Below are 57,671 nucleotides of genomic sequence, written 5' to 3'. Positions count from 1 at the left end.
ATAGGGGTTGTCAAGTAAATCAAGATATATTTTCTACGTTTATTTTACTGTATAACAGACCAAACCCATTATCTAAATTCAAAAAACAATACTATTCATGTTTCTTTTAATGCTATTTTTTAAAGTTTTCGCCTCAATCCACCCAGTATAATCTTTTAAAAGCAAGGGTAATTTGTATTACTCATAACAGACTCTAACACACTAAACATTAGAATCTTCAAAACCCAACTTTTTTAAATCTAACCAAAAATCAGGATAAGACTTCGAAACTACATTAGCATCTTCGATAAACAATGAAGTCTTTACTGCTAGTGGTGCAAAAGCCATTGCCATACGATGGTCATTATAGGTTGCTATAGATACATCTTTACTTATTGTATCAGAAGGTTCTAAGCGTAAGGTATCCTCTGTGATATGGACTTGCCCCCCTAACTTCTCAATTTCTGTTTTTAATGCTTCTAAGCGATCAGTTTCCTTAATCTTAAGCGTATGAAGACCTGTGAGATAACACCCTACTCCTAATCCAAAACACGTTACAGCAATTGTTTGAGCAATATCAGGTGAATTAGATAAATCTAGTCCTTCAGGAAGCGCTAAAACTGAATCTGAAACTTTTTTTAATGTAATTGTATTCTTACCGAATGTTGTTTCTACTCCTAAGTATTTATATATCTCTGATAAAGATGAATCTCCCTGATAACTTTCTTTCTTATAACTACCAATAGTTACTGATCTATCGTTAGATAGTGCAACAATACTATAGAAATAGGAAGCAGAACTCCAATCTGATTCTACAACTACACTTTTTGAAATAACCCCTTGATATGAGCCAATAGTAATTTTATTGTTTTGAAAGGTACCTTCTATACCTACATCCTTCAACAAACTTAACGTCATATTAATATAAGGAACCGAAGTTACCTTTCCTTCTAATACTATTTCTAATCCGTCTGGCAATGAAGGAGCAATAAGCATTAATGCAGAAATATACTGACTACTTACATTTGCTTGTAAAGCGACATGATTTGTACTAGGTTGTTTTCCTTGAATTCGAATAGGTGGATATCCATGTTCATTCTCATAACTAATTTCACAACCTAATTGCTGTAAAGCTTCTACTAATATTTTGACCGGCCTTTCTTTCATTCTTTTACTTCCAGTCAACACAGTTTCTCTTCCTTCTTTAACTGCAAAATATGCTGTAAGAAATCGCATCGCCGTTCCTGCATGATGAATATCTACAACTAATTCCTCACTTTGTAATGCTTTTTGCATTAATCCTGAGTCGTCACTATTCGACACATTCTCAATACTTATATTCGGATATAATGCCTGAAGTATGAGTAGTCTATTAGTTTCACTTTTTGACCCTGTGATTTGTAATGTGTTATTTCTAATATTCGAAATATGCTCTAATTTCAAATTCATACTATCTATTTGATTTTCGTTTTCTTAATTCAAAATAATACCCCATAATCATACCATACATCAATCCTCCTGCTACACGAGATAAAAAATATCTCATCCATCTTCCTTGACTAATTCTTTCTTCAATAAATATATCCAGAGACAAGCCTCCATATTGCATTAAATGCTCAATCACACTAAAAACAATAATAAAGCCTACTCCTATAAAAACAACAGTTTTCCAATATTTTTTAGAAGAAATTATTTCTTTAAACATTATTTTAATTTTTCGTTATTATGGTGACGATCGTGATCTCTTTTTGTTTTTATGTCTAATTTCTTGTTAAAGGCTTCCTGCAAATTCACTCCTGTTTGATTAGCCAAACATAATACTACAAATACAACATCTGCCAATTCCTCTCCCAGATCTTTATTTTTATCACTTTCTTTCTCACTTTGCTCTCCATATCGTCGAGCAATAATCCTAGCAACTTCACCTACTTCTTCTGTAAGTTGTGCCATATTAGTAAGTTCATTAAAATATCTAACTCCGTGATTTTTGATCCAATCATCTACGGCTTCTTGTGCATTTTGGATATCCATAATTATATTTTTTTAAGCACTATTTGTTCATTTTCTTTTTCGATAAGCTGATTATAAAACTGTTTTAACACCGAATAATACTCTGCATTAAGAAACGGCGTATTGACTGTTTCATTAACAATAACCTGAATTGTACCATTCGACACATTGGATTTAAAAGAAAAAGCACCAACGTTCTCGGGCATTTTAAAACCTCCTGCTTTTGGCATTTCAGCCACTTCGTATCCTTCGGGTATCTTGATATTGACCATATATGTATTAGTAAAACCATGACCAAAATCTATGGGGTATGCTCTTTCATCAGATTTAAAAACATTCTCTTTATCTCTTAAAAATAACAACGGAGAAAAATACATCTCATTGTCAATCAATTCTATCTGGTCGTAAGATTTAAAATTAAAACTTTCACTCACACCTTTACCATATTCTTTTACTCCTTTAACAGTATATTCTTCTATTTCATCAATACCAAACCTTTTTTTAAAACGTTCTATTTTGCTTTCATTATCTTTTGCTCCATTCGCCACTCTAAAGTCGTGTGCAAAATATTCCATATGACGAACATTAAATTTCCCGTCTATCATACCTTCCTTATCCATTTGACATTGTATCATATATCTATTAGTAGAAGGCTCTGTTGGTCTAAAATTAATTCTTTGAGAAGTACCATTTTTTGCAATTACTCTTCCTGCTCCTCTAATTACTCTATCTGGCAAGACATTAGGCAAACCATACCTATCTGTTGCGTCTAGGTAAGCAATTCTTCCATCCGCCAATTTTACTCTACTAACAACATAATTAAAACCATCTAAAGTTGGAAATAACGCCGTTACTTTATTACTTGCGCTTACTAATACAGGTTTTGCATTCAGGCCAACCGAAGATAACATAGAAGTCAACATCAAATTAATCTCAGCCACATTACCTGTTTGTTCTTTATATGCTTTTTTCACTCCAACGTTAGTAATCACTGAATATTTATTATTCCATCGCATTCTATTTTTTACATACTCAAACACTCTAATCATCTTAGTTGTCTGATCTTTGGATCCAGATATCACCTTTTTCAAATCTTCTTCATAATACCCTTTCTTTCTTAATTCATCCCCAAAGCTACTATTTGCATAAATTCTTTTCGTAACATCTTCCCAAGTAGTTGAATAATTCTCTGCCGGTTCATTAGGAAACTGCATATAAGACAACTCATAACTAATTGATGATATGTAATTTTTAATATTCCCAGAATAAGGCTCTACCTTAAAGGCAGCAACATTTGTTGAATTTACTTTATTTTTAATAATTTTAAAATTAAGATCTCTAACTGAAGTTGTTGAACCTTGTGGACCACCCCAACCTCCTCCAGTTCTTGTTCTAGATGTTAGTGTAATCTTACCGGGTCTATTTGATTCCTTTAGATCTATGGGAAGATATCCTGTTGTAAATTTCTTGAAGTAGAAATATTCTGGAGACTCTAACGTGACGTCAATCTTTTTAATCGGTATTTCATATTGCAAATAGATACGGTCTATATTTGAAACAAATGGAGAAATAATTTTATACTTATATTCAATGACCGAACCCTCTTGTAAAGACGGCATCGTAAACTTTACCTGGTCATAATATTCTGAGAATTCACTTTCAAAAACACCTTCTTTTTTTAGTTTACTCTCTTCAATTTTATCATTAACCAAATTATAAGTAACCCCCTTTAATCCAACCACTTTCTCATTGTCACTATTCTTCTTATAAAGAAATATTTCGTCAGTTGCATAATCAAACCCATCTTTTGAATATAATTTCACTCTTTTAAACACTTCAGTAACCAACTGAAAACCCTGAGATTGATTATAATCTATATGTATATCTTTATTTTCATAAAGAACAGCGGCATGAGCGGTACTATCTATAGAGCATGATACTTCTGATAATTCTTCTTTAGAAACTTTCCCAAACTTATATTCTTGTGCAAAACTGCTTATTGATACCATTAGGATGAAACCTAAAACTAGCTTTTCTAAGTTTTTCATATTAATTAACTGGTTATTTATTGTTGTTTTAGTGCTATTCTTGATTTGTCTATTTTTTTTATTTGAGATCTAAATTTTCTATACTCTTCATATTTCTCCTTTGGGAAAGTCCCGTCAATAATTTTTAAGAATCTTTTAAATTTAATTTGAGTTTCACTGAGTTTTTCCAACTCATAACTATACTTACCAAAAACGGTTTCTATAGATTTTTTTTCAGGTAAGTTTCCCATTATAAAGCCTTCTGGAAGGTTAATAATATATTCATCGGTATTTACATACCCTCTAGATATTACTAAAGGAGTTTTTCTATTATCATATTTAGGTAGATTGCTTTGATCCCAACTAAATATGTTTGGTGATATCAATAAACGACTTCCTACTTTTTTTGCATAGGATGAACAGAAAACTTCTATATCTTCTGTAAATTCTACAGTATCTTTATCATCTTTAAGTTCTATTCCTTTTATTTCTAAGTTATTGATATACCCCCAATATTCTTTATAATATAATTTTTGATCTTTAGGTGTTTCAAACTGAATATCATAATTCCAGTTATATTCTAAACCTTGCGATACTTTTTTAAGAGTTGCAGACATAGTTTTATCCACTCCAAGATTAACTGTCGCAGTAGTATGAAGTATATTCTCTTCAGGAATATATTTCTTTGTCTTCTTAATTTCTCCTCCTTCTGGTTTAATTACTAAGACATTTCTATTGTCTGTAAAATCACCAATAAAATCAAAAGGTAACGTTTGACTAGTACATTCTAACCATATATCTTCTTCCTCATCAGGTATGTTCAATATCACATGGTTTCCCTGCATAGAAGGAAATTCGTCATCTATATCTCTTCTACCTCTATCTCCATACACTATGGTATAATATGCTAGTATATTCTGACTATCAAGTAAGGCTTTAGTATAATTGGTAAGTGCCTTACAGTCTCCATACCCTAATCGATCTACGTCTTCTGCAAGAAAAGGCATCCACCCTCCTATTCCTAATTGCACACTTATATACCTAGTTTTACCCTGTACATATTCATATATTAATTTTGCCTTTTCTTTAGGTGTTTTTGCATTAGCTACTAATGTTTCTATTTTCTTAATAGTTTCTGCTGGTAATTTATTTCTTCCTGAGATCAGTTTATCATACTGCCATTTCCCAAATGTTTTCCAATCTGTTGCAGAACCTTTGACACCTTCTAAGGAAAAATTGTTTAATGCGACATGTACTATTGGCACTATATCGTTATGTGAAGGACCATATCTTTCTGGAAGCTGAGCGGAGACATTAGATATAGCATATGTTGCCTCTTCGTCATTTTTATTTTTATCAATTGAATAGTTTTCAAAATTTGTTTCTTTAAGCCGAAGAGGTATTTTTTTGGGATTTAATATCTTATATTTAGATTCTTCGATACTCAATCGATATGCTAAGATAGGTTTCCATCGTTGTATAAATGCCGAGGAAGAGCTCTCAATTTCACTTTCAAAAGTAAGGGTGTAAGGGTAACTTATTGGAGTATATTCAAAATATTTAATGCGAGTATCTTCCATTAAACTTCCTCCACTAACTGCACTACGGTCCTGAAAGTCTTTCTTTTTATATTTTTTTATTTCTTTCCCAAGCGCATTATAAATAACAGCCTCTAATTTTCTAATTTTCCTTGATGGACTATATCCCTCGTATGAATCAGCATACCCATTACCGTACTTATTTAAAACAGTAACGGTTCTTTTTGTTTTGATAACAACAGAAGTAATAGAATTGATTTCAATAGTCACATCTTCAGACCTAACAATAGCATTAGCATTTTTGGTCAGTGTAGAATCAAGGAGTATCGTTTGTAATTTTACATTATTCTGAGCAGTAACTTGCTCTATCCCAAATAGTGTCAATACAACCGAAACCAGTAGTATTTTTTGCAGCATAAAAAATGTTTTTTTAAGGGGTATTCTTATTCTTTATTTTTTGTGTCTACAATTATGGTAACTGGCCCATCGTTAAGTAATGATACTTTCATATCGGCTCCAAATATACCCGTACCTACTTTCTTTTCCAAATCCATTTCTAATTGTTTCACAAAGCTTTCATATAAAGGAATTGCCGTTTCTGGCCTTGCCGCTTTTATGTAACTCGGCCTATTTCCTTTTTTTGTACTAGCGTGTAATGTAAATTGACTTACAACTATTGCTTCTCCATTTATCTCCTGTATACTTTTATTCATGATTCCTTCACTATCTGCAAATATTCTAAGTCTGGATATTTTTCCCGACAACCACTGTACGTCTTCCTCTGAGTCATCTTCTTCAATTCCGATTAGAATAAGTAATCCTTGATATATTTTTGACACAACCTTACTTTCTACGGTTACTGATGCCTCAGAAACTCTTTGAATTACTGCTCTCATTTATTCTATTAATAATTAAAAAAGCTAAGCTTTAATTTAAATACACATTTAATTTATAGTGCAAGTATACACAGTACGAGTTTCATTTTTTGAAACTGAGAACTTTTTTTAAAAAAAATTAATGATAATTGATTTACTCTAATCTTCTAGTTATAATATGATAAAAAATCAATCTTCATCATAATTATTTTTCCTGTAGTGTTCTTCTTCTCCTTCAAGGATCTGCAGATAACTTTTATATCTGGACCAGGCTATTTCTTCATTTTCTAAAGCCGCTTTAACAGCACATTTAGGTTCATTGATATGTAAGCAGTTATTAAATTTACATTCAGATTTTAGTTCAAAAAACTCAGGAAAATAGTCTCCAAGTTCTTCTTTATCCATATCAACAACTCCAAAACCTTTTATCCCTGGGGTATCAATAATTTTAGCCTCAAAACTCAAATCAAACATTTCTGCAAAAGTCGTTGTATGCTGACCTTGCTGATGTTGATTACTAATCTCGGCTGTTTTTAATGAAAACCCTTGTTCTATGGTATTTATTAAGGTAGATTTTCCAACTCCACTATGTCCCGAAAACATACTTACTTTGCCTTCCATAATTGATTTTACTTTATCTACATTCTTAGCCGTCTTTGCTGATATTCCTATACATTCATATCCTATTTTTCTATACAACGCAGCTAAATATTTAACCTCTACAAGTTCATCATCATTATAGGTGTCAATCTTATTAAAAAGCAAGACAGCTCTGATTCCGTAGGCTTCTGCTGTCACCAAAAACCGATCAATAAATGTGGTAAATGTCGTAGGGTTATTTAATGTAACTAACAAAAACACAACATCAATATTTGATGCAATTATGTGAGTTTGTTTTGACAAATTCACGGATTTTCTGATAATATAATTCTGTCTTTCGTGAATATTTTCAATTACTCCAGTCTCCTGGTCATTGTTAGTTTCTAATTTAAAATCCACCAGGTCACCAACAGCTACCGGATTTGTGCTTTTAATACCTTTGATCCTAAACTTGCCCTTTATCCGGCATTCGTATACTTTACCATTATCTGTTTTAACGGTATACCAACTTCCTGTAGATTTATAAACAGTACCTGTCATAAATACAAAGATGCAAATATTAATATTTTCAAAGGGCTTATTTTTTTCTTAATTAAAAAAAACGTAATCTTATCTTTCTTTTTTTTGGCATAACTATTGATTATATGCCTGGAGTTAATCTAAAATTCAATTAATTATGAAAAAACAACTATTACTTTTTGCTTTAGTTATTCTTGGCTTACAATCTACTTTTGCACAAGATGTTTATGAATTTCAAATTGTTACCGTAATCGAATCGATTGTTCCTAATGGTTTAGGTAGATCAAGAATGCTTACTACAAACGAAACCAGGGATTACAAAGAATTCACTTCTACTCGTACAGGTGAAAAAGACAAAAGAAACAAATCAGACCGTGGAGAAATTCGTGTTAAAGGTTTTGATGAAACTAAGCTTTTGAACTTTTATAACCTTGGCGGAATCCGTTTTCAAAACATTGTTGCCAATGATGCTATTGTAACTTCTAAACTTAACACTATGTCTTCTGAAGGCTGGGAATTAGCTTTTGTGAACAGTGGAGTAGAAAGTTATGGTGGTAAAGGTGATGGTAATGGTATATACGTTACTCGCTATACTTTCAAAAGAAAAAAATAATATTTTATATATATACCCTCCTGCTATTTATGCATAACAGGAGGGTATTTTTTTATCCTCTTGCCACTTTTTCCTGGTGATTAATTGATTCCTGATGGATCGCTTTATAAATTCTTAATATAAATTCTTCACTTAATCCTTTTTCTTCACCTTCAAGAATCATTTTCCCTAATATCTCATTCCAACGTTTAGATTGTAAAATAGCAACATTTTGTTTTGCTTTTACCGCTCCTATCTCATCAGAAATTTTCATCCTTTTTGACAAAGTCTCTAACAATTGATTATCTGCTATATCAATTTTAGCACGAAGTTCTCCTAATGCTTTCTGATATGCTTCATCCACCCCAACTTCTTTACGAATTTTTAAATCTTTCATATGCTGAATTAGTGTTTCTGGTGTAATTTGTTGTTTTGCGTCACTCCATGCATTATCTGGATCATAATGAGTTTCTACAATTAACCCATCAAAATTTAAGTCCAAAGCTGTTTGAGATAAATCAAAAATTAAATCTCTTCTTCCAGCAATATGAGAAGGATCAAGAATCAATGGTAAATCCGGAAAACGATTTTGTAAATCAATTGGTATTTGCCATTCTGGAATGTTACGATATTTTGTTTTTTCGTATGTTGAGAACCCTCTATGAATTACCCCCAGGTTTTTAACATCGGCAGTATAAAAACGTTCTACAGCTCCCAACCAAAGCGATAAATCAGGGTTAATTGGATTCTTTATCAATACAGGATTGTCTATTCCCTTGCAAGCATCTGCAATATCCTGCACGATAAAAGGTGAAACCGTACTTCTTGCACCTATCCAAAGAACATCCACACCATGTTCTAAAGCTAATTCTACATGATGAGGACTTGCTACTTCTGTAGCAATTTTCATCCCTGTTTCTTCTTTGGCTCGTTGCAACCATTTCAAACCTAAAGCTCCAACACCTTCAAAATTACCTGGTCTGGTTCTTGGTTTCCAGATACCTGCACGCATTACAGTTGCATCAGAATCTTTAAGTTGGTGTGCAATTTTCAACACCTGATCTTCAGTTTCTGCGCTACAAGGTCCGCCGATAACTAATGGATGATCCAAGTTGTATGCATCAAGCCAATTTCTAAGTTCTTTCTTATTCTCCATCTTTATTTTTAATCTTTGTTGTTATTGTTATTTTTTTATTGTGTTTACGTAAGTTATCGCATTTTTAAGTTATTCCTTTCAAAATTGCTTTAATATGATTTGTATCTTCCATTTCTTTATAAATTTCATCAAAATTATCTTCTTTCATTAATTTTTTAAACTGCTCTAAATTTGCAATATATTCTTCCAAGGTTTCGATTACATTATTCTTATTATGTTTAAAAATAGGGGTCCACATCGCTGGCGAACTTTTTGCCAAACGAACAGTTGAAGCAAATCCACTACCTGCCATATCAAAAATATCCCTTTCATTCTTCTCTTTCTCAATTACAGTTTTACCTAACATAAAAGAACTAATATGTGATAAATGAGACACATAAGCAATATGTTTATCATGTGAAGAAGGGTCCATATATCGAATTCTCATTCCTAATCTAGAAAAAATCTCCATTCCTCTTTCTTGCAATTTAAATGCTGTTTTTTCAACCTCGCAAATGATATTAGTTTTTCCTCGATACAAATTCGCAATTGCTGCTTGCGGCCCAGAAAATTCTGTTCCAGCAATTGGATGTGCCGCCAAATAGTTTCTACGCTTAGGATGTTGTGAAATCGTATCACATAATTTCCCCTTGGTTGAACCTGCATCAAAAACCAGGCAATCATCGTGGATATTATCCAAAATCATAGGTAATATTTCTACTGTTGTATCTACAGGTATCGCAACAATGACAACATCAGCCTTATCTAGTTCATCAAAACTCGACTTATGATCAATTAATCCTAATCCTAGCGCTTTCTCAAGATTTTCATCACTTCTATCTATACCATATATCTTTGCTTCATTAAATGCCGCTTTAATATCTATAGCAAAAGAGCCACCAATTAATCCTATTCCTATAATGAATACTTTCATGCTGTTACTTGTAATCTTTTTATCGCTTCCTTAATATTCTCCTTGGATACACAAAGTGAAAAACGTATATATCCTTTTCCATTACTTCCAAAAATATCTCCTGGAGCAATGAATACATCATTTTTATACAATATGTTATCTATAAATTCTATCGCATCAATTCCTTTAGGTAATTTTGCCCAAACAAACATTCCCTTTGCAGTTTGATCATAACTACAACCTAATAGTGAAGCTAATCGCCATATTAAAACTCTTCTTTCTTTATAAATTGCATTCATTTTATCATACCAATCATCTGAAATTCGTAATGCTGCTATTGCTCCCCGTTGTATGCCCTGAAACATGCCACTATCCATATTACTTTTCACCTTCAAAATAGCTTCAATCTTATCAGCACTTCCACTTACCATTCCCACACGCCAACCTGCCATATTAAACGTTTTACTCAAAGAGTTTAACTCTAATGCTACTTCTTTTGCTCCTTTAATAGATAATATACTTATGGGACTATCATTTAGAATAAAACTATATGGGTTATCCTTAACCAATAGAATACTATGTTTTTTAGCAAAATCAATCATCTTTTCATAGAGCTCCACACTTCCTGAAGCCCCTGTAGGCATATTAGGATAGTTCACCCACATAATTTTCACCTTACTTAAATCCATTTTTGAAAGGCTATGAAAATCAGGTTCCCAGCCATTATTTTCTATCAGATCATAAAACACAGGGGTTGCTCCAACCAAATTGGTAACTGAAGTATATGTAGGGTATCCTGGATTAGGTACTAATACCTCATCTCCTTCATTTAGGTACGCCAAAGAAATATGCATAATTCCTTCCTTAGACCCCATCAAAGGAAGAATTTCATTTTCAGGATTTAAAGACACTTGATATTTTTTGCTATAAAAATCAGAAATAGCTTCTCTTAATTCTGGCAATCCCTGATAACTTTGGTATTTATGTGCTCCGTTTACAGTCACCGCATCTTGTATTGCCTGCACAACAGTTTTAGGAGGGTCTAAATCTGGACTCCCAATAGCCATATTGAGAACAGGTTTACCGGCTGCAACTAAACCTCTTACTTCTCGTAGCTTGCTGGAAAAATAATATTCTTCTACTGTCTCTAATCTTTTTGCGGTTTCAATGTTCATCCGTTTTGATTTTTATATTCTCCAAGTACTTTTAATTCTAACGCCATAATTTCTAAAATAGACATTGCTTTCTCATAATCTTTGTATGATGTAAAGGTAACATCAACAAAAAACGAATATTTCCAAGGCATACTGATAATAGGTAATGATTGAATTTTGGTTAAATTAAGTCCACAATCACTCATTACATTAAGCACTGTTGCCAAGCTTCCTCTTTTATGATCTGTCAGAAATTTTAAAGATGCCTTGTTAATTTCTTCTTTTGCTACTTTTGAATCTTTTCTGGTATTTAGAATAAAAAACCGAGTACTATTTGACTTTATGGTTTGAATCTCTTTGGCTAAAATATTTAGTTGATAGATATTTGCTGCTGTTTCTCCTGCTACAGCTGCAATTCCTTCTAATTGTTGATCATGAATACGCTTAGCTACATCTGCAGTATCCGCATCCTCTACTAATTTAATATGTGGCAATCCTCTAAAAAATTCTTTACATTGTAATAATGCCATGGGATGAGAATACACTTCTTTGATATCTGAAATTTTCTGACCTTCTAAAGCCATCAGACAATGATGGATCGGTTGAAAATATTCTCCGCTAATAGTAATATTATGCTCATCTATATATGCATAATTAGGAATAATCGACCCTGCAATTGAGTTCTCTATTGCCATAACTGCATCTGTACTTTTATTTTGCTCTAAACTGTGTATCAATTCCTGAAATGACATACATTCATCAACAACTACATCTTCTCCAAAATATGCCTGAGCAACCCCGTGATGATAGGACCCTTTTATTCCTTGTATAGCAACCTTTTGTTTCATAAACTAATTTGGTTCGTATTGGTACATTCTTTATGATCCAGTACTCTTTTTTTCATTTCGTTTCAAAAAAAAATCCCGATTTTTCATCGGGATTCTAGTTTTATAAATTTTTGCTTTATTTATTTTACATAGCGATCCCGTTCTTACTTTTAAAATAAAAGAAGAAAAAATAGAATCGGTTCCAAGTAAATAAAGTATCCATTATTGTTTCCTTATTACGTTGCTAAAGTAGCTAAAACTATTACGATTCAAAATATTTTTCGTTTTTTTTCATCACTTGAAGTCCATTATCATCAAATCTGAAAATTTTAACCAGAATTTATGAAATATTTCAATTAAAACTTAATGTATCTTATGAATCTTCTATGTTTTAACTCACTAACAAACGTTCGTATCTATATTACATTCAACTCTTTACCAACTTTTGTAAAAGCTTTAACCGCTTTTTCCAGATGATGACGTTCATGACCGGCTGATAACTGAACTCTAATTCTTGCTTTTCCTTTTGGAACAACAGGATAGAAAAATCCAATTACATAAATTCCTTCTTCTAATAATTTTGCAGCAAACTCTTGAGCTAGTTTAGCTTCGTATAACATTACAGGAACAATAGGGTGATCTCCAGAGAGAATGTCAAATCCGGCAGCGGTCATTTCTGACCTGAAATATTTTGTGTTTTCTTCTAATTTATCTCTAAGGGCCGTAGAAGAGCTTAATAAGTCTAATACTTTTATCGATGCTCCAACAATAGATGGTGCTACTGTATTAGAAAATAAGTAAGGTCTAGAACGTTGTCTTAACATCTCTACAATTTCTTTTCTAGCTGCAGTAAAACCTCCTGAAGCTCCTCCAAGTGCCTTACCATAAGTACCCGTAATGATATCTACTCTGCCCATAACATTACGATACTCATGTGTTCCGCGGCCTGTTTTACCTAAAAAACCTGTAGAATGACATTCATCGATCATTACCATCGCATTATATTGATCTGCCAAATCACAGATTTTATCTAATTGTGCAATGGTCCCATCCATTGAAAAAGAACCATCCGTTACTATAAGTATACGTCTGGACCCTTCTGCAGATTTCAGCTGTTTTTCCAGGTCAACCATATTGTTATGTTCATACCTAAAGCGTTTTGCCTTACATAGTCTTACTCCGTCGATAATAGAAGCATGATTTAAAGCATCTGAAATAATAGCATCTTCTGGTCCTAGAATAGGTTCAAACACCCCTCCATTAGCATCAAAAGCAGCTGCATAAAGAATACAATCTTCCATCCCTAAAAACTCTGCCGTTTTACGCTCTAGTTCTTTATGAATATCTTGAGTTCCACAAATAAATCGCACCGATGACAGTCCATACCCATGCGAATCAATAGCATTTTTACCCGCCTCTATCACATCAGGGTGAGAAGAAAGCCCTAAATAATTGTTTGCACAAAAGTTAAGAACATCTTTGGTATTGGTTGTATCTATCTTTGCTCCTTGCGGTGTAGTTATTATTCTTTCGGTTTTATACAATCCTGCCGCTGTGATTTCGTCCAGCTCTTTTTGTAAATCTTCTTTTATAGTAGAGAACATAATAATTATCCTTTATTGTTATTTTTTATTAGTGTCAAATATTTTATCTAACCTATTTAGGAACTAAAACATCAAAGTTTCCAAATTTCTTGATCCTGTTTTATAGTTTTCTTTTAGTTTTTCTATCATTGTACCTGTAATCGATTCGAGATCAAATTTTGGTTTCCAGCTCCAATCTTTTCTTGCAGCAGAATCATCTATTGACTTTGGCCATCTGGAAGCTATTTCCTGTCTAAAATCCGGCTCATAAGAGATTTTAAAATCAGGATATAATTTACGAATTTCTGACGCTACTTCGGCAGGAGAAAAGCTAATTCCTGCAATATTATAAGAAGTACGGATAGTAATATCTTCTTTAGGGGCATCCATTAATTCTAAAGTAGCACGAATGGCATCATCCATAAAAATCATGGGAAGTGTTGCATCTTCTTTCAGGAAGCAATTAAATTCTTCTTTAAGTACTGCCTTATGATATATATCAACTGCATAATCTGTTGTTCCTCCTCCAGGTAATGATTGATATCCAATCACACCAGGATAACGGATTGATCTTACATCCAATCCATATCGCATAAAATAATATTGTGCCCAATTCTCTCCGGCTGCTTTACTTATGCCATATACAGTAGCTGGATCCAGGTAAGCATTATTTGGTGTATTATTAAGAGGAGCGCCTTCTCCAAAAACGGCAATAGAGCTAGGGAAAAAAACTTTATCTATTTTATGATGCCTCGCAACCTCAAGTACATTAAATAACGTTTTCATATTAATATCCCAGGTAGTTAATGGGGTTTGCTCTCCTTTTGCTGATAAAATAGCTGCAAGATGATATATCTGCGTCACATTATATTGAGTAACCACGTCATGAATCCTATTCATATCGGTTGCATCAATTATTTCAAAAACACCTTCATACCCTTCTCTAGGTCTTAAGTCAGAAGCAATTACATTACTGTTTCCAAATTTATGCTTTAAAGACTCTGTTAAAACAGATCCCAATTGACCATTAGCGCCTATTACTAAAATAACTGTTTCCATAGTATCTTAAAATTTTAACACCTTACCGTGTTATTTCCTAGCCAAAATACAAAACATAGATATTACATCCATCAATACTTAATAATTAAGTAATTATTACTTGTTATTATTGTTTTTTCAGCTATATTTACTTTTAATAAAGTTTAAGTTTTACTTTTAAAGTAATTTTTTTGATACGAAATGGAACAATTAGATCACACCGACATTACTATTCTTAGAATTTTACAAGAAGATGCCAAAAAAACTGCAAAAGAAATTGCTAAAATCCTTAATCTCACTCCATCTCCTATATATGAACGTATTCGAAGGTTAGAAAAACAAGGGTTCATCAAAAAATATGTGGCCATCTTAGATAAAAAACTAATAGATCGATCTATCACCACAATTTGCCAGGTCTCAATGCGATATCATAATGAAGCATTTATAGAAAAGTTTGAAAAGCAAATTCAAAATTTACAAGAAGTACAAGAATGTTACCATATGGCGGGTCAAGTAGATTTTATTTTGAAAATTCATACTAAAAGCCTAGAAGAATATCATGATTTTGTAAAAACAAAGCTGTCAAAAATCGAGAATATTGGTGTATTAAACAGCACTTTTGTACTCAAAGAAATTAAGCACACTTCAGAGTTTTATATTTGATAAGTATTTTTTTAGCCAAAAAGCAGATTTTTTCATTTTGCGTTGCATTGTTTTTCTATTGAGGCTTATAATGCCAAATTTTGGAACAAAACCTTCTGCCCATTCAAAGTTATCCAACAATGTCCAAAGTAAAATACCTTTAAGATTTACTCCTTTTTTTAAAACTAGCTTCATCCCTTCTATTACATTTTGATAATATTCGATTCGCGCCTGATCGTCTTCCTTCTCTGACAGAGCCATTCCACACTCAGACAACCATAACGGTTTTTCTGGATCGTATGCAGAGAATCTTTCTAAAAAATATTGTGTGCCCTGGGAATATGTTTCCCATCCCATTATTGATACCGGAATTTTTCTCTTTTTTGGTTTTATTGGCAATGCTCCCATATACGGAATATACCAAGCTGCCTTTATTACTTCTCGAGTATAGGTCTGAATACCCCAAAAATCAAAGTCCGTTTTAAGAGCTTCTATATCTCCTATTTTATAATATCTTGAAATACGTTTTAAAATGGGTAAATCATCATCTGGATATCCTAATCCCAAATGAGGCTCTATAAACAAGCGATTCATTAATGTATCAATTCTATTGGCTGCTTTACGATCTGCAGACGTATTTCTATAAGGCTCTATTTTAGTACAACTTATTGCGGTACCCACTCTAAGTTCATTTTTTTTCTTCAATTCTTTGAATCCTATTGCCTGAGCTAGCAAAAGGTGATGTGTACTCGAAACAAAATTTCGAATCCCCCTTCTGCCAGGAGCATGTACACCAAGAAAATACCCCCCTCCAAGACATACTATTCCTTCATTAATCAGTATCCAATTTTTAACACGGTCAGCAAAATGGTCTCTCAATACTTGCACATATTCCTTATACCAGTCGATAATTTCCCTATTCGTCCATCCTCCTTTATCTTCTAATTTTTGAGGTAAATCCCAATGATATGTTGTAATCCATGGCTCTACTCCCACCAAAAGACAATAATCGATTACTTGATTGTAAAATTCAATCCCTTTTTGGTTAATCTTTCCTGTTCCTTCGGGAAGTATCCTTGGCCAGGAAATAGAAAAACGAAAAATCTTTAACCCAATATCTATAGTCAAATCTATATCCTCCTTAAATCTATGATAAAAATCTGTTGCTTCTTTAATATCAGAACCATCTTTAATCTTACGAGATTTTTGGGTGAATGTATCCCAGATAGAAGGACCTTTACCATCTTTATCATGGGCACCTTCAGTTTGAGCAGCTGCAATGGTAACTCCCCATTCTAGATGCCTAAATTCATTCATTATCTATAAAAATCTAGGGGACAAAACATGGATAGTATTATCTAAATATTTCTTTTTTGAGAAAAGGAAAAATTATAAAGAAAATAATGCGTTGAACTAAGCAAATTAGCTTATGAAAGAAACTGCGGATTATTCTTTTAAAATTATAAAATAACATACTGATAATCTTTATCTTATAAAGATACCACATCAATTAATAGATTATTTTATGTTAACGTTATCTTAGTGTTAAGATCATTTTTTATGAGTTTATCATACAATAAATATTGAATTGTGTACTTTTGAATGTAAGCAGATTTTATAAACATTCTATATGTCAATTTCAGTATCCAATATTTCTAAACTTTATGGTGATCAAAAAGCATTAAATGATATTTCTTTTGAGGTAAAAGAAGGTGAAATTGTCGGTTTTCTAGGTCCAAATGGAGCAGGAAAATCCACTATGATGAAGATTCTCACTACGTACCTTGATCCTTCTGAGGGTAGTGCTATGGTTAATAATTTTGACATTCATTCTCAATCTATAAAGGTACAACGCAGTATTGGATATCTTCCAGAACACAATCCTTTATATCTGGAAATGTATGTAAGAGAATATCTTACATTTAATGCTCGGATTTATAAAATTTCTAAATCCAGAATTGAAGAAGTGATTAAATTAACAGGTTTAACCCCTGAGGCTAACAAAAAAATTGATCAACTCTCTAAAGGATACCGACAACGAGTTGGTTTGGCTTGTGCTCTTCTCCATGATCCCCAGGTATTAATTCTCGATGAGCCTACGACAGGATTAGATCCAAATCAGTTAGTCGAAATTAGAGAACTTATAAAATCCATTGGTACTGCTAAAACAGTATTTTTATCTACTCATATTATGCAAGAGGTTGAGGCTATGTGTGATCGAGTTATTATCATCAACAAAGGAAAAATTGTTGCTGACAAAAATCTCAATGAAATATCTGATGAAACTCAACAAATCATAGAGGTAGAATTTGATTACCGTATAGAAGAAGCTTTCTTATCAAAGTTGTCGAATGCCAGTGAAGTAAAAAACATACATGGTTTTTCTTATCAAATTACCTTTGACACCAAAAAAGATATGCGTCCTACCGTCTTTGATTTTGCTCATGACAACAAACTGAAAATATTACAACTATCCAGAAAGAACAAAAATCTAGAAAGTATTTTTAGAGAATTAACCAATCCTTAAAAAAGAGTTCGAATTAATCCTGCGTTGTTTTCTCTATATTATGCAAAATTTCTTTGAGTTTTTCAACAGAAATGGGCTTTACAATATAATCACTTACACTTTCATAGGATTTGGCTCTAAGAATATCTTCTGGATCCACTGACGAGGAAACTACATAAATGATAATTTTCTTTGCGCAAGGGACCTTAATAAATTCTTCCAAAAACTGTAATCCATCAAGAACTGGCATATTCAAATCTAATAAAATAACGTCTGGCAATTTTTCATTTGCGGAAATGATGGCTTTCAAATTATTTAATGCCTCTTCGCCATTGCGAAAAACCATAAAACCGTTACAAAAATCAACAAGTTCCATTATTTTTTTTATGCCAAATACAAAAATTGGGTCATCATCAATAATACAAGCTATATCAATTTTTCTCATGCTTCATATATATTTTAAAAATTGTTCCTTTATTTACTATACTTTCGACTTCAATCTTACCTCCCATTGCTTCAACTTGATTTTTTGTAATAAATAGCCCTATCCCTCTAGCCTCTTTATTATTATGAAAGGTCTTATACATTCCAAAAAGTTTAGCCTGATGTTTTTTTAAGTCAATCCCTAATCCGTTATCTTCGATACTTAACACTACAAAATCACCTTCTATTCTAGTACTTAGAGTAACATAACTATCTCGTTCATTTGAGCTATATTTTATCCCGTTTGTTATAAAGTTGAGCAGAATACTATCCAAATAAGCCGGAATTCCCAAGATTCCAATATCTGGTTCTGAGATATTATTAATAATCACGTTGGTTTCTATTGCAATAGCAGAAACACTTTCTATTGATTTGTTAATTGATTCATGCAAGTTTAATCCAGTCAAATTCTCATCTACCGATGTATTCATTAATACCACCTCATTTAAGTGTACAATGGTTTCAGTAAGATTTTCTGAGGCGGTTTTAAAAAGTTTTATGATCTCATTATCTTCTAGCTCAGGGTTCTCCTGGATCAACAAATCTAATAACATTTGAAAATTACCTGAATGTGATTTTAAGTTATGAGAAACTATGTGTGCAAAATTTCTCAATCTTTTATTTTGATCTTCTGCAACTGATAACCAAGATTTTAAATCTTGTTCCACCTTCTTAATCTCACTTATATCTACAGCGACACCTAAATAACCTATAACCTCATTGTTTTCTTTGATTACTGACATTGTTAGCTGCACAGGAAAATGTGTACCATCTTTTCTCACATGAGTCCATTCTCTAGTACTATACCCTTCTTTACCGAGTGAAGCAGTAAAAGCTTCCAATCCTTTAATTTCTCGATTAAATATTAACGATAATTCTTCTTCTCTTTTTTGGACTTCCTCCCTTTTATGAAGTATTATAGCATGTTTTTTAAACATTACTTCTTCCTTACTATATCCCAACAAATTCTCTGCCCCTCGGTTAAACGTTGTAATCAGACCATTTTGATCTGTACCAATGATACTCACTTGAGTAATATCATCAATTATATTTTCTAGTTTGGTAATAGCTTCATTAAGTTTTTGTCTAGCAAAAATCCTATGGCTAATATCAGCAACCTGTGCTACAAAGTATGAAGGTTCATTGTATTCATTTTTAATAACAGAAACAGAAAGGTTAACATATATGATATCTCCATTTTTACGAAAACATCTTTCTTCCATATTAGCATTTAATGTCTTTCCATTAAATAATTTTTCAAACCATATGTTACTACCTTTTAAATCATCCTGATGAATAATATCTTTGAATGATAATTTGACTAATTCTTGATTCGTATAACCAAGAGTTTCGCATAATTTATCATTTACTTTTGTAAAATATCCGTTTTTATCTACCATCACCATTCCAATCGCTGCATTTTCAAAGTTTCTTCTGAAGATATCTTCGCTAATACGTAAACGAATTTCGGCTTCTCTGGCTCTAGTGATATCTGCTGTGTGCATTAATATACCTCCAATTTTATTTTCATCGGTATACCAAGGTCGTATTTCCCAGGTAAGCCATTGTACCGACCCATCGAGTCTTTTAAAACGGCTTTCATCGCTTTTTAGCACTTTTCCTCTTAAACATTCTTTATGATCAGCTTTCCATTCTTCACTAATTTCCGGAAAGACCTCATAATGTGATTTGCCTATTATATTATCGTCATTAATATTATAATCCTGATACCATTTCTGGGAGGCTGCCAAATACCTCATATCAGTATCAAACATAGCTATTGCACTTGGTGTCTGTTCTATAAATAATTTATTTTTTTCCAGATCTTTCTTGCTTTTTGTAATTTCCTGATGTGACCCAATCATCCATTCTGGATTACCTTCAGCATCCCAACTTACCACTCTTCCTTTATCCAAAACCCAAATCCATTCTCCATTTTTATGCTTCATTCTTGCTTCGCATTCATACACTGATGATTTTCCAGCAAAATGATCTTGTAAAAGTAGGTTTGATTTTTCCAGATCGTCAGGATGTGATAATTTCGCCCATGTATCAATTGAAACAGGACCCAGTTCTAAAAGGGTATATCCTGCAATACTGGCCCACCTTTCATTAAAAATTGTCTCTCCTGTTTTTACATTCCATTCCCAAGTCCCAAGGTGTGTACCTTCAATAATATGTTGATAACGATCTACCTGTCGTTGTAATCGTATTTCTGTTTTTTTTAATTTAGTAATATCTGTATGGGCGCCCAACATTCGTATCGGCTTCCCTTTATCATCCCGTATTGCTAGTCCTCTACACTGAATCCAAACTGTATGCCCTAATTTATGTGTGTATCGTACAATCTGATCATAAGGATGCGAAGGGTCTTTACAGTGCTTAGTAAAATTACTAAATACAACTTTTAAATCTTCTTTATTAATAAGATCCTGCCATGCAGAAACATTATGAGGCATCTCATCTGGATCATACCCTAATGTTGTCCAAAATTTGGGATTCATCCATTCATTTTCAGGATTATCTAAATCCCAAAACCAAAGCCCATCCAAACTTGATTTTTGTATAAAATCAAAAATAGAATCATCTCTTTTTATAAGTGAGTATAATTCTTTTTTAAGATAATTCTCATCAAGATTGTCAATATTTTGTGTATTACTAGACCTGTTTCTAATCATTTTTGAATATAAACTTTGGGGTGAAAATTTGGTATCTTATAAAGTTAGCTATTAATTTCAATTACCTAGAACCCAAATTCCACAAACTTTTTGTGGTAATACCTTTCTGGAATTGCACTATTACACTTCTTTTAAAACAAAAAAACATGACATCTCACAGAAACATAAAATACTAAAAATCAGATTTTTAAACTATTCTAAAAAAAGTATATAAGTACAATTGGTAAGACCTACTGTAATCCAAAGATTAGAAAAAAAAGAAATCACAGAATATTACGGCACGCAAAAAAAAGGGAAATATCCCCATAAACTCACAAAAACATTTTGCTTACATTACTGAAATATCAATCTACCAGTAAAAAATGTTGAAACTTCAACAACCCCGGGACGATTTACAGAAATTACATCTCCAGTACTGCGTATTTCTCCCCGAATAGATTCTCGGGGATTTATGATCATTTTATTTGTTCCTCTATGAAAAATCTGAACATCTTCAGCTATTAAATCAGCACCTTCAAACCTTCCTGTACCTGAAGCAAAATTGACGTTTAAGGACATCACCTTTCCTTTTATAAAGAATGAAGCTATATTGTTACCTACTACAGTTAGGTTTTCAACATCTACCTCTAAATTAAATGTTCCGGTAGTTGTTTCTGTTTCTTCTATGACATCTTCTGAAAATAATCTAAGTAAAGGGTACGTTAATATACCATCTGAAGAAATATCAAATTGAGTACCACTTCTGATCTCAGTTATATTGGGAGCTGTAACAAAAATCTTGGTTTGATTAAGGTCTCTAAAAAAAGTACAATCATTAGTATTACTAAGTACCAAACGGTCACCTTCGACCACAGCAGAAACTTCCTCTATTAAATTATCTCCGGTTTCAATAGTAACTGCAGTAGTTTCTCCTTCTTTCAGAACCAGTTCTACATTTGGATTTACCAAAATTCTGGTAAAATCAGGCGTTTCAATATCTTTTGTAATGATAGTCCCTGTGCGTTGAAAACAGTCTGAAGCATTTTCAGAATCACAACCGATAAACAATAATCCAAATATTAAAATAAATCTATTCACGTCTCATCATTAAATAAATTTCGACAATAAATTATCAAAAATTTTAATTTCTTAAAAACTATACTCTTAACAACAAAAATCATAATCTATATCCTATAGAAAACTCCATGGTTTCTGCCTTTGCCGCATGGGACCTAACGGTAAGTGAACCAAATATATTTTTAGTAAAATAATATTGAAGCCCTGCTCTAAGATATGTTTGCCCTTCAAAATCGTATGGGTAATAAAAATAGTATCCAAATTGAGTTATTAAAGATGTTCTGCTTACACGTAATTCGTGTCCGAGAAAAACACCTGCTCGTTTAGCATCTTCATCTCCTGTTGTTCCATCATTAAAACCACCACTTGCTCTAAAATCTATAAATCTTTCTAATGCTTTAGAAAAAAACACTTCGGCTCCTAACTGGATAGCACTTTTCTTATTTAACCTCTTATCGGCGAAAGCAGCAAATGTATAAAATGGGAACCTCCCTGAACCTACAACATCGCTTTCATTAACTCCACTTCTAAAAACAAATCCATAACCAATGGGCTCTGCTCCTTTTAACAGCCCTTTTTCTTTTTCTGCATATGCTGGAGTATCCTGATCAAATGTATAGGTGACACCGGCATTTAAAAACAATGTATTTGTACTCTTATTAGGTGCTTTCGAATTTCCATTAGAGTAATGAACAATCCCCAATCCTGCCTGCAATCCTAATCCTTTAAATATATTTACTTTTTTCAAATTTAACAGCGCATACGATCCACTTACTAAATGTGTACCGTAGGCCACATTTCTAAAATTATCATCCTCGTCATAAGGAGTAGTATTATAGGACGCTCCTTGCCCTATCCTAAACATTAAAAGACGATTAAAAAAATAAAAGTTATAATGCAAATACACTCCATAATGCTCTCCTAAATATTCATTATCCAAATTTTGATACAAAAATGACACTCCATAATCAGGGTTATTATATAAACGCTGCCATTCTTTATCTCCAAAAGTTTTGCGTTGAAAAGATAGAATCAAACCCGATGGGTGGCCTGTTATCAAATGAGAGATATCTGGATTATGCTTTAGGATAGAACCATAAAAATTATTTACATCCAAAGTATACTTAGCTTTTGATTCAACCTGAGCATAGACCCCAAAATGAAGAATACTTATCACTAAACAAATCTGCTTTATCATCCGGCAAATGTAATAATACCTTTTTAAATAGCTATAGCGTTTTAAAATAGCTCTTAAAACTATTTTAACTTTTTATATAATTTTATCTTTACCCAATAACATAAGCAAACCTTCTTGGTGAACTTTCTACTTATAATCGAAACATAACAAAATAGTAAGAACTATCTATCTATATCTAAATAAGATGAAAACGGTTAATTTTGAAATATAATAATACCACCCATAAGTCTTAATTCCTATGGATGGTAAAAAAAGAATTGGCCTAATCTTTTTTGAATTATTAGTACTATAAAATTTTTATTCCTACATCATTTTATGGAAATTTTCTTTCTCCGTATCCACCAGTACCTAACGCAATCGTATTTGCGTTGTTAAATTTAATACTAGCCGTTGAACATCCATTATTAGCATTTATAGCTGCTCTAATTTTCACAACACCACTGGCTGGCATTATAAATGTTCTTGTACCTTGTGTAGAAGTAGCGGTTCTTCCTCCAAAATCCACATCTACAGAAACACGAACTCCATCAGCAGTAATACGAATCTCTAGGTTCTCATCTTCATAACATGGAGCTCCTGGAGATGCAAAATAATCAACTTTTATACGTCGGCCTGGAATGTCTCGATATTCTCCGGTAGACCTATTCATGGTGCCTGTTATAATACCCGATTCTCGATATAAAGCTTGCCTCCAAACTTCATATTCTCCGTTTACCAATATTCTAGCATCCGTAAATTCATTAGGCTTATCCACTGGCAATGCTATTTCTACACCTCGAGAAGCATCTTTGATGTAAACAAAATTATTATCTTCTCTAGTAACTATAAATTGAAAAATAGCCCCAGGAATCACTTGTGGTAATCCTGCAGCTATATAATCTTCTACAGCGGCTTTTGCTTTTTGGTATTCTTCCTCTTCTTTAGGGCATTTAAGTCTGTCTAAATCATTATTAAGCAAACAAATCCCTAGAACAGTCTTTTTTTTATTTAACTCATTCTCAAGATTTACATATGCAGGATGGGGTTTTTCATCTATCTTTTCAAGAACCTGATCTTTATTTCTTGTAAATTTACTAGGCCCCTTTACTCTCCAATTTGCAAATGGGTCATGTAATTCTTTAGCAGCGTTTTCAGTACTTGTTGGATCAAGTGTTATAGATATCTCGGTAAATGGGATTTCATCTTGATCTTTTTCACAAGATAAAAATGTCATGAATACAATAAAAGCCATGGTTCTAAATATCATTTTCATTTTTGTCATAATTTAATTTAGGTTTTAAGTTATTTGTATGTGATAGACCAATTGTTTTTAATGTATAATTCTTATCCTATATAGTTTTCTATTTTTCAATACTTTGTTTAGTTACTTTATCTTTATCAGAATATGTTTAAAAGCTATTTCACTCATCTATAGTATACTTCATAAAAAATCAAACCATATAGTATTGGGAGATACATCATTCCAAAGAAACATTATCAAATAATACAAAAACACACTGTTTTCCGTGATAATTTTCTCACTTACCCTAATCTTCAAGCATCATTTATATTTTTTACAACGCATGAGTATTTAAAATTTCGTTTAATGTCTCATCAAGTATTAAGAATCTGACAACTCCAGGACTATTTTAACTTTTTATATGGTTCCATATAAATCATGGGTTTTATCTTTAATACACTGTTATATTTTATTAAACATTTTAAAAACAAATGACAACATATACTTTGGCTTTTGATGTCTACGGAACCTTGATTGACACTTCGGGTATTTTCCATTCTTTAGAAAAGATGGTGGGTAAGGCAACTAAGATATTTATGAACACCTGGCGCCTTAAACAATTAGAATATTCGTTTAGAAGAGGGTTAATGGATGACTATGTTGATTTTTCTATTTGTACAAGAGAAGCTCTCGAATATACCTGTTTAGATCTCGATATCAAATTAACCCTTAATCAAAAGATTAGTTTGATGAAGGAATACACGACACTCCCTATATTCCCAGATGTAGTGGATGGATTACAACTATTAAAAGAAACAGGGCACAAAGTATATGCTTTCTCTAACGGTAGTTCTTTAGCAATTAAGAATCTTATTGATACTGCACAAATAGCAACTTTTTTTGATGGTATCGTGAGTGTTGAAGCTACAAAAACATTCAAACCAAGTCCTGTGGTTTACAAGCATTTTAATACACAAACAAATTCTACTCCCGATAATTCATGGCTTATTTCCAGTAACTCTTTTGATGTTATTGGAGCAATTTCATATGGTATGAGATCTGTATGGGTTCAACGTTCTTCGACATCAATATTTGATCCGTGGAACATCAGCCCAACAGCGACTATTACCAGTATCAAGGATCTTAAAAAGGTTTTAAAAAATACTGAATAGAACACAATAGTTCTCACCAAAGCTTAGAATATTTCTGAAGCAATCTTTTTGATATTATCTGATTTTCCCATCGAATAATAATGCAATACCGGAACTCCATACTCCATTAATTCTTTGGATTGTTGTATTGCAAATTCTACTCCTACCTCTCTCACAGCTGCATTGTTTTTGCAACCCTCTATTGCTCTTACAAGTTCATCTGGCATATCTAGCTTAAAAACCTGAGGTAAAAGTTGCAAATGTCTTTTTACCGCTGCTGGTTTAATTCCCGGAATAATCGGCACATCTATTCCTGCTGCTCTTGCTTTTTCTACAAATGAGAAATATCTTTTATTATCAAAAAACATTTGAGTTACTACATAATCTGCTCCAGCATCTACCTTTTCTTTTAACCTTCGTATATCTGAGTCCATAGAAGGAGCTTCCATATGCTTTTCAGGATAACCTGCAACTCCAATACAAAAATCAGACTTATTATCTGTTTCTATTACTTCATGCAAGAATTGCCCCTTGTTCATATTCACAATCTGAGTAACCAATTCGTTTGCATAACCATGTCCTCCTTTTGTGGGTGTAAAATACTTTTCTTCCTTCATAGCATCACCTCGTAACGCCATTACATTATCAATCCCCAGATAATGACAATCCACCAATAAATATTCTGTTTCTTCTTTGGTAAATCCTCCGCATAATACATGCGGAATTGTATCTACATCATATTTATGAGTAATCGAAGCACAGATTCCCACTGTACCAGGTCGCATTCTTGTTAGTTTTTTATCTAATAACCCTTCGCGATCGATATATATAAATTCTTCTCTAGAGGTAGTAACATCAATAAAAGGAGGATTAAATTCCATCAACGGATCAATATTGTTATACAACTCCTGGATACTTCTTCCTTTTTGTGGTGGTATTAATTCAAAAGAGAATAAAGTCTTACCCTCTGCTTTTTTTATGTGATCTGTTACTTTCATTTATTTTTAAATTCTTAGTTTTTTAGTTGATTTCTTCTGGCGTTCGAGCGGGCTATTCGCTATATCTTTTTTCAATACATCACCCTTCGAGAGCACTTCGACAAGCTCAGTGCAAAACCTCGAGGTACTTTATAAAAAAAGGATGTCGCTTCTATCCCTAACGCAATTCTTTCCTTTTTCAATTTAATTGACTATATATACTGTTAATCTGTCCCAAATGATATATATCATGTTGTATCATCCCTCTTATCATATAGTCGTTTTTATATGCGTTCCCTAGACTATTTTCATACATCCATGAATCGGGTTTTGTTGTTAACAATTCACATATCAATTCCTGTGTTTTAATGAGTTCATTAAGTATAGTCTCTTTTTGAACTTCTGTCTGCACTAACACATCTCTTCTCCAATCTTTTTCAGAATTTAATTCGATACCAAACGATTCGTTATCTTTTAATTTTTCTATTACAAATACTCTCCAATCCATCATATGATAGACAAGTTCTGTGATCGAATGTGATACATACTCTGGTTTTTTATCCCAAAACTCAACTGGAATATCTTTTAAAGATTTTAGTATAGAAGGGCCAAACCATGGCTGTCCTTCAAAAACCTCTTCTAATTGTGTTATACTATCCTCTATATCCATTGTATTAAGATTTACAAATCCTTATTCGATAAGATTAGGATTCAACCATTTCTTAGCATACTCAAAATCTATATTTTTTCGGACTGCAAAATCTTTTACCTGATCTTCTTTTATTTTTCCTAATCCAAAATATCGAGCTTCGGGATTCGCAAAATAGTACCCAGATACTGATGCTGCCGGCCACATAGCAAGGCTTTCTGTTAATTCTACTCCTATGCGTTCTTTAACTTTTAGCAATTCCCAAATTGTTATTTTCTCTAAATGATCAGGACATGCAGGATATCCTGGAGCGGGACGAATACCTTTATATGCTTCTTTGATCAGTTCTTCATTACTCAATACTTCATTATCAGCATATCCCCAATCTTTTTTACGAACTTTTTGATGTAAATATTCTGCAAACGCTTCTGCTAAACGATCTGCTAATGCTTTAATCATTATAGAATTATAATCATCGTGATCAGCCTCAAAAGCAGTTGCAAGTTCTTTTGTTCCAAATCCTGTAGTTACACAAAAACATCCCATGTAATCCTGAATACCACTTTCTTTTGGAGCTATAAAATCAGACAAAGCAAAATTGGGTTTTTGTGCATGTTTTTTTAATTGCTGACGTAATGTTCTAAATGTAACATCTCCTTCTTCTGAAGAAATATCTATATCATCATCATTTATACTATTAGCTTTAAATATTCCATACACTGCTTTGGCTCCTAATAATTTTTCATCAAATACTTTTTGTAACAATTCCTGCGCGTCATTAAACAAGGAAGTTGCTTGTTCGCCAACTATTTCATCTGTTAAAATAGCAGGGTATTTACCGTGCAAATCCCAAGATCTAAAAAATGGAGTCCAATCAATATATGGCTCTAATGCTTGAAGGTTTTGATCTTCAATTGTTTTAATTCCCAATTCATTTGGCGCTACAATTTCAGAAGTTTGCCAGTCTATGCTATATTTATTTTTTCTAGCATCATGGATACTTAGATATTCTTTTTGTTTTGTTCTCTTTAGGAATCCTTCTCTAAATTTTTCATAGTCTTCTTTTAGGTCTCCTACATATTTTTGGTTACTTCTTTTGTTTAATAAGTCTCCTACAACTGTTACTGCTCTCGAAGCATCATTTACATGCACTACAGCATTCTTGTATTGCGGATCAATTTTGACTGCAGTATGTGCTTTGGATGTGGTTGCTCCTCCAATGAGCAAAGGGATATTAAAATTCTTACGCTCCATTTCCTTTGCCAGATATACCATTTCATCTAATGAAGGTGTAATTAAACCACTTAAACCAATAATATCTACCTGTTCATCTATTGCTGTTTGGATAATTTTTTCTGGTGGTACCATAACACCCATATCAACAATCTCATAATTATTACATCCTAGAACTACTGAAACAATATTTTTACCGATATCATGTACATCCCCTTTTACAGTAGCCATTAATACTTTACCTGCATTTTCCTGACCATTAGAAGATGTTGGATTTTTCTTTTTTTCTTCTTCAATATAAGGAAGTAAATGAGCTACCGCTCTCTTCATAACCCGAGCAGATTTAACAACTTGAGGCAAGAACATTTTCCCTGATCCAAATAAATCTCCCACTACATTCATTCCTGTCATCAGGTTTCCTTCTATTACTTCGATAGGTTTATCTGCATTTTGTCTTGCTTCTTCAACATCTTCAACAATATATTGATCTATACCTTTTACCAACGCTCTGGTAATTCTATCTTGTAATGGTTCTAGCCTCCATGAAAGATCTACAGTTTTTTCTTTACTTGTTCCTACTACCGTTTCTGCAAAATCTAATAAACGTTCTGTAGCATCATCTCTTCTGTTTAAAATTACATCTTCTACATATTCTAACAGATCTTTAGGAATATCATCATAAATCTCTAACATGGCGGGGTTGACAATACCCATATTCATTCCTGCCTTGATAGCATGATATAGAAAAACTGAGTGCATAGCTTCTCTAACCGTATTATTTCCTCTAAAAGAAAAAGAAACATTACTTACTCCTCCGCTAACACTACAATGTGCAAGGTTTTCTCGCACCCATCGTGTTGCTTCGATAAAATCAATCGCATTTCTACGATGTTCATCCATACCCGTAGCAACTGGAAAAATATTAAGATCAAAGATGATATCTTCTGGTGGAAACTTTACTTGATTAACAAGGATATCATAGGATCGTTTAGAAATCTCTAAACGCCTTTCATAATTATCAGCTTGTCCGACCTCATCAAACGCCATAACAATGACTGCAGCGCCATATCTTTTGACCGCTTTTGCGTGTGCTATAAATTCTTCTTCACCTTCCTTAAGGCTAATTGAATTCACTACACATTTTCCTTGTACTACCTGTAATCCAGCCTCAATGATTTCCCATTTAGAGCTATCGATCATAATAGGTACTCTGGCAATATCTGGTTCTGCCATAATAAGATTTAAAAATCGTATCATCGCTTCTTTACCATCAATCAATCCGTCATCCATGTTAATATCGATAACCTGCGCTCCTCCTTCTACTTGATGCCTAGCAATATCTAAAGCCTCATCAAATTTTTCTTCTTTCACCAAACGTAAAAACTTGCGTGATCCTGCCACATTTGTACGTTCGCCTACATTGATAAAATTGGTATCGGCAGAAACAATCATTGGTTCTAAACCAGAAAGTTTCAAATATTTCCTTTTTTCCTGCTTACTCATATCCTATACTACAGCTCCAATAGTTCTCGGAGTATAATTTTTAGCTAAATCTGCTATTGCTTTTATATGTTCTGGGGTTGTCCCACAGCAACCTCCAATAATATTTACCAAATTTTTATCCATGTATTCTTTTATCTGTGCTGCCATCTGCTCTGGAGATTCATCATACTCTCCAAAGGCATTTGGTAAACCGGCATTTGGATGAGCGGATACTCCAAAATTCGTTTTTTGCGCCAATACTTCTAAATGCGGAGTTAATTGATTCGCACCTAATGCACAATTAAATCCTACTGTTAACATAGGAATATGTGAAACTGAAATCAAAAAAGCCTCTGCTGTTTGACCTGATAATGTTCGGCCACTGGCATCAGTTATTGTGCCACTTACCATAATTGGCACCTCTATATTCCTTTCATCTTTAACTTCTTCTATAGCAAAAAGTGCTGCTTTGGCATTTAAGGTATCAAAAACAGTTTCTACTAATAAGATATCAGCTCCCCCATCCAATAGTCCTTCTACCTGTTGTTTATATGCTATTCTTAGTTCATCAAAAGTTACTGCCCTAAATCCGGGGTCATTAACATCAGGAGACATACTTGCTGTTCTGTTTGTTGGACCAATAGATCCTGCTACAAAACGGGGTTTATGAGGTTCTTCTTTTGTAAATTCATCAGCTACTTCTTTTGCTATTTTTGCAGATTGATAATTTAATTCATAAACTAATTCTTCCATTTCATAATCTGCCATAGCAATGGTTGTCCCCGAGAATGTATTCGTTTCAACAATATCAGCTCCTGCTTTAAAATACAATCTATGCACTTCTTTTATTGCCTCTGGTTGAGTTATACTAAGTAAATCATTATTTCCTTGTACAGGGACTGGCCAATCTTTAAATCGTTCTCCTCTAAAATCTTCTTCTGTAAATTTATGACGCTGTAACATAGTTCCCATAGCTCCATCAAGCACAAGAATTCTTTCTTCTAATATTTTTTGTATGTCTTTCATTTCTCAATATTCATTTTTTAAATTCCAACTACTGCTAGAATACTATTTTATAATCCTATTATAAAACACTATAAATAGGTTTAGCGTAATCAAATAGTACGCGTTCAAAACAAGTAAAATATATCAAGAAAATAATGGAAAAAATATAGCGAGGCTATGCATCTTCGTTATCTAGTCCTTAAACGGATAGAATGTAGCACCTTCTTTAACAGATAAAGGGTTGCTAAGGTTTCATAGGGTCTATTCCCTCCACCTTTCTTGATAACATTTAAATAAATTTATGAACGATTATACAGTCTAGCTGCAAATACTATACAAAGTAAAGGTATAGCCCTTTGTTTTGCAAGTTTATTTACAAATTTCACACTTAAATAAAAAAGTAACTTAATCAAAAAATAGTTTTTGACATCATTTAATTGAGTTATTCTCAAAAATCAATAGCAAACTCTTGAAAATTTTCTTTTAAAACATCAAAAACAAAATATTTCACAAAAAATACTCCAAAAAAAGAAGGTGTTTAAAAAGTTAAACACCTTGTAACAACTCAATATTTTATCTTACCTCCAGAGTTTTGAGCCTCCAAACCCTCCTGTATTATGCCCTAGAGTTATGTAATTTGGACCTTCTACGAAGCCTCTTAAAATCCCAGTACTATTTGCATTTCCTTTAGGAACATCTGCCCAATCTAACCATAACTGACTATAGAAACGGCTTCCCCAAGCTATATTGGACCATGTAGGTCGACCGTTTACAAAATTACGTTCTCCAAACCAAACCACCTGGTTACCTACCTGTCTTATATAATAAATCCCTCCATCATTTCCAACCCAACGACCTGTGATATCATTACTATTATTTACAACACCAAATCCGGCAGGACGTGGTGGTGGTAAATAAGAAGGTCGAGTAGTTTTGGTCCAAGAAGAGCCTCCAAAATTATTACCTGACACCTTCGTAAAGCCGCTTCCAAAACAACCTATAGACAATGTTAAACTTCCGCTTCCCGCGATTCCTCCTTTTGGAACATCATAAAAACTTCCAGTAATTGTTTTTCCACTTACATTCCCTTTGAAAACATTGGCCCAACTACCTGATGGGTGTTCTCCAAACCAATATATAGTATTACCAATATGCCGTACATAATAATGTCCCCCATCGTTAGCGTAGTAATACCCTGATAAATTTGGTATTATTGAACACCAATCAATACCAATAACATCAATACTGATCCCTTTTTCTTTCAAATAATTTTCTTTCTCTTTGGCTAGGAACTCTTCTTGTATCGTGCTTGAATCATTTAACTCTTCTTCAAAAAGTGATTCTTTTTCACAATTTGTAAACACAAGAATACTTCCGAATAATAAGATTGAAATATAAAATTTAGATTTAAAAAAAATTGCCTTCATTGTCTTTTGATTTTAAGATTGGTCGAATTTTGATATGATTAGATATTTTGCTTCATCATTTTTATTGAAGCTCTGAAAATAAATTATCCAGACTCAAATGTATCACACTCAAATCAAGCATGTTAGAGATAAAAACCCTTTTTTTATTCGTGTATTACCGGAATCAAAAAAGGGCATACAACTTATTGTAAATAAGCTATATACCCTTTTAAAAATTTAACATAATAGTACTTAGATTTCATTTACATCATAAGCACACACTACACAATACTTTAAGATTAAAAACATTGATTTTAGTCTTAAAATTTTTATTTTTTATCTAAAATTTAGACGTTCGATTGTTTCGTTTCCATTCATGTTTATTCTTAAAAAATAATTACCATTACTAAGGTTTTTGGGTCTTTCAAACACTTTCAAATCATGGTTCCCTGCTTTAAAAGTTCCTAAATCACTCTTTAATAATTCACGTCCCGCTACATCATACAATGCAACTGAAATTTTAGTTTCTTCTATTAATTTAAAAGCCATATTTAATGCACTATTGGCATTTATTGGATTAGGATAAGTTGAAATATCACCTTTAAAATTAGTTTCGCTACTACCAGAACTATTAGATTTACTTAAGCCATCGATAACAAATTTTTCCCATGCACCTATTGCATTTCTATTACAATTAATTCCATTATTACTTCCATTTTCGTGGCTCACATATTTTCCATTATTACCCTTGATTGCATACACATTACCTCCTTGAGGAACTAATGTAAATTTCTCCCATGCTCCTACAGCATTACGATTACAATTCATAGTTTTATTTCCGTTCTCTGAACTTACGTATTTTCCATTATTACCTTTAATACTTACGGTACCATTACCTTCAGATTTAACTATAAACTTTTCTTGCGCTCCTGCTGAATTACTAACAGCCCGCATAGATCTATTTCCGTTTTCTGAACTAACAAACTTGTTAATAGATTGCCCCTTTATAGTTACAGTTCCATTAGAAGGCCCTGGATTTACAGGTCCGCTATTTCCATTAACTAGCTTATAAGAACGTACCCAGTCATAGTAGGTTGTACGATTAGCCGCTGAATCATTCATACCATCGTTACCTGCTTTTGGAGGGTTCCAATCATATGTTTCTACAACCATTCTTAAATACATTGGAAGGTTAAAGTCTGCAGCAGGTGTAATTTTAAACACAAATTTACCATCTAAATAAAACAAACATTCTTTTGCATTTTTCCACCATACCCCATAAGTATGAAATCCTGCATAAGCTGGCTCACCGATATCTGCTTTATTTCCTCTAATACCAACCGGAGTGCTATTACATGAAGTACCTCTACTATGAGTATTTGCATTTAAAGTAACAATATTCCTATTGATCCAAGATTGTCCACCGGTATTACGTCCAACATTTTCGGTCACATCTAATTCTGTTGTTCTGTAATCACAACCCGTAAATTCATTCCTTTTATTAATAAGCCAAAAAGTTGAAGACATAAAAGTTTTATTAGCTTTCATTCGGGTTTCATAGTACCCATATTGATTTCTCATCTTTGATCTTACCAAGCCACCACTATGAGTCCATCCGCCAAAAGGATTCGATTTTTTTGAAGCTGAAATTTTAAGATTTCCGTTTGAAACAGATACTGAGGAAGTTTCAAATCTAGCTGGTCGTCTACCTTCCCATTGTGGATCGTTTACCGCCCATTTCGAATTGTTCAAAGAAGAACCATTAAATTCATCAGACATAGCTTCTATTTTTTCCCACTTTTTTCCGTTTGGAGGTGTTGGTTGAGCTATTGCTTGTAGAAATCCAACAATGCATAGAATTAATAAAATTTTGTGTTTTAGATTTTTCATAACTGTTAGTTTTTGTGTTAAATATGTTTAAGTTGTAATAAAGTTACTAATCAACACCTCTAACCAACCACAACATATGATCAGAAAACAACAACATGTAATTTATTATTTCTACAAAATATTAACACTAAAAATGAACATTAAACAAAAAAAATATTCAAAATTTCACAAAAATCGTTGAGTATTATTAGATTTGATTATACCATAACTTCATATCTATATTATTAATTACCAAATTTTTTAGACTACATAAGAGGTACATTCTATTCAAAAAAGGATACATACGGTATACATTTTTATCCAATGCTAATTAAAACTTTGATTTTCTTAAAGATTCTTTTTCTTTTACACCTCACTCTCTTTCCTTAATTAAATCCTGAATTACTGAAAACCATTTGTTTATTTTTTTGTTTTTCGGCAAAAAAAAGATGTTACTTTTTTTAGAAAATTGATTTAATACTATATCCGTAACAATTAAATTGCAAAGTATGTCTTTATTAAAACCAGAGAGTATTACATCAAATCTCAACATTTACATTATAAATAATATTTACATATATGTCAATGAGTGAAATAACACATAAAAAAAGCCGGTGGTATCGAAATTGGAAATGGATACTCCCAACTACAGCAATATTAACTTTTATCTTCATATTCTTCATTATGACTGGAGATGCCATTTTTAGATATGGATCTGTATACGTGCAGCCTTCTCTTGTAAATAATGCCATAGAGATCGCTAAAGAAAATGACCTAGTTATTGAAAAACTAGGTGAATTATCGCCTCATGATTTTTTTCGTCTATTAGAAGGAGAGGTTCAATATCTGGATCATAATAATGGGATAGCTATAACTGTAGGCATCAGAAGTATTAATGGTAAAAAAGCAAAACTAGATATCATTGCCTATCAAAATGGGCAAGATTGGGAGTATCAAAAAATTACTATAAGAATTAAAAAGCCAATAAAAGAAACTATCAAAATTTTAGAAAGATAACAACGTTTTTTAAGTAGATAAAAAGGGTGTAATATAATTACACCCTTTTTTATTTGCTGAGAATTTAATTAAACATTAGGCGATCGACCGTAACTACATCATTCATTTTTATTTTTAAAATGTATATTCCTGAACTTAATTTGTTTGATCTTGTAAATAATTCCAAATCATGATTACCTGCGTCAAAAGTTCCTAGTTTATTAGATAATACTTTATGGCCAACCGCATCATACAGATCAATAGAAATTTCGGTTTTTTCTCCTAATTTAAAGGCCATATTTAATGGGTTATTTATCTCTATTGGATTAGGGTACATTGCGATTTCATTTTTGACATCCTTGACATCTTTTATATTAAGTTGATTACTTTTAACCCCAAATGCAATTGTAAATTTTTCCCAGGACCCTAAACTAGATCGACTACAAGTCATTCCTCCACTTCCATTTTCAGAACTCAGGTACTTACCATTACTTCCCTTAAAACTATAGACGTTATTGCCATGGTGGATCAATTCAAACTTTTCCCAAGCTCCAACACTTCCTCGGTTACAAAACACATCTTTTAACCCATTTTCAGAACTTACATATTTTCCATTATTTCCTTGTAGTGATACTTGATCGTTTCCGTTAATACTACCTAAAACATTCATTGTAAATTTTTCCCAACCTTGTACTGAAGAACGATTACAGGTCATCGCTTTATTTCCATTTTCTGAGCTTACATATTTGCCATTATTTCCTTTAAGAGAAACTTTAGACCCATCACCAGGGTTAGGATTTGAATTTCCGGTTTTTCTCCAGGTACGTACATAACTTACATACATATCTCTTTTAGCACCATTAGTTACCTCTGCTTGAGTAGGCCAGGGTTTCATCCAATTATATGTTTCGGCATCAATCATCATATATTGAGGATCCTGGGAACTATTGGTTATAACTTGTTTTTGAAATACTCCATCCAAATAAAAGCGGACAGTGTTAGAATTTACTATCCAAACACCATAAGTATGGTAAGAGTCACTAACTGTCCCGCTAGATAATATAAACTTATTGGGTTGAGGTTGATCATTTGTAAAATTAGGTTGAGGATTATGGATATTAGTATGCATTTCTCTTTCTTGACCATTCGTCAACCCCCCAAAGGCTTCCTGAACATCAATCTCATCTCCTCGATTATTAGCATCTAGGTCATTATTTGCAAACCAAAAAGCAGAACCCATTCGTAAACTATTAGCCCTAAATTGACATTCTGAATACATCCCTACTTTCATAGCCTTGCCAGTACTATGTATTGATCCAGTTCTCATGTAATTGGTTGATCCTCCAACCCAAGTAGCCCTTATTACTAAAAGACCATTACCTGATAAAAATGCGTTATTTGCGCCACCAAAAAGTGCTGGAGATCGTCCTCCCCACCATGGATGCCCATATTTCCATTTTCCAGTATTTAAATTTGAACCATTAAACTCATCAGTTAGCTCATTTACTACTGTCCAGTCGCTTGCATTTTCACCGGGTGGTTGCGCATATCCTATAGAAAATATAAACAAGCCCAGAATACATAATAATAATCTAATAAATTGTGTAGTTTTCATAATTCATGTTGGTTTTTGTTAGTAATTAAAAAATCTTACCACAATTTAACCATTTCATAATCAGACCAATACCACAAATGATTTAAGCTCACTAAAACATATGATTAGAAGCGTAACATCATCTTAATATCAGCTATAAAACTACACTTAATTTACAGACACCATATTACCTCGTTTAATAAAACCAAAACTGTTTAAATTGAAACTATAATGGATGATACAAGTAAAACGACAATTCAAAAAAATAAAAAAAGTTATACAACAAATGATTCTTTTTTAAATAATTGCAGTTTTTACTACCCACAATAAAAAAACACTATATATTAACATTATTACAGCAATAAAAATAATAATTAAGTTAAATCAATATGTATTTCTTAAAATAAAATTGTATTAAAGGTGTAAAAATGACCTTTAATCTTTTTTGAAGATGTTTTAATTCTTTTTCTAGACAAGAAAGTGAAGAGTTTCACAACCTTCTCAGGGAGCCTATTTATGATTCTGGTGCAAGTTCTATCTCCAATCCATCAAGTTCTGGAGTAATCGGAATCTGACACCCCAATCTACTATTATCTTCTACATAAAACGCCTCTGCTAACATCAAATCCTCATCTTGTCCCATTTCTGGTAATTCGTGATCTGACAAAACATAACATTGGCAAGATGCACACATTGCCATACCTCCACAAGTACCCTCTACAGGAAGTTCATATGCTTTACAAACCTCCATTAGGTTCATAGCCATATCAGTTGGTGCTAATACTTCGTGCACTGTTCCTTCTCTATCTGTTATCTTTATAGTAATATCTGACATAACTGCTTATTTCTATACAAAATATACTTAAAAACCTCATAATTTGCTATAACAAACTATGAGGTTCAAAAATAAAATATTATCTTTTATACTATTGCTTTTACCACTTCTTTTTTGGCTTCTTTTTTGGTACCATCAAATCCTTCTACACCGCCTACAGTAGTATATTTCATTACATATTTCTTATCAGGGAAAATTCTCTGATACGCACTTTGACACATAATTGCCGCTTCATGAAAACCAGAAAGGATCAATTTAAGTTTTCCTTTATATGTATTCACATCTCCAATAGCATAAATACCCGGGATATTAGTTTGATAATCATAAGAATTATCTACTTTAATTGCATTTTTTTCAATTTCTAATCCCCAATCTCCTATAGGGCCTAGTTTTGGTGAAAGACCAAATAACGGGATAAAATAGTCTGTATCTACATGAATATCTCCTTGTGTTTTATGCTTAATTCCTACGCCTGTAATATGATCTTCTCCTTTTAGTTCTTTAACCTCAGCTTCGGTAATTAGGTTTACTTTTCCTAGCTTGGTCAATTCTGCAACTCTCTCTACAGAATCTAATGCGCCTCTAAACTCATTACGTCTATGTACTAAAGTTACTTCACTTGCTACATCTGCTAAGAAAATAGTCCAATCTAATGCAGAATCACCACCTCCAGAAATTACAACTCGTTTATCTCTATACACTTCTGGATCCCGAATGATGTATGCTACTCCTTTATCCTCAAAATCTATGATATTAGGGATAGGTGGCTTGCGTGGTTCGAAAGAACCTAATCCTCCTGCAATAGCTACTACCGGAGCATTATGCTGTGTTCCTTTATTGGTAGTAACCAAAAATGTATCATCTTCTAACTTCTCGATAGTTTCTGCTCTCTCTCCTAAGGTAAAACCAGGATTAAAAGGTTTAATCTGTTCCATAAGATTATCTACCAATTCTCCTGCAAGAATTTCAGGGAATCCTGGAATATCATATATTGGTTTTTTAGGATATATCTCTGAACATTGCCCACCTGGTTGTGGTAAAGCATCTATAAGATGCGTTTTTAACTTCAGTAATCCTGCTTCAAATACAGTGAATAATCCTGTTGGGCCAGCTCCGATTATTAAAATATCAGTCTTGATCATTTTCAACTTCTTTTTTTCCTATTAATCCTTTGGTAAATTCGTTTAGTGTTTCCACCTTTTCTTCGAAATCACCTTTTATTGTTTTTCTATATTCGTTTAAATTCTTAACTAAGTCATCAATGTTTTCTGGAATTATTTCTTCAAAAAACTGACGTAATCGTTTTGCGGTAGTGGGTGACTTTCCGTTAGTCGAAATAGCCACTTTGACATTACCTTTGGTTACAATTCCTCCCATATAAAAATCACAATACGGAGGATTATCTGCTACATTAACCAATTTACTTTTCCTCCTACAGTCTCTATACACTTGGATATTAACCTTAGGAACATCAGTAGTAGCTATCACAATGTGTTTTCTTTTCAAAAACCGTTTATGATATTTTTTTTGTATCATTTCTATTCCAAATCTTTCTGCTAATGCTATTGTACCTTCTCTAAACATTGGTGATACTATAGTTACCTGTGCATCCGGACTGGATTTTAATAAGAACGTAAGTTTTTCTTCAGCTACATTTCCTCCTCCTACAATAAGTACTTCGAGGTTTTTAACCTTTAAAAAAACCGGGTATAAATTATTTATTTCTTCCATTTTATTCCTAACCCAAACTATTAAGATACAACTTCTTCTCGTATCTCTTTATAAATTGAAGCTAGTTTTGCTCTTTGACTTACCACATCACCTATTACAATTATTGCAGGTGATGATAGTTTTCCTTCTACAACTATCTTTTCAATTGTATCTATAGTACCTAATCCAAACTTCTCATTTTCAGTGGTTCCATTCTGAATAATCGCTACTGGGGTGTCTTGTTTTTTTTCTGCGGCAAAGATACTAACTATTTCACTCAGCTTACCCATTCCCATTAAAATTACCACAGTTGCATTTGATTTTGCTGCCAGATATACATCTTGCGATAATTTATGTGATTTTGTTGTTCCTGTAATCACCCAAAAACTCTCTGAAACTCCTCTTTTGGTCAATGGAATTCCTTGATAAGCCGGCACTGCAAATGATGATGATATCCCAGGAACCATATCAGTTTCTATATCAAATTGCTGTACATAATCAATCTCCTCTGCTCCTCTACCAAAAATAAATGGATCCCCTCCTTTCAATCTCACTACATGGCCATAGTTTTTTGCTCTATTTACAATTAATTCATTAATCTGTTCTTGCTGATAAGCATAGCACCCTTTTCGTTTCCCCACAAAAATCTGTTCTGCCTTTGGAGCATATTTTAGCAACGTTTCATTTATAAGAGCATCGTATAACACCACATCTGCTGATTCTAAAGCTTTAATAGCTTTAAGCGTAATCAAATCAGGATCTCCCGGACCTGCTCCTACTACGGTCAATTTTGGTATTTTATTACTCATTATTTATGATTTTAATCATTTGACCTCATTGAAATTATTCCTAAGAAGTCGATCAAATTTACAGCTTTATGCGTTTTCTACTTCAAGTGTTCTAAATTCTTGCACTTTCTGTAAAAATTGCTCTGCTTTTTTGATATAATCCACTGCAAAATCCTTACTTGGTGCATTTTTCTGAATTTGATATATTAAATCTGCAAACGTACCATCCAAATTTATCTTTCCATTGACTACAAATTCATCATCAAATTGGTTTATAATACTAGCATGAGTATTTGTTTTCTTATTCTCTGCCAATAACAATGCTTTTGCTGAATTTACTAAAGAACTATATGCATGATAAACGGCATCAGAATATATTTCATTTTCAAAAGAGAGTTTTGCATTTTCAATTTTCTCTTCACTTTCTAAAAACAAAGTAGCGATTAAATCAATAACAACTCCTGCACATTCTCCAATCCCAATTGCTTTAACATAATTTTCCTCTGTCCCCCAATCAATAAAATCTTCTTGAGTAAGGTTATCAGCATTGGATAGGTCAGTAAGTAAATCATAGAAATATTTCTCCCCTTTATCAGCATAATATGCTACAAATGGCTTTCTATTTGCATTTGCTTCAAAGTCATTTAATATTCTTCTTAATGCCTCTGGTCCTCTTCTGCTAGGAATTTTTACTACTTTATCAGCAAACTTTCCTTTTCCATCACCTAGATTACCTCCTCCTAACAACACTTGTAATGCTGGAGCTACTAGTTTATCTTTGGTACGTATAGACATTCCCTGGAAGCCTATATTTGCCATATTATGCTGTCCACAAGCATTCATACATCCACTAATTTTGATAACCAAATCTTCTTTCTCAAGATATTGAGGGTATTCAGTTTTGATTACTCGTTCTAACTCTTCTGCAATACCTGTACTACTCGCGATACCTAAATTACACGTATCTGTACCAGGACAAGCGGTAATATCCACAGCTTTATTATATCCAGATTCTACGAATCCTAATTTTTCTAGTTCCTGATAGAAAAATGGTAATAAATCTTCCTTTACAAAAGGAATCAAAATATTCTGACGTAAGGATAGACGAATCTCTCCAGCTGCATATTTCTCTACAAGATCAGCCAACAATCGAGCTTTATCAGTATAAAAATCTCCCAATAATACTTTTATCCCTATTGCAACATATCCTTGTTGTTTTTGAGAGATCACATTAGTGGCTTTCCATAACTCAAAAGCTTTTTGATTTTTAATATCTACATGTGGAGCTTCAACCGCTACAGGAACAGAAACTTCATAAGCATCAGCATCAATTGCAACTGTTTTTTGTTCGATTGCATTTTGTTCTGCTTCTACTAATTCTTTGAATGCTTCTAAACCAATATCTTTTAGTAAAAATTTCATTCTAGCTTTAGCTCTACTCTTACGTTCTCCGTGGCGATCGAATATTCTCAATACCCCCTCCATTAGAGGAATGATCTTATCTGTTGGCAAAAAACTATATAATTCATCAGCGTGTCTAGGTTGAGAGCCTAATCCTCCACCCAACATCACTTTAAATCCTCGAACTCCATTTTCAATTTTAGCTATAAAACCTAAATCATGCATGTAAGATAAACCTGTATCTTCTTCTGTTCCAGAAAAGGACACTTTAAACTTACGTCCCATCTCCTGACAGATCGGGTTTCTTAAAAAGAAACGAAACAATGCATCTGCATATGGAGATACATCAAAAGGTTCTTTGGGGTCAATCCCTGCAGTCTCTGAAGCAGTTACATTACGTACCGTATTACCACATGCTTCTCTTAATGTAACATCATCTCTTTCTAGCTCTGACCAAAGCTCTGGGGTTCTATTCAAATCCACATAATGAATCTGGATGTCCTGACGTGTTGTAATGTGTAATCTTCCTCTAGAATATTCATCAGACACTTCACAGATACGCCTTAATTGGTTACTCAACACCTTACCATAAGGTAATTTAATACGAATCATTTGCACTCCTTCCTGACGCTGACCATATACTCCACGTGCTAAACGAAGGCTTCGAAATTTTTCTTCATCTATCTTACCCTTATGGAATTGCTCTATTTTATTAGCTAATTCTATAATGTCTTTCTGAACAATCGGGTTTTCTATTTCGGTTCTAAAACTTTGCATCTTTTTTTTCGTATTTCTATCCTTAAAAAAGGACATAGTTATGACTTTTGTATGATGGTTTTATCTATTAAAAAATCTTGTTTTTTTCTTCTTCTTATAATAGAGAAAAAGCTTTTTATTTATTATTCTATAAAGCCTACTCCAGAAGTATTATTGGTTTGTGAATCTATTAATATAAATGACCCTGACGCTTTATTCTTACTATAAGAATCAACCGCTAAAGGTTTACTCAATTGTATCTGAACTTTCCCTATTTCATTTAAGCTCAAGGAATTTTTTGAAATATCTTCTCCAGAAAAATCGGTAGCAATAGTCCCACTTATACTTTTTACTTTTGCCAGGATTCGACTGCTTCCGCTTTGTAGAAAATAATTAGTTCCAGGGTTAAGATCCTTACTATCCATCCAACAGACCGTAGCTGTCAAAAGTTTTTCTACTCTTGGTTTTTCTGATGATTTTACAATCATATCTCCACGACTAACATTTACATCATTCTCTAGTGTAATTGTGCATGAACTTCCTCTACCGGCAGTATCAAATTTTTGATCAAAAAAGTAAATTTCTTTTACTTTTGATGTAGTCAATGAAGGTAAAATAGTGACTTCATCTCCTATAGAAAGGTCTCCACCATACAATTTTCCTGCATACCCTCTAAAATCATGAAATTCATCTTTTTTAGGACGAATTACTGTTTGAATTGGGAAACGTACCTGTGCTTTTTCATAAACATCTTGTGCGTCCAGTTCTTCTAAATGTTCTAATAATGTCTGACCAGAATACCAAGGTGTTCTTTCTGATTTATCTACTACATTATCTCCTTGTAGAGCACTTACAGGAATAAAAGTTATATTTTGCTCTTTATAATCGCTTTTTGCTATTAGTATCTCAAAATCTTTTTTAATTGCTTCAAATTTTTCTTGAGAAAAATCTACCAAATCCATTTTATTAATAGCTACTATAACATCCTTAACTCTCAATAAATTATTAATAAAAAAGTGACGATATGTCTGCTCTATAACTCCTTTACGAGCATCTACCAAAATAATCGAAGCCTGAGAAGTTGATGCTCCAGTCACCATATTTCTGGTATATTCTATATGGCCCGGTGTATCAGCAATAATGTAACTTTTCTCTTTTGTAGAAAAATAAATATGTGCTACATCGATCGTTATTCCTTGTTCTCGTTCTGCCACTAAACCATCTGTCGCCAATGAAAAATCCAGATAATCAAATCCATTAGCTTTACTCCTGGTTTCGATTGCTTCTAATTTATCTGTAGTTAATGATTTTGTATCATATAAGATACGACCAATTAAGGTACTTTTACCATCATCTACACTTCCTGCTGTTGCTATTTTTAATACGTCCATAGCTATTATTATTTCTCCTTTGGGAGTAGTATTCTTTATTATTTATGATGAATATTTAAGTTCCAGTCTTCATTTCGACGAGCTCAATGTGTCAAACCGAAATAACAAAAACAACTTTTAAAAATATCCTTGTTGTTTACGTTTTTCCATAGCTGCTTCAGATCGTTTATCATCTATACGAGCTCCTCGTTCTGAGATTGTTGATTGTCTAATTTCATCAACAACTTTGTCAATTGTGATTGCATCTGATAGCACTGCGGCTGTACAAGACATATCTCCTACCGTACGAAACCTAACCATTCGTTCCTCTACCACCTCATCAACTTCTCTATATACCACATCATCTTCTGCTGACCAAATCATACCATCCCGAATAAATATTTTACGTTTATGTGCAAAATATATTGATGGAATTTCAATAGCTTCTTTTTGAATATAACTCCATACATCTAATTCTGTCCAGTTACTAATTGGAAACACCCGCACATTTTGACCTAAATCTATCTTCCCGTTAAGATGATCAAATAATTCTGGGCGTTGATTTTTTTCATCCCACTGTCCAAAATCATCTCTAACTGAAAATATACGTTCTTTGGCTCTTGCCTTTTCCTCATCCCTTCTTGCTCCACCTATAGCTGCATCAAACTTAAATTCTTCTAAAGCATCCAAAAGCGTTGTAGTTTGTAAACTATTACGACTTGCATATTTTCCTTTTTCTTCTATAACTTTACCTTGATCAATGGAATCCTGAACATTTCTAACGATTAGTTCTACTCCTAGTTCTTTGACTAATCGATCTCTAAATTCTATAGTTTCGGGAAAATTATGTCCTGTGTCAATATGTAATAATGGGAAAGGGATTTTTCCTGGGTAAAATGCTTTCTGAGCCAATCGCACCAAAGTAATAGAATCTTTTCCTCCAGAAAAAAGCAATACTGGTTTTTCGAACTGTGCAACTACTTCTCTAAAAATATAAATTGCTTCGCTCTCCAAAGGATTTACCTTAAGAACAGATGCCCCAGCTAAGTTACCCGCTGATCCATTTAATTGTTCTACTTTCTTTTCTAGTATTTCCATTCTTATCTTTTTCGTAATTTATTAGTTAGTATGTAACCCACACTCTCTATTTTCTAATACTTTTGTAGGGTCAAAATATTTGAATTCGTTTGGTAATTTGTTTTCCTCTAAATACACATCTAATTCTTCATCACTGTAGTAATAAAAAGGGCTTACTTTTAAAACACCATCTTTTCCAACACTTAAAATATCCAAAGAATCCCGCAATGCGGTTTGTCCTTTTCGAAGATTTGTAAACCAGACATCAGGAGCAAAATCTGACATTGCTCTTTTAAAAGGTTCTAGCTTTACCTGTTCTGTAAAAATCTTATGTTTAGGATCGTCAATATCTGGAATTCCCATCACTACATCTCTGTGTGCTGTAGTTTGTTTTGGAACATACAATTTGACGTTTAAGCTCAGTAAATCAATGACATTATCTGCATGCTTATATGTATTTGGGGTATTGTACCCTGAATCACACCAAATCACCGGAATATCAGGCAGTGCTTCTGAGCAAACTGCAAGAATAGCCGCTTCATATGGTCTAAAATTAGTAGTAACTACAGGTTTTTTTGCATTTAAAATCGCCCATTGTGTAATTTCTAAAGGTGTCTTATCCCTTAGTGATTTATTAAGATTTGCTATTTCTTTTTCTGTTAAGCTCATAATTCTCTTTCTTTTCTACTTCCCCCATTTAATTCGATTCCAAATTCTTTCATGAAAGAAATACAAAATCATTTTGGTTACAAAATCAATAGACGCTATAGAAGTAGCAAGCGCTATTTCTCCAGTTAAAATATAGGATACAATTAATGTATCTAATGTACCCACCACTCTCCAGCTCACTGCTTTTGCAATACTACGCAAAGGTTTCTCAGAAGTTTTATCATCCTGATATGTTGTTTTCTGTGTGGATACTTTATCTAATATCATTTGATCTACAATCATTTTTTAAAATTCTATTACCCTATCGGATTAGTAGATTATTAAACAAATGTATATATAAAATTTGTGTATTAGTCCAAAAGATTAAAAAAATCTTACTAAAACTCAATGAATTATGATATCTTTAATAAAAACCCCACTAGTTTAGTAGATTATTAAAGCGTTGATAGGATCATTGTATATAATAATGAATAATGATTTACTAAACTTTTACTAATTACCCTTAAAAACCCCATAAAAAAGAGTCAATTAAACAAAAGGAACAATATGATAATCAGCCTCTCGTTGAAAATTAAGTAGTAACTCAAAATATATGATCAAAATGAAAAAATTTGCAATGCTTTTATTTTTAGCAAGTACCTCGTTATTTTTTTCTTGTAGTAGCGATGATGATGCACCTACTGAAGTCGATCAAAATTTAATTCCCGGAGAATGGAATCTAACAGAAGTCAAGTCAGAAAATGGTAAAGTTTCTGCTACTATCCAAAATATTCCTGTAAGTGGTGATTTTACACTTACCGGAAAGGATTATACTGCTAAAGCAACTTTTACAGAAACTTCTGCGACAGATGAACCCAATACTTTTGTGAGTTCTGGAGGTTTTACAGCAGTTGCTACTATAAGCATCCCCACTCAAGACCCAATTGAATATGAAGAACCAATTCCTGATTTTATAGGAACTGGAGAATGGAAAACAGAAGGCAATATTCTAACTACTACTGTTGCCGGAGAAGAAGAGTCGTTTGAAATTGTTTCTTTGACTGCTGAAACTATGACACTTAAGATAACCATTAATGAAGACATAGAACGTCAGGGAATCACTTTTGCCGTAACAGGTGATCAAATTTTTACCTTAACAAAAAACTAACAACACTTTTATTTCTTAAACAAAAAAAGCTGAGCAGATGCTCAGCTTTTCTTCATATTTCTTCTAATGCTTGTTTTATATCCTGGATAATATCGTCAATATGTTCTAGCCCTAAAGAACACCGTACCATGCCATTGGTAATCCCAACAACTTCTTTATCCTCATCAGCTAACTTACTATGTGTTGTAGACGCAGGATGCGTTACTATAGTTCTAGTATCTCCAAGATTTGCAGACAAAGAACACATTTTAATAGTATCAAAAAAAGTTTTCCCTGCCTGTACTCCTCCATTTACTTCAAAAGCAACAATATTACCACCTGATTTCATTTGTCGTTTAGCAATTTCATATTGCGGATGAGATTTCAAAAAAGGATACTTTACCCAATTTACTTTGGGATGTGCTTCTAAAAACTCAGCTAGTTTATATGCATTTTCACAATGACGGTCTACACGAACGGCTAATGTTTCTAAACTTTTAGACAACACCCAGGCATTGAAAGGTGATAATGCAGGTCCCGTATTTCGAGAAAACAAATAAATCTCTCTGATTAACTCTTTTTTGCCCACGGTTACTCCTCCTAATACTCTTCCTTGACCGTCTATCAACTTGGTAGCCGAATGTATAACAAGATCTGCTCCAAACTGAATAGGGTTTTGTAAATATGGAGTTGCAAAACAGTTATCAATAATCAAAAGTAGATTATGTTTTTTAGCAATTTTGCCCAATACCTCTAAATCCAGAATATCTACTCCCGGATTCGTAGGAGATTCTGCATATAGAATTTTTGTATTAGATCGAATTAAACTTTCTATTTTTTCCGTCTCATCTATCCTAAAATAACTTGTTTCTATATTCCATTTAGGAAAATACTTAGTAAACAATGAATGTGTAGATCCAAAAACAGATCGTGCTGATATGATATGATCACCTGCATCTAATAAAGCTGCAAATGTAGAGAACACTGCAGCCATACCTGTTGCAAATGCATACCCATCTTCTGCTCCTTCTAACTTACAAATTTTATCTACAAATTCTGTAGTATTAGGATTACTAAAACGACTATACAGGTTCCGATCTTTCTCTTCAGCAAAAGCTGCTCTCATTTCTTCAGAATCTTCAAAAACAAATCCCGAAGTCAAATACATGGGTGAAGAATGCTCTAAAAACTGTGTTTTTTCGGTCTGTGTTCTGACCGCTTGTGTTTCAAAATTTGTACTATCTAGACTCATACTTCTTTATTATTTACTACTACTTTATATGCTATGGTAGCAGTAGGTTCTAAAGTTTTGGATACTGAACAATATTTTTCGAACGACAATTGAGCAGCTCTTTTTGCTTTTTCGGGAGCTATTTCCCCTTCAAGAAATACAGTTACTACTATATTTTTAAAAGGCTTTGCTCCATCAATTTCTTCACGACTACCATCCACTTCTGCTCTATAGTCTGTAATTTCTTGTCGTTGTTTCTTTAAAATTGATATTACGTCAATAGCACTACATCCCGCGACTCCCATTAACACATACTCCATTGGACTCGGAGCTAAATCATGTCCTCCAACCTCTGCTTTACTATCAATATGAGTCACATGTCCTCTTTCGTTTTTTAATTCGAAATGGTAATCGTTATCTATTCTTTTGAGCTGTATTTTCATTATTTCTATTTTTCAATTTAGTATTATCTCTTAATTAATATCTCCTCCAACCGGAAGACCACTTGGCACTGCATCAACTACCTCTTTATCAAAATCAGTTTCATTTAACGTATTTAAAAAAGAAATGATTGGTGCCATATCCATAACCTTAATTCGTATTTTTTTAACTAAAGAATCTAATTGATCATCTTCAATATTTGGATTTTGAGACCTTCCTGAAGCTATATCTTCATAAAACTCTAAAACTTTTTGTAAATTTTTCATCTTACCATTATGCATATAAGGTGCAGTAAATTGTAAATTTCGTAAGCTTGGAGTTCTAAAGGAAAATTGTTGACCAAAACCACTATCTATTATTTTTAATTTATTGTTTTCCTGCAAACTCAACACATGCATTTTATAATCAGAAAACATAGGTCCTTTATGACAATTCGCGCAACCTACTTTTTTAAACAATTTAAAACCTTCTTTTTCTGAAAGAGAAATTGCATTTTCGTCTCCTGCTACATATTGATCAAAACGAGAATTATTCGTTACCAAAGTCCTTTCAAAAACCGCTATCGCTTTGGATAAATTAATGCTATTGATTGCATCTTTCTCTCCAAACGCTTCCTCAAATAATGTTTGATATTCGGGAATTGCTTTCAGTCTGGCGATAACCACATCCAGGATATCCTTTTCAGCATACTTACGCCCTCTCATTTCTTCGAGTGCTTTGATCGGCTCTAATGCTTGTTTTTCTAAACTTTCTACTCGCGAATCCCAAAACATTGGTGCTTTCTCAGGGTCATATTCATTATTTGTATCAATACCATTATATGCTGTATTTAAAATGGTATGAGCATTTCTTTTTACAAAAGGAATATCATTTGGCGTATTAAACACCCGAGTACTTCCAAAACCTTTTCCATTTACTCCAATAGAAATATCCCGAAACTCAGCATAACCATTCTTAGGATGATGACAAGTAGCACAAGCTACATCTTTATTTCCTGACAATATCGGATCAAAAAAAAGTAATTTTCCCAAGGCAGCTTTTTCAGGAGAACTAGGATTATCTTTGGGTGATTTTACAGTTTTAGGGAGCGCTGTATATTGTACTAGCACATCCTCTTTAGCTATTGTTTTGTAATCAGTTTTTTCTGAATTAAAACAACCTGCAATAACAAAAAGTACCAAATTCAATAAAAACAATACGTTCTTGTTTTGCCAAATAACCGTATCTCCAATTATAATCTTCATTATCCTTTTTCTGTTAATCGCAATATATCTCCAAAGACACCTCTTGCTGTAACTGCTGCTCCTGCTCCTGCTCCTTGAATTACTATCGGTTGATCCCCATAAGATTCTGTATAAATCTCAAATATAGAGTCGGAACCTTTTACCTGTCCTAACGCGCTACTTTGAGGAACGGAGACCAATTTTACATCAAGATTTCCTTTCTCTTTGGATAAATCTCCCCAAAGATCACCAATATACCTCAATACATGATTAGGTTTTTGCTCTTCTTTAACTTTTTGATATACCAAGTTCAGGTTATCTAATTTCTCCAAAAATTCCTGAGCTTCTCCTTGTCTAAGTCCTTCAGGAATCAAATTATGAATATTCACATCCTCAAATTCATTACTTAAATCAAGCTCTCTTGCCAAAATCAATAATTTCCTACCAACATCATTTCCACAAAGATCTTCACGAGGATCTGGTTCTGTGAATCCTTTATCTATAGCTTCTTGTAAGACTTCACTAAATAATCGATTTTCATTAGAATATGTATTAAACAAGTAACTTAATGACCCAGAAAAAACTCCTTTAATTCTTGTGATATTCTCTCCTGATAAATGCAATAACTTAATCGTATCAATAAGCGGTAATCCTGCTCCTACATTAGTTTCATACAAATACTGTTTTTGATTATCCTCTAGTTTCTTTCGTAATTCTTTATAAAAATCAAAACTTAATGTATTTGCTACTTTATTAGAAGATACCAGATCAAAACCATGTTCTACCAGATGCATATAATTTGCTGTGAATGCTTCACTAGCTGTATTATCAATAGCGATTAAATTCTCTAGATGATGTTCATCTGCATATCGAACTATATCTTCTATGGTATAAGAAATTCCTTTTTCATCAATACTGTTTTTCCAATGTTCATTAATACCATTTTTATCTAAAAGTACTTTTTTAGAGTTTGCAACTGCAAAAATATTAAGGTTTATTTTCTTTCGTTTTTCGATCTGCTCAGAGGATTTCAGGATTTGTTCTATTAAGGTACCTCCTACCAATCCGTGACCAAATATTGCAAGGTTAATTTTTTTAGCGATTTCAAAAATCTCTCCATGAATCACATTCAATGCACGATGTAATTGTTCTTTTTTCACTACCAGACTTATGGTAGCACCAGTAACCGTATTATTAAAAAGCAAAGGGATTACCTGGTTTTTAATTAATGCATTATACGGTTTATGAAATGTACTTAAATCCTGACCAATAATTGAAATCACAGATACATTTTCTTCTATTGAAATACCACTTACATCTCGTTTGTGAAAATCAGATTCGAATTCTTGTTCTAATACTGTTTTAGCTTCTTTTGCTTTATTAGCTTCTACAACAAATCCTATTCCTCGTTCTGAAGAACCTTGAGAAATAATACTAACACTAATATTTTTATGTGCTAATGCTCTAAAAATTCTTGCATCTACACCAACTTTACCCAAAAGTCCTCTCCCTTCGAGATTAATCAAAGCTACATGTTCTAAGACCGACAGGGATTTAATTCCTTTTTCGTTTGATGTAGCTGTTATTAAGGTACCTTTATTTTTATAGTCAAAAGTATTTAATATCCTAAGGGGAATATTCTTTTCTATTAGCGGAATTATCGTTTTTGCATGAAGAATATTAGCTCCAAAATATGCTAATTCATTAGCTTCTGCAAATGATAATTTTTCTATTTTCCTTGCATCTGGCACTAAATCAGGATTTGCTGTATAAATTCCATTAACATGAGTAAAATTTTGTAATTCCTCAGCCTCTAGATAATTTGCCAGTAACGAGGCAGTATAATTACTTCCGTTTCTACCTAAAGTAGTAGTTTCATTGTTAGTATTAGACGCTATAAAACCAGTAACCACGTTTACTGTAGATCCATTATGTTTATTAAAATGGCTAATTACATTTTTCTTGGATAATTTATCCAGAGGTTGAGCATCTCCAAACTGAGCATCTGTAATTATAAGTGATCTACTATCTGTAAAATTGGCTTTAATATTTTTTTCCTGAAGAAGTTGTGTTACCAATTTGGCAGAAATCACCTCACCTTGAGACAATACCTGATCTTTTATTCTTTTACTATAATCTCCTAAAAGAGATACCCCTTCAAAAAGCTTATCTAGTGTTTCGAATTCCTGAGTAAAATCTATACTCTTAAAACCATCTAATTGATACTTTTTAAATGCATCCAATTGCTCTTGATAAGGTTTACTTTTTGATGCTTTTTCAAGAATTCCTTCTAGTTCATCAGTAGTATTGCCTCTGGCAGAAAGCACAACTGTTATTTTCTCATCTTTCTTAACCTTGTCTTCAATTATTTCAATTACCGTACGAATTCCTTTTCCGTTAGCTAATGACTTTCCTCCAAATTTTAAGACCTTCATTTCTTTTTATTTAAAAAATATCTTTTAACAATTTGCTTAATTGTTCAAACTCTATTAAAAAAGCATCATGACCGTGTGCAGAATTAATAATTGCGTGGGTAACATTATGCTTAACTTCTTGTAACTCCTTAAATGTAATTTTATCTTCTGCTGCAGTAAAAAAGATATCAGAATCCACGCTAATAATATGAATATTGGATTGTATAGATCTGGCTACTTCTTTAAAACTCCCTCTTTTTTCTGTGATATCAATATTGCCCAGAATATGATTTAATTCTTTATACGCAGAAAGTGTAAACCTTCTATCCAATCGTTCACCATGATATAAAAGCCAACTTTCTACATTATACACACCTCTTTCTTCATTAAAAGTTCTATCAAATTTTTGTTTAAATGACTCTGGAGACCTATAGATAAGCATTGCATGTAATCTTGCGTCATGAACTGGATTATTAGAATTTAATAAAATCTGTTCTTGTACCAAACAATTTGCTTTTAGCCAATCTGTAGATTTCCAATCTGTCGCAACAGGAATAAGGTGTTTTATTAATTCAGGTTGCAAAGCAGCCAATTCCCATGCTATTCCACCTCCTACAGAACCACCAATCACAGCATATAATTCATCTATTTTCAATAATTTTAAACCCTCAGAAAAGATAGCAGCAATATCTCTTGCATTAAAAGTCTTATAGTCTTCAATTAAATTCTCCTTAATTCCGTCATAACCATTCCCAGGAATATTAAACGATAAAACGGTATACCTATTAGTATCAATACATTTACCTTCCCCTATCAAACCACTCCACCATCCACCTGAGCCACACACCATAGAATTACCGGTAAGTGCGTGGTTCACCAATACAATTGGAGCCTGAAACAAAGGTTTTCCAAATACTTGGTACGTCAAAGGTATATGATCTATACACTTAGCTTTTACTGTAGTGAAATTAGAAATGTCAAGTTTTTGAAGCATAGGAAAAGTATATATAACTCTTTAATTTTTATTTGACAGTTTCGGTTATTTTGGCAAAAGCTACCTCTAAATCTCCTTTTAAGTCTTCAATATCCTCTAATCCAACAGATAACCTTATCAAATCCTGGGTTACTCCCGTTGATTCTTGTTGTACAGCATCCAATTGTTGATGTGTAGTACTTGCAGGATGAATTATCAGGGATTTTGTATCCCCAATATTAGCCAATAAAGAAAAAATCTTTGTCTCGTTAGCTACAGTTTTGGCTGAATCAAACCCTCCTTTTACCCCAAAGGTTATTATACCACTCTGCCCTTTAGGTAAATATTCCTGAGCTAATTTATAGTACGAATCTCCTTCAAGTCCGGGATATTTTATCCACGTCACTTCATCTTGTTTTTGTAGCCATTTCGCCAAAGCCAATGCATTCTCGCTATGTTTTTTGATTCTAATTTCTAAGGTTTCCAAACCTTGTAAAATCTGAAATGCATTGAATGGACTAAGTGCAGCACCATGATCTCTTAACCCTTCTATTCTCGCTTTGGCTATAAACGCTGCAGCTCCTAATGCTTCATGATATACTAATCCATGGTATCCTGGGGAAGGTTCTGTAAATTCAGGAAATTTACCACTAGACCAATCAAAAGTTCCTGCATCTATTATTACACCTCCGAGAGAAGTTCCATTCCCGCTTATATATTTGGTAAGAGAATGAATCACAATATTAGCACCATACTCAATAGGGTTTAGCAATGCTGGAGTAGCAACAGTATTATCTACAATCAAAGGAACTTTATAAGCTTTGGCTTCTGATGAAATTGCTTTTAGATCAAGTACATCTAATTTTGGGTTACCTAAAGATTCCACAAAAAAAGCACGTGTATTCTCTTGTACAGCATTTTTAAAATTTTCAGGATTTGAAGGATCTACAAATGTGGTAGTAATCCCAAACCTTGGTAAGGTAACTCCTAAAAGATTATAGGTTCCTCCATACAAACTACTGGAAGCAACAATATGATCGCCTGCTTTAAGTAAAGTGAGTAATGCAGTATTAATTGCTGCCGTACCTGATGCAGTTACTACTGCAGCAATACCTCCTTCTAATGCAGCAAGACGTTGCTCTAAAACATCATTTGTAGGATTGTTTAATCGGGTATAGATGTACCCCGATTCTGATAAGTTAAATACGTTTGCCGCATGATCAGCATCTCTAAAAACATATGAGGTGGTTTGATAAATAGGTACTGCTCTGGTTCCTCCGTTAGCAGATACATCATGTCCAGCATGTAAAGCTTCTGTTGCAAATTTTTGTGCACTCATAATTTTCTATTTTAAATTTTAATAACAAAATAAAATCCAAATACATCAAACATCTATGATTATGTTTGGTTATAGAAAATTAAAAAGAAAGGAAAACGTCAATTGCGAGAAAGCAATTGTATCGAGTTATCTTTTTCGCCTAAGCGAATAGAATTTAGCACCTTCTTTAAATAAATTTAAAGGGTTGCTAAGGTTTCACAGGGTCTATTCCCTCCACCTTTCTTAATAACTTACTAATATGTATAAGAAACTTCGCAACAAAGCTAGTAATTATTTTTAAACTGTATCATTTTTTATTGGAAAATTATTTTGTTCAATAAAAAACGCTTTAAAAAGCTTTTTGATTAGCAAAAAATTAATAACGTGTTAAATGCTTTCAAGTATTATCATTTTTTTTACCTTTGCCGAAATATTTTTCAGGGAAAGATTTGACTGATTGCAACCCAAAACACTGTTCTAAATGTTAACAGTATTAAAAATGCTAAAGCAGTTCGATTTATAAATAATTTATCGAAAGCTTCACATCTCAGTCTCGTCTAATCATTCTCGATAAAACAACAACGAATGGCATATTTATTTACTTCAGAGAGTGTATCTGAAGGACATCCGGATAAAGTAGCAGATCAGATCAGTGATGCATTATTAGATAACTTTTTGGCTTTTGACGCAGATTCTAAAGTAGCTTGTGAAACACTAGTTACGACAGGTCAAGTAGTTCTTGCTGGAGAAGTAAAATCCAAAACATACCTTGATGTGCAACACATTGCAAGAGATGTAATTAACACTATTGGATATACCAAAGGAGCATATCAATTTAGTGGAGATTCTTGTGGAGTAATTTCTTTAATTCATGAACAATCTCAGGATATTAATCAAGGTGTAGATCGTGAAACTAAAGAAGAGCAAGGAGCTGGTGACCAGGGAATGATGTTCGGATACGCTACTAAAGAAACTTCTAACTACATGCCTTTGGCTCTTGATATTTCTCATAAAATATTAATAGAATTGGCAAAATTAAGACGAGAAGGTAATGAAATTCCTTATTTACGTCCAGATTCTAAGAGCCAGGTAACTATAGAATATAGTGATGACAACATACCTCAGCGTATTGTTGCGATTGTTGTGTCCACACAACATGATGATTTTGATACTGATGACGATAGAATGCTTTCTAAAATAAAGAATGATATTGTTTCAATCTTAATACCGAGAGTAATTGCTCAGTTACCAGAATACGTTCAGCAATTATTTAATGATCAAATCACATATCATATTAATCCAACCGGAAAATTCGTTATCGGTGGACCTCATGGAGATACTGGTCTTACAGGAAGAAAAATCATCGTAGACACCTATGGTGGAAAAGGAGCACATGGTGGAGGCGCTTTTTCTGGTAAAGACCCTAGTAAAGTAGACAGATCTGCCGCTTATGCGTCGAGACATATTGCAAAAAATCTTGTTGCCGCTGGAGTAGCTAGTGAAGCATTGGTGCAAGTATCCTATGCTATTGGTGTAGTTGAACCTACTTCAATTTTTGTAGATACTTATGGAACCAGTTCATTAGGTTTAACCGATGGTGAAATTGCAGAAAAAGTAAGTGCAATATTTGATATGCGTCCTGCTGCAATAGAAAAGCGTCTTAAATTACGTAACCCTATTTATCAGGAAACTGCAGCTTATGGACATATGGGTAAGGAACCACAAATTATCACTAAAGTTTTTGAAAGCCCTTATTCTGGTAAAATTGAAAAAGAAGTAGAGTTATTTACTTGGGAGAAATTAGACTATGTAGAAACGGTACAAGAAGCCTTTGGGATATAATTTCATCTGGGTTTTATAGTACTTTATCGAAAAATAGGCTGAACCCTTAAAAAATGAGGTTTTACCGTATACTAAAATCGAGTATAATCGTTACTTTTATCCTGTTTATATTAAGACACACAACATATCTTTTTTAAGGGAAAATAATTTTGATATGTTTTTTTGAGAATTTCAGTGTATCAGTATTAATCAATACATTAAAATTTAGGGAAATGAAATTAAAATTCACATTAAATATCGCTTTCTTATTGGTCTGCGGTATGTCTTTTGGTCAGGACTTTAAAAATGACTTTTCTTCTGTAAAAACTATTGACACTCAAATCCAAGAGGAACAATATAGTACAGATCAAATTGCCATGTCGGATCGGTTAGTTGTAAAAACTCCTATAAAGAAGAAAGATAAACGTTTTTATAGCAAAAAGGAATGGAGAAAAATCAAAAAACAACTAAGTAGAAATAAAAAAAGAGTTTCTAATACCAAAAATAGTATCTATACATCCAGAACTATTGATACTATATATTTAAATATTCCTGTAAATAATAATAATGAATCTCGCCTATCAGGGTGGTAACTAAAATATTTTAAAACAGGAAGTTAGGCTATATCTATCTTTAATTTTATCAATTAACTTTAGTTATTTTTTCAAAAACTGACGTTTTTTATTATTTTTTAAAATAAAAAAGCAGAAAATCTATAGAAAAAGAGCTCTTTTTCTATAGATTTTCTGCTTTTAACTAATTTATCAAAATCCCTCAGACAAGCCTGTATTATTGACTTCTCAGTTTTTTATCCTTTTTTCGTCTAAAAAAAATAAAAAAAATTCTACTCCATTATATCGAAAAAAAACTCTTGTAATAACAACAGCTCTCAGCCTTTACAGGGGGAAAAATCCCCATATAGCACTGTGGTTTTTCCGTAATACAAAACCAAATAGTATTACTATATTAGTAACTGGATATCAACCACTTAATAATTTATCTTAATTATAAAACTGGTCATATCCATACCATTATAAATCGCCCCTACTATACCTAGAATCAAAATTATTAATGCGCAAAAACCAAAAAAAAATGAAAATTAGAATGAGAATTATTACTACTACTGTATTGCTATGTATATCATTTTTATTAACTGGACAACAAACAAGTTACCAACCTATCAAATCCAATTCTCAACAAGAATCTATTACAAAAGTAAACAGACCTTCAGAAATATCAACACCTAATGATAAGAATAATGACGAAGACAAAAAAATAAGTTTAAACAGAGAAAGAGAATGGAAAAAAATTAAAAGACAGATCAAAAGAAATAAGAAAAGAGCTTCTCATAACAAAAACAGTGTTTACACATCAAGAATAATAGATACTATATATATAGATATTCCATCTAACAATAGAAAACCCCGTTTATCAGGCTTATAAAATTTAATAACTGAGTCGTCCTAAAATAGGTTGACAATTTTACGATATTTAATTTAGTCCTGTGAAGCTAGCTTCACAGGATTTTTTGTTATGTATAAAATTAGGTGTTTTTAAATTAAGACTCCAATGTGGTCTTTTATT

50 protein-coding genes and 2 riboswitches are annotated in these 57,671 nt (G+C 32.9%); of the genes, 9 read left to right on the top strand and 41 right to left on the bottom strand.

Going from position 1 to position 57,671, the window contains the following annotated elements:
* Positions 1-201: 201 nt before the first annotated feature.
* The 7 genes from FOF46_RS06540 to rsgA form a co-directional block, all read right to left on the bottom strand.
* Entirely contained in the window at positions 202-1,428 is a 1,227-nt protein-coding gene (locus FOF46_RS06540) for a 3-phosphoshikimate 1-carboxyvinyltransferase (protein WP_143915897.1), read from the bottom strand.
* 1 nt (position 1,429) lies between these two features.
* On the bottom strand, positions 1,430-1,684 hold the full coding sequence (locus FOF46_RS06535; protein WP_143915896.1) for a hypothetical protein: 255 nt from the start codon (positions 1,682-1,684) through the stop codon (positions 1,430-1,432).
* Positions 1,684-2,010: a nucleotide pyrophosphohydrolase gene (locus FOF46_RS06530; protein ID WP_109438811.1), complete on the bottom strand. Its 327-nt coding sequence runs from the start codon at positions 2,008-2,010 to the stop codon at positions 1,684-1,686. The genes FOF46_RS06535 and FOF46_RS06530 overlap by 1 nt, the downstream gene beginning before the upstream one ends.
* A 2-nt stretch (positions 2,011-2,012) precedes the next feature.
* A complete protein-coding gene (locus FOF46_RS06525; RefSeq protein WP_143915895.1) occupies positions 2,013-4,037 on the bottom strand; it encodes a transglutaminase in 2,025 nt (674 codons plus the stop codon).
* A gap of 17 nt (positions 4,038-4,054) precedes the next feature.
* Positions 4,055-5,971, bottom strand: coding sequence for a DUF3857 domain-containing protein (locus FOF46_RS06520; RefSeq protein ID WP_143915894.1), 1,917 nt, complete (start codon positions 5,969-5,971; stop codon positions 4,055-4,057).
* A 26-nt stretch (positions 5,972-5,997) separates the two neighbouring features.
* Positions 5,998-6,450 carry a D-aminoacyl-tRNA deacylase gene (gene dtd / locus FOF46_RS06515; RefSeq protein ID WP_143915893.1) on the bottom strand — a complete coding sequence of 151 codons (453 nt, stop codon included), beginning with the start codon at positions 6,448-6,450 and terminating at the stop codon, positions 5,998-6,000.
* Between the two features lie 168 nt (positions 6,451-6,618).
* Positions 6,619-7,569: a ribosome small subunit-dependent GTPase A gene (gene rsgA / locus FOF46_RS06510; protein WP_109438815.1), complete on the bottom strand. Its 951-nt coding sequence runs from the start codon at positions 7,567-7,569 to the stop codon at positions 6,619-6,621.
* Between the two features lie 136 nt (positions 7,570-7,705).
* Between rsgA and FOF46_RS06505 the strand changes: the two genes are divergently transcribed.
* Positions 7,706-8,161, top strand: coding sequence for a hypothetical protein (locus FOF46_RS06505; RefSeq protein WP_109438816.1), 456 nt, complete (start codon positions 7,706-7,708; stop codon positions 8,159-8,161).
* Positions 8,162-8,213: 52 nt separating this feature from the next.
* Here FOF46_RS06505 and FOF46_RS06500 read toward each other — a convergent pair whose 3' ends face one another.
* The 6 genes from FOF46_RS06500 to FOF46_RS06475 form a co-directional block, all read right to left on the bottom strand.
* Complete coding sequence (locus FOF46_RS06500) at positions 8,214-9,296, bottom strand: bifunctional 3-deoxy-7-phosphoheptulonate synthase/chorismate mutase type II (RefSeq protein ID WP_109438817.1); 1,083 nt, start codon at positions 9,294-9,296, stop codon at positions 8,214-8,216.
* A 64-nt stretch (positions 9,297-9,360) separates the two neighbouring features.
* Positions 9,361-10,209 carry a prephenate dehydrogenase gene (locus tag FOF46_RS06495; protein ID WP_143915892.1) on the bottom strand — a complete coding sequence of 283 codons (849 nt, stop codon included), beginning with the start codon at positions 10,207-10,209 and terminating at the stop codon, positions 9,361-9,363.
* Positions 10,206-11,363 carry a pyridoxal phosphate-dependent aminotransferase gene (locus FOF46_RS06490; protein ID WP_143915891.1) on the bottom strand — a complete coding sequence of 386 codons (1,158 nt, stop codon included), beginning with the start codon at positions 11,361-11,363 and terminating at the stop codon, positions 10,206-10,208. Before FOF46_RS06490 ends, FOF46_RS06495 begins: the two co-directional genes overlap by 4 nt.
* The gene (locus FOF46_RS06485; RefSeq protein WP_109438820.1) at positions 11,360-12,190 is read right to left on the bottom strand and encodes a prephenate dehydratase; all 831 of its coding nucleotides are present in this window, start codon (positions 12,188-12,190) and stop codon (positions 11,360-11,362) included. The genes FOF46_RS06490 and FOF46_RS06485 overlap by 4 nt, the downstream gene beginning before the upstream one ends.
* A 395-nt stretch (positions 12,191-12,585) precedes the next feature.
* Positions 12,586-13,773, bottom strand: coding sequence for a glycine C-acetyltransferase (gene kbl / locus FOF46_RS06480; RefSeq protein ID WP_143915890.1), 1,188 nt, complete (start codon positions 13,771-13,773; stop codon positions 12,586-12,588).
* Between the two features lie 63 nt (positions 13,774-13,836).
* On the bottom strand, positions 13,837-14,811 hold the full coding sequence (locus FOF46_RS06475; protein WP_143915889.1) for an NAD-dependent epimerase/dehydratase family protein: 975 nt from the start codon (positions 14,809-14,811) through the stop codon (positions 13,837-13,839).
* Positions 14,812-14,991: 180 nt separating this feature from the next.
* Between FOF46_RS06475 and FOF46_RS06470 the strand changes: the two genes are divergently transcribed.
* Positions 14,992-15,453, top strand: a complete 462-nt coding sequence (locus FOF46_RS06470) for an Lrp/AsnC family transcriptional regulator (RefSeq protein WP_109438823.1) — start codon at positions 14,992-14,994, stop codon at positions 15,451-15,453.
* Here FOF46_RS06470 and FOF46_RS06465 read toward each other — a convergent pair.
* On the bottom strand, positions 15,436-16,749 hold the full coding sequence (locus tag FOF46_RS06465; RefSeq protein WP_143915888.1) for a glycoside hydrolase family 1 protein: 1,314 nt from the start codon (positions 16,747-16,749) through the stop codon (positions 15,436-15,438). The two genes, FOF46_RS06470 and FOF46_RS06465, sit on opposite strands and share 18 nt — an antisense overlap.
* A 313-nt stretch (positions 16,750-17,062) precedes the next feature.
* On the opposite strand from FOF46_RS06465, the gene gldA reads away from it, so the two are divergent.
* A complete protein-coding gene (gene gldA, locus FOF46_RS06460; RefSeq protein WP_143915887.1) occupies positions 17,063-17,959 on the top strand; it encodes a gliding motility-associated ABC transporter ATP-binding subunit GldA in 897 nt (298 codons plus the stop codon).
* A 13-nt stretch (positions 17,960-17,972) separates the two neighbouring features.
* On the opposite strand, the gene FOF46_RS06455 is transcribed toward gldA, so the two are convergent.
* From FOF46_RS06455 to FOF46_RS06435, 5 genes are all read right to left on the bottom strand, one after another.
* Positions 17,973-18,383, bottom strand: a complete 411-nt coding sequence (locus tag FOF46_RS06455) for a response regulator (protein ID WP_109438826.1) — start codon at positions 18,381-18,383, stop codon at positions 17,973-17,975.
* Positions 18,370-21,099: a PAS domain S-box protein gene (locus FOF46_RS06450; protein ID WP_143915886.1), complete on the bottom strand. Its 2,730-nt coding sequence runs from the start codon at positions 21,097-21,099 to the stop codon at positions 18,370-18,372. Before FOF46_RS06450 ends, FOF46_RS06455 begins: the two co-directional genes overlap by 14 nt.
* A gap of 333 nt (positions 21,100-21,432) precedes the next feature.
* Positions 21,433-22,176 (bottom strand): head GIN domain-containing protein, encoded by a 744-nt coding sequence (locus FOF46_RS06445; RefSeq protein ID WP_109438828.1) that lies wholly within the window; start codon positions 22,174-22,176, stop codon positions 21,433-21,435.
* Between the two features lie 79 nt (positions 22,177-22,255).
* Positions 22,256-23,353: an acyloxyacyl hydrolase gene (locus FOF46_RS06440; protein WP_109438829.1), complete on the bottom strand. Its 1,098-nt coding sequence runs from the start codon at positions 23,351-23,353 to the stop codon at positions 22,256-22,258.
* A 313-nt stretch (positions 23,354-23,666) separates the two neighbouring features.
* Positions 23,667-24,605: a hypothetical protein gene (locus FOF46_RS06435; protein ID WP_143915885.1), complete on the bottom strand. Its 939-nt coding sequence runs from the start codon at positions 24,603-24,605 to the stop codon at positions 23,667-23,669.
* A gap of 458 nt (positions 24,606-25,063) precedes the next feature.
* Here FOF46_RS06435 and FOF46_RS06430 point away from each other — a divergent pair, with 458 nt between their 5' ends.
* Entirely contained in the window at positions 25,064-25,744 is a 681-nt protein-coding gene (locus FOF46_RS06430; protein WP_143915884.1) for a haloacid dehalogenase type II, read from the top strand.
* A gap of 23 nt (positions 25,745-25,767) precedes the next feature.
* Here FOF46_RS06430 and metF read toward each other — a convergent pair whose 3' ends face one another.
* The 6 genes from metF to FOF46_RS31400 all read right to left on the bottom strand — a co-directional run bounded on the left by metF (position 25,768) and on the right by FOF46_RS31400 (position 34,365).
* Positions 25,768-26,721, bottom strand: a complete 954-nt coding sequence (gene metF, locus FOF46_RS06425; protein ID WP_143915883.1) for a methylenetetrahydrofolate reductase [NAD(P)H] — start codon at positions 26,719-26,721, stop codon at positions 25,768-25,770.
* Between the two features lie 178 nt (positions 26,722-26,899).
* The gene (locus tag FOF46_RS06420) at positions 26,900-27,370 is read right to left on the bottom strand and encodes a DinB family protein (RefSeq protein WP_109438833.1); all 471 of its coding nucleotides are present in this window, start codon (positions 27,368-27,370) and stop codon (positions 26,900-26,902) included.
* A gap of 21 nt (positions 27,371-27,391) precedes the next feature.
* Positions 27,392-30,085, bottom strand: a complete 2,694-nt coding sequence (metH, locus tag FOF46_RS06415; RefSeq protein ID WP_143915882.1) for a methionine synthase — start codon at positions 30,083-30,085, stop codon at positions 27,392-27,394.
* A 3-nt stretch (positions 30,086-30,088) separates the two neighbouring features.
* Positions 30,089-31,090 carry a homocysteine S-methyltransferase family protein gene (locus tag FOF46_RS06410; protein WP_143915881.1) on the bottom strand — a complete coding sequence of 334 codons (1,002 nt, stop codon included), beginning with the start codon at positions 31,088-31,090 and terminating at the stop codon, positions 30,089-30,091.
* Between the two features lie 164 nt (positions 31,091-31,254).
* Positions 31,255-31,358, bottom strand: a riboswitch (SAM riboswitch).
* A 289-nt stretch (positions 31,359-31,647) separates the two neighbouring features.
* Complete coding sequence (locus tag FOF46_RS06405; RefSeq protein ID WP_143915880.1) at positions 31,648-32,496, bottom strand: hypothetical protein; 849 nt, start codon at positions 32,494-32,496, stop codon at positions 31,648-31,650.
* 315 nt (positions 32,497-32,811) lie between these two features.
* Positions 32,812-34,365 (bottom strand): family 16 glycosylhydrolase, encoded by a 1,554-nt coding sequence (locus tag FOF46_RS31400; protein WP_109438837.1) that lies wholly within the window; start codon positions 34,363-34,365, stop codon positions 32,812-32,814.
* 564 nt (positions 34,366-34,929) lie between these two features.
* Between FOF46_RS31400 and FOF46_RS06395 the strand changes: the two genes are divergently transcribed.
* Positions 34,930-35,361 (top strand): hypothetical protein, encoded by a 432-nt coding sequence (locus tag FOF46_RS06395; protein WP_167571756.1) that lies wholly within the window; start codon positions 34,930-34,932, stop codon positions 35,359-35,361.
* 64 nt (positions 35,362-35,425) lie between these two features.
* Here FOF46_RS06395 and FOF46_RS06390 read toward each other — a convergent pair whose 3' ends face one another.
* The 10 genes from FOF46_RS06390 to FOF46_RS06345 form a co-directional block, all read right to left on the bottom strand.
* A complete protein-coding gene (locus FOF46_RS06390) occupies positions 35,426-36,955 on the bottom strand; it encodes a T9SS type A sorting domain-containing protein (RefSeq protein ID WP_143915878.1) in 1,530 nt (509 codons plus the stop codon).
* A 493-nt stretch (positions 36,956-37,448) separates the two neighbouring features.
* On the bottom strand, positions 37,449-37,769 hold the full coding sequence (locus FOF46_RS06385; protein WP_109438841.1) for a 2Fe-2S iron-sulfur cluster-binding protein: 321 nt from the start codon (positions 37,767-37,769) through the stop codon (positions 37,449-37,451).
* Positions 37,770-37,855: 86 nt separating this feature from the next.
* Positions 37,856-38,911, bottom strand: coding sequence for an NAD(P)/FAD-dependent oxidoreductase (locus tag FOF46_RS06380; protein ID WP_143915877.1), 1,056 nt, complete (start codon positions 38,909-38,911; stop codon positions 37,856-37,858).
* The gene (locus FOF46_RS06375) at positions 38,898-39,500 is read right to left on the bottom strand and encodes a precorrin-2 dehydrogenase/sirohydrochlorin ferrochelatase family protein (protein ID WP_143915876.1); all 603 of its coding nucleotides are present in this window, start codon (positions 39,498-39,500) and stop codon (positions 38,898-38,900) included. The genes FOF46_RS06380 and FOF46_RS06375 overlap by 14 nt, the downstream gene beginning before the upstream one ends.
* A gap of 20 nt (positions 39,501-39,520) precedes the next feature.
* On the bottom strand, positions 39,521-40,288 hold the full coding sequence (cobA, locus tag FOF46_RS06370) for a uroporphyrinogen-III C-methyltransferase (protein WP_109438844.1): 768 nt from the start codon (positions 40,286-40,288) through the stop codon (positions 39,521-39,523).
* 66 nt (positions 40,289-40,354) lie between these two features.
* Entirely contained in the window at positions 40,355-42,445 is a 2,091-nt protein-coding gene (locus tag FOF46_RS06365; RefSeq protein WP_143915931.1) for a HEPN domain-containing protein, read from the bottom strand.
* Positions 42,446-42,567: 122 nt separating this feature from the next.
* A complete protein-coding gene (locus FOF46_RS06360; RefSeq protein WP_143915875.1) occupies positions 42,568-43,815 on the bottom strand; it encodes a sulfate adenylyltransferase subunit 1 in 1,248 nt (415 codons plus the stop codon).
* A gap of 117 nt (positions 43,816-43,932) precedes the next feature.
* Complete coding sequence (cysD, locus tag FOF46_RS06355) at positions 43,933-44,892, bottom strand: sulfate adenylyltransferase subunit CysD (protein WP_143915874.1); 960 nt, start codon at positions 44,890-44,892, stop codon at positions 43,933-43,935.
* A gap of 21 nt (positions 44,893-44,913) precedes the next feature.
* Positions 44,914-45,540: a phosphoadenosine phosphosulfate reductase domain-containing protein gene (locus FOF46_RS06350; RefSeq protein ID WP_143915873.1), complete on the bottom strand. Its 627-nt coding sequence runs from the start codon at positions 45,538-45,540 to the stop codon at positions 44,914-44,916.
* A gap of 15 nt (positions 45,541-45,555) precedes the next feature.
* Entirely contained in the window at positions 45,556-45,822 is a 267-nt protein-coding gene (locus FOF46_RS06345) for a DUF2061 domain-containing protein (RefSeq protein ID WP_109438848.1), read from the bottom strand.
* 319 nt (positions 45,823-46,141) lie between these two features.
* Here FOF46_RS06345 and FOF46_RS06340 point away from each other — a divergent pair, with 319 nt between their 5' ends.
* Positions 46,142-46,687: a lipocalin family protein gene (locus FOF46_RS06340; RefSeq protein ID WP_160114368.1), complete on the top strand. Its 546-nt coding sequence runs from the start codon at positions 46,142-46,144 to the stop codon at positions 46,685-46,687.
* 52 nt (positions 46,688-46,739) lie between these two features.
* Here FOF46_RS06340 and FOF46_RS06335 read toward each other — a convergent pair whose 3' ends face one another.
* The 6 genes from FOF46_RS06335 to FOF46_RS06310 are packed head-to-tail and all read right to left on the bottom strand — an operon-like array spanning position 46,740 to position 54,287.
* Positions 46,740-47,918, bottom strand: a complete 1,179-nt coding sequence (locus FOF46_RS06335; protein WP_143915872.1) for a trans-sulfuration enzyme family protein — start codon at positions 47,916-47,918, stop codon at positions 46,740-46,742.
* Positions 47,915-48,340, bottom strand: a complete 426-nt coding sequence (locus FOF46_RS06330) for an OsmC family protein (RefSeq protein WP_109438851.1) — start codon at positions 48,338-48,340, stop codon at positions 47,915-47,917. The genes FOF46_RS06335 and FOF46_RS06330 overlap by 4 nt, the downstream gene beginning before the upstream one ends.
* Before the next feature lie 30 nt (positions 48,341-48,370).
* A complete protein-coding gene (locus FOF46_RS06325) occupies positions 48,371-49,582 on the bottom strand; it encodes a cytochrome-c peroxidase (RefSeq protein WP_143915871.1) in 1,212 nt (403 codons plus the stop codon).
* Entirely contained in the window at positions 49,582-51,996 is a 2,415-nt protein-coding gene (gene thrA, locus FOF46_RS06320) for a bifunctional aspartate kinase/homoserine dehydrogenase I (protein ID WP_143915870.1), read from the bottom strand. The genes FOF46_RS06325 and thrA overlap by 1 nt, the downstream gene beginning before the upstream one ends.
* Positions 51,997-52,006: 10 nt before the next feature.
* Complete coding sequence (locus FOF46_RS06315) at positions 52,007-52,969, bottom strand: alpha/beta fold hydrolase (RefSeq protein ID WP_143915869.1); 963 nt, start codon at positions 52,967-52,969, stop codon at positions 52,007-52,009.
* Between the two features lie 28 nt (positions 52,970-52,997).
* Positions 52,998-54,287, bottom strand: coding sequence for an O-acetylhomoserine aminocarboxypropyltransferase/cysteine synthase family protein (locus FOF46_RS06310; protein ID WP_109438855.1), 1,290 nt, complete (start codon positions 54,285-54,287; stop codon positions 52,998-53,000).
* Between the two features lie 123 nt (positions 54,288-54,410).
* Positions 54,411-54,519: riboswitch (SAM riboswitch) on the bottom strand.
* A 332-nt stretch (positions 54,520-54,851) separates the two neighbouring features.
* On the opposite strand from FOF46_RS06310, the gene metK reads away from it, so the two are divergent.
* The 3 genes from metK to FOF46_RS06295 all read left to right on the top strand — a co-directional run bounded on the left by metK (position 54,852) and on the right by FOF46_RS06295 (position 57,530).
* Positions 54,852-56,108, top strand: coding sequence for a methionine adenosyltransferase (gene metK / locus FOF46_RS06305; RefSeq protein ID WP_109438856.1), 1,257 nt, complete (start codon positions 54,852-54,854; stop codon positions 56,106-56,108).
* 212 nt (positions 56,109-56,320) lie between these two features.
* Entirely contained in the window at positions 56,321-56,680 is a 360-nt protein-coding gene (locus tag FOF46_RS06300) for a hypothetical protein (RefSeq protein ID WP_143915868.1), read from the top strand.
* Between the two features lie 499 nt (positions 56,681-57,179).
* Complete coding sequence (locus FOF46_RS06295) at positions 57,180-57,530, top strand: hypothetical protein (protein WP_143915867.1); 351 nt, start codon at positions 57,180-57,182, stop codon at positions 57,528-57,530.
* The last annotated feature ends 141 nt before the right edge of the window (positions 57,531-57,671 follow it).

The sequence above is a fragment of the Aquimarina algiphila genome, assembly GCF_007489275.1.
GTDB lineage: Bacteria > Bacteroidota > Bacteroidia > Flavobacteriales > Flavobacteriaceae > Aquimarina > Aquimarina algiphila.
This window is presented reverse-complemented; position numbering and strand designations above follow the sequence as displayed.

Excerpts from the sequence above, each read along its gene's own strand:
- FOF46_RS06540 (WP_143915897.1), bottom strand. The coding sequence starts at position 1,428 with ATGAATTTGAAATTAGAGCATATTTCGAATATTAGAAATAACACATTA.
- FOF46_RS06535 (WP_143915896.1), bottom strand. The coding sequence starts at position 1,684 with ATGTTTAAAGAAATAATTTCTTCTAAAAAATATTGGAAAACTGTTGTT.
- FOF46_RS06530 (WP_109438811.1), bottom strand. The coding sequence starts at position 2,010 with ATGGATATCCAAAATGCACAAGAAGCCGTAGATGATTGGATCAAAAAT.
- FOF46_RS06525 (WP_143915895.1), bottom strand. The coding sequence starts at position 4,037 with ATGAAAAACTTAGAAAAGCTAGTTTTAGGTTTCATCCTAATGGTATCA.
- FOF46_RS06520 (WP_143915894.1), bottom strand. The coding sequence starts at position 5,971 with ATGCTGCAAAAAATACTACTGGTTTCGGTTGTATTGACACTATTTGGG.
- dtd (WP_143915893.1), bottom strand. The coding sequence starts at position 6,450 with ATGAGAGCAGTAATTCAAAGAGTTTCTGAGGCATCAGTAACCGTAGAA.
- rsgA (WP_109438815.1), bottom strand. The coding sequence starts at position 7,569 with ATGACAGGTACTGTTTATAAATCTACAGGAAGTTGGTATACCGTTAAA.
- FOF46_RS06505 (WP_109438816.1), top strand. The coding sequence starts at position 7,706 with ATGAAAAAACAACTATTACTTTTTGCTTTAGTTATTCTTGGCTTACAA.
- FOF46_RS06500 (WP_109438817.1), bottom strand. The coding sequence starts at position 9,296 with ATGGAGAATAAGAAAGAACTTAGAAATTGGCTTGATGCATACAACTTG.
- FOF46_RS06495 (WP_143915892.1), bottom strand. The coding sequence starts at position 10,209 with ATGAAAGTATTCATTATAGGAATAGGATTAATTGGTGGCTCTTTTGCT.
- FOF46_RS06490 (WP_143915891.1), bottom strand. The coding sequence starts at position 11,363 with ATGAACATTGAAACCGCAAAAAGATTAGAGACAGTAGAAGAATATTAT.
- FOF46_RS06485 (WP_109438820.1), bottom strand. The coding sequence starts at position 12,190 with ATGAAACAAAAGGTTGCTATACAAGGAATAAAAGGGTCCTATCATCAC.
- kbl (WP_143915890.1), bottom strand. The coding sequence starts at position 13,773 with ATGTTCTCTACTATAAAAGAAGATTTACAAAAAGAGCTGGACGAAATC.
- FOF46_RS06475 (WP_143915889.1), bottom strand. The coding sequence starts at position 14,811 with ATGGAAACAGTTATTTTAGTAATAGGCGCTAATGGTCAATTGGGATCT.
- FOF46_RS06470 (WP_109438823.1), top strand. The coding sequence starts at position 14,992 with ATGGAACAATTAGATCACACCGACATTACTATTCTTAGAATTTTACAA.
- FOF46_RS06465 (WP_143915888.1), bottom strand. The coding sequence starts at position 16,749 with ATGAATGAATTTAGGCATCTAGAATGGGGAGTTACCATTGCAGCTGCT.
- gldA (WP_143915887.1), top strand. The coding sequence starts at position 17,063 with ATGTCAATTTCAGTATCCAATATTTCTAAACTTTATGGTGATCAAAAA.
- FOF46_RS06455 (WP_109438826.1), bottom strand. The coding sequence starts at position 18,383 with ATGAGAAAAATTGATATAGCTTGTATTATTGATGATGACCCAATTTTT.
- FOF46_RS06450 (WP_143915886.1), bottom strand. The coding sequence starts at position 21,099 with ATGATTAGAAACAGGTCTAGTAATACACAAAATATTGACAATCTTGAT.
- FOF46_RS06440 (WP_109438829.1), bottom strand. The coding sequence starts at position 23,353 with ATGATAAAGCAGATTTGTTTAGTGATAAGTATTCTTCATTTTGGGGTC.
- FOF46_RS06435 (WP_143915885.1), bottom strand. The coding sequence starts at position 24,605 with ATGAAAATGATATTTAGAACCATGGCTTTTATTGTATTCATGACATTT.
- FOF46_RS06430 (WP_143915884.1), top strand. The coding sequence starts at position 25,064 with ATGACAACATATACTTTGGCTTTTGATGTCTACGGAACCTTGATTGAC.
- metF (WP_143915883.1), bottom strand. The coding sequence starts at position 26,721 with ATGAAAGTAACAGATCACATAAAAAAAGCAGAGGGTAAGACTTTATTC.
- FOF46_RS06420 (WP_109438833.1), bottom strand. The coding sequence starts at position 27,370 with ATGGATATAGAGGATAGTATAACACAATTAGAAGAGGTTTTTGAAGGA.
- metH (WP_143915882.1), bottom strand. The coding sequence starts at position 30,085 with ATGAGTAAGCAGGAAAAAAGGAAATATTTGAAACTTTCTGGTTTAGAA.
- FOF46_RS06410 (WP_143915881.1), bottom strand. The coding sequence starts at position 31,090 with ATGAAAGACATACAAAAAATATTAGAAGAAAGAATTCTTGTGCTTGAT.
- FOF46_RS06405 (WP_143915880.1), bottom strand. The coding sequence starts at position 32,496 with ATGAAGGCAATTTTTTTTAAATCTAAATTTTATATTTCAATCTTATTA.
- FOF46_RS31400 (WP_109438837.1), bottom strand. The coding sequence starts at position 34,365 with ATGAAAAATCTAAAACACAAAATTTTATTAATTCTATGCATTGTTGGA.
- FOF46_RS06395 (WP_167571756.1), top strand. The coding sequence starts at position 34,930 with ATGAGTGAAATAACACATAAAAAAAGCCGGTGGTATCGAAATTGGAAA.
- FOF46_RS06390 (WP_143915878.1), bottom strand. The coding sequence starts at position 36,955 with ATGAAAACTACACAATTTATTAGATTATTATTATGTATTCTGGGCTTG.
- FOF46_RS06385 (WP_109438841.1), bottom strand. The coding sequence starts at position 37,769 with ATGTCAGATATTACTATAAAGATAACAGATAGAGAAGGAACAGTGCAC.
- FOF46_RS06380 (WP_143915877.1), bottom strand. The coding sequence starts at position 38,911 with ATGATCAAGACTGATATTTTAATAATCGGAGCTGGCCCAACAGGATTA.
- FOF46_RS06375 (WP_143915876.1), bottom strand. The coding sequence starts at position 39,500 with ATGGAAGAAATAAATAATTTATACCCGGTTTTTTTAAAGGTTAAAAAC.
- cobA (WP_109438844.1), bottom strand. The coding sequence starts at position 40,288 with ATGAGTAATAAAATACCAAAATTGACCGTAGTAGGAGCAGGTCCGGGA.
- FOF46_RS06365 (WP_143915931.1), bottom strand. The coding sequence starts at position 42,445 with ATGCAAAGTTTTAGAACCGAAATAGAAAACCCGATTGTTCAGAAAGAC.
- FOF46_RS06360 (WP_143915875.1), bottom strand. The coding sequence starts at position 43,815 with ATGGACGTATTAAAAATAGCAACAGCAGGAAGTGTAGATGATGGTAAA.
- cysD (WP_143915874.1), bottom strand. The coding sequence starts at position 44,892 with ATGGAAATACTAGAAAAGAAAGTAGAACAATTAAATGGATCAGCGGGT.
- FOF46_RS06350 (WP_143915873.1), bottom strand. The coding sequence starts at position 45,540 with ATGAGCTTAACAGAAAAAGAAATAGCAAATCTTAATAAATCACTAAGG.
- FOF46_RS06345 (WP_109438848.1), bottom strand. The coding sequence starts at position 45,822 with ATGATTGTAGATCAAATGATATTAGATAAAGTATCCACACAGAAAACA.
- FOF46_RS06340 (WP_160114368.1), top strand. The coding sequence starts at position 46,142 with ATGAAAAAATTTGCAATGCTTTTATTTTTAGCAAGTACCTCGTTATTT.
- FOF46_RS06335 (WP_143915872.1), bottom strand. The coding sequence starts at position 47,918 with ATGAGTCTAGATAGTACAAATTTTGAAACACAAGCGGTCAGAACACAG.
- FOF46_RS06330 (WP_109438851.1), bottom strand. The coding sequence starts at position 48,340 with ATGAAAATACAGCTCAAAAGAATAGATAACGATTACCATTTCGAATTA.
- FOF46_RS06325 (WP_143915871.1), bottom strand. The coding sequence starts at position 49,582 with ATGAAGATTATAATTGGAGATACGGTTATTTGGCAAAACAAGAACGTA.
- thrA (WP_143915870.1), bottom strand. The coding sequence starts at position 51,996 with ATGAAGGTCTTAAAATTTGGAGGAAAGTCATTAGCTAACGGAAAAGGA.
- FOF46_RS06315 (WP_143915869.1), bottom strand. The coding sequence starts at position 52,969 with ATGCTTCAAAAACTTGACATTTCTAATTTCACTACAGTAAAAGCTAAG.
- FOF46_RS06310 (WP_109438855.1), bottom strand. The coding sequence starts at position 54,287 with ATGAGTGCACAAAAATTTGCAACAGAAGCTTTACATGCTGGACATGAT.
- metK (WP_109438856.1), top strand. The coding sequence starts at position 54,852 with ATGGCATATTTATTTACTTCAGAGAGTGTATCTGAAGGACATCCGGAT.
- FOF46_RS06300 (WP_143915868.1), top strand. The coding sequence starts at position 56,321 with ATGAAATTAAAATTCACATTAAATATCGCTTTCTTATTGGTCTGCGGT.
- FOF46_RS06295 (WP_143915867.1), top strand. The coding sequence starts at position 57,180 with ATGAAAATTAGAATGAGAATTATTACTACTACTGTATTGCTATGTATA.